Consider the following 54,272-nt stretch of genomic DNA (forward strand, 5'->3'; position numbering starts at 1 on the left):
TGAACTCATAACCCGTGCTGCCATCGATGTTCCAATCCCGGCGCAGGGTTTCGCCATCGCCGAGGATCTTCTCGACGAAAATCGGCAGGTGCCGCGAGGGTGCAAGCGAGTCGACGCGGCGGCGCAGTTTGCGGCAATAACCACGAGGGTCGGCCAGGCCGTCGATGTGATCGATGCGCAGGCCGTCCACCAGCCCATCGGCAATCAGCTCGAAGATTTTTGCATGGGTCGCTTCGAACACCGCAGGCCGTTCGACGCGCAGGCCGCCCAGCTCGTTGACGTCGAAAAAACGCCGCCAATTGATGTCGTCGGCGGCTGTGCGCCAACTCGCGAGCCGGTAGCTCTGGCGCTCCAGCAGCCGATGCAGGCGTTCGAAACCTTCCGGTCCAGTGGAATCGTAGCCGCGCACGTTGTCCTCAATGGCGTTCAGGATCGCCGGCTGCGCGGCCAGGTCTCGCAGTTCCAATTGCAAAGGACGGGCGAGAGAGTGGGCGTCGTTCTGGTAGTTCAGTGTGGTGAAGCGCTCGCCCAGGGCCTTGAGTGCGTCGACATGTTCGGCGGGCACGTCGTCCGAGGGTTTGAGCAGCTCACCGTACTGCATCGGGCAGATGGGGAAGCGATGCTCGTAATGTTCGACCTGGAAGCTGCCTTGCGTGGCATCGAAGTGCAACTTCAAGGTGCCTTCTTGCAACGCCACGCCGTAGTCGCTGCCGAGGAAGGGAAGAAGCAACTGGCCTGACATCAGTGGGTCGGGGGAATGCCACTGGATGTCGAAGAACTCACCATAGGGACTCAGGCGCCCCCATTCCAGCAGGTCCAGCCACCAGGGATTGTCGTTGCCGCCGACGGCCATATGGTTGGAGACGATGTCGAGGATCAGGCCCATCCGATGTTCGCGTAAAGTCGCGACCAAGCGTTTGAGCGCGGCCTCGCCGCCCAGCTCCGGGTTGACCTGGGTCGGGTCGACCACGTCGTAGCCGTGCATGGACCCGGCCCGTGCCTTCAGCAACGGTGAAGCGTAGATGTGGCTGATGCCCAGTGACGCGAAGTAAGGCACTTGCGGTATGGCATCGTCCAGGGTGAAGCCTTTGTGAAACTGCAGGCGCAGGGTGGCCCGCAGTGGTGGAGTCAATGTCTGGTTCATCGGTCACGCTCGTTCGCCTGAAGTCTCGCGCAGGCGAGTATTTCCAGACGCCGAGCGGCGTCCGGGTCGTCCAGCAGCACTCGGCTCTCCAAAGCCAGGCGGCGCCGCCAGTTGGGGTGAGTGTCGGTGGTGCCTGGCAGGTTGGCCTGCTCGTCGATGCCCAGGGCATCCTCCAAAGGCAGCAACACCAGCGGCGCACGGGTATGGCCAAGGAAGCGCACGCTGGCGTCCAGCACCTGGTCGGTTTCACGGTGTTCTTCGCGAAAGTTCTGCGGGTCCTGGTCCAGCGCGTTGCGCAGTCCGTCGCGCTCGCGCTCGCGGTGTTTTCGCCAGTCCATCTCTGTATGGGAGTCGATCAGCTCCAGTCGCACGTTCCAGTCGATGTCATGGCCATGCCACCAACCGTTGAGGGTTGGCAGATCATGGGTACTGGTCGTGGCCAAGGCATCGTCCGGCCAATCGAGGATAGGCTTGAAGTGGGCGTTGTCCTGTTCGAACAGCAGCACGCGCATGCCGAGGATGGAACGCGCAGCAAGTTTTTCCCGCAGGCCATCGGGCACGGTGCCAAGGTCCTCGCCCAGCACGATGGCCCGGTGACGATGGGATTCGAGGGCCAGCAGCCGCAGCAGGTCATCGATCGGGTAGTAAAGGTAAGCGCCGTCGGTGGGCGGGGCATCGTTGGGGATCACCCATAAGCGTTGCAGGCCCATGATGTGATCGATGCGCAAGCCGCCGGCATGGGCGAAATTGGCCCGGAGCATTTCGATGAAAGCGCGAAAGCCGTTGCGAACCAGCCCTTCCGGGGAGAACGCGGAAATGCCCCAGCCTTGGCCTGAACGGTTGAGGATGTCGGGCGGTGCGCCAACGGTCAGCGAGGCGAGCAGTTCGTCCTGCCGACTCCAGGCCTGGCTGCCGCCGCCATCGGCGCCCACCGCGAGGTCGGCAATCAGGCCGATGCTCATCCCGCTGGATTTGGCGGCGCTCTGGGCACGCTCGAGACAGCGGGCGATCAGCCATTGGCAGAAGGCATGGAAGCCGATTTCGTCGGCGTTCTCTTCGGCGAAACGGGCTATCGCCGCACTGCGTGGGTCGCGCCATTCTTCGGGCCATTGCCGCCAGTCGAGGCTTTCACCTCGCGCTGCGCGTTCGGCCTGGAGCGCTTCGAAACGGCAGTGATTTTCCAGGGCTTCGCCGCTGCTGTGGCGAAAGCTGCTGAAATCCTCATGCAACGGATGTTCGCCCTGACTGAAACCGTCGTACAGGGCGCGAAGAACCCTGTGCTTGGCCTCGGCGGCGACTGGCCAATCGATCAGCGGCTGGTCTTCAAGGCTGCGCAGTTGGTTGGTCAAGCCCGTGGCGTCGATGGCGGTGCGCAGCGCACGCTCGCCCAGGATGGTCCCGGGCGCGGCGTAGAGGCTGTTGAGGAACAATCGGCTGGACGGTGAGTAGGGGCTGTAGCGTCCGGTGTCGCTGCTGAACATGGCGTGCATCGGGCTGATGGCCAAGGCATCGGCACCCCGTTCGCCGGCCACCCGCGCCAGTTCTTCCAAGGCCTGGGTGTCGCCGAAGCCGCCGTCGCCAGGGCGGCGTAGCGAATACAGCTGCGCGCTCAAGCCCCAGGCCCTGGGTGCGGGATCGTCCACGGCATCGGCGACGCTATAGCAGCGAGCGGGTGCCACGGCCAGAGTGAAATGCTGGCCTTGGATACTGACGTGCTGATAGCCCACCGGAACGATCCCCGGCAGGGCGGCATCGGCATCGAGCTTCAGGTTCAACGTCGCGCCATCCTCGAGCTGGATCTCGCAAGGCGTGGCGGGCTCGAAATAACGACGCAGGTCGACGTTCACGCCTGCGTCCGCCGTCATCAACGGGGGCAGGCGATGATTCTGTTGATCTTCTTGCAGTTGCAGCAGGCTGGCGTCGATTTCCTGGGCACTGCCCGCGGGATGGCCCAGGCCGGTGAGGACCGAGCGCAATACCGCCGGTGAGACTTTCTGCGCACGGCCGTTGGCGTCGATCCAATCGACTGCCAGGCCCGCTCGACCCGCGAGAATTTCAAGTTGCGCATCGCTCATAGGCGCTCTCCAGTGATGTTGGGCAAGGTTGTCGCTTGCGTCAGACTGACCAGCGCGCTGTAGGGCGTGAGTACCCCTTGTTGCAACAGACCCATGGCCTGCGGTGGATGTTCGAAAAGAATGTGCGCCTCTTGCGGTGCGCTGTGTTTGACCGGCTGGGCGCTGAGGTTCAAGTCAATGCGCAACACACTTCCGTCGCCCATTTGCCAGCGCGCGCTCACGGCGCCGTGTCCCAGTACATCGGTGCCGAGGGCATGTGCGGCGGGCAACCGCGGGACGATTTCCTCGCGGCGGATTTTCAACAACCGGCGATAGAGCGCCTCGCTGGCCAGTTGCTCCGGTCGATGGGCTTCCAGGCTGGGCCGTGATGCATCGAAGGTGCTGGCGGCGTTCGGGTCGGGAATCCGCTCGCGTTTCTCCGGATCGGCAAAGGCGCTGAAGGCCTTGAATTCATTGCGCCGGCCTTCACGCACCAGCTCCGCCAGTTCGCCATGGTGGCTGGTGAAAAACAGGAACGGTTGTTCGGCGATGACTTCGTCGCCCATGAACATCAACGGAATCATGGGTGACAGCAGTAACAAGGCTGTTGCGGCTTGCAGCGCCTGTGGCGGGGCGAGTTGGTGCAGGCGTTCGCCCAGAGCCCGGTTGCCGATCTGGTCGTGGTTCTGAAGGAACAGCACAAAGGCGCTGGGCGGAAGATGTCCGCTGGGTTCGCCGCGGGTTTCGCCGTGGCGGTTGGTGTGGCCTTGGAAAACAAAACCCTGGCTCAGGCAACGTGCGAGTTTTTCCGTCGTTTGCTCGGCATAGTCGGCGTAGTAGGCATCGGTTTCGCCCGTCAGCAGCACGTGCAACGCGTTATGCCCGTCGTCGTTCCACTGGGCGTCGTAGCCTTCTTCCAAGAGGCGGGCCTGGTTGTGTTCGTTCTCGGCGGTCAACCAGACGTACCGCGTCGGGTCCACCTGCTGGCGTACCTCGGCGGCCAACTCTTGCAGGAAGTCCGGGTCTTCGATCGCGTGCACGGCGTCCAGGCGCAGGCCATCGAAACGGTATTCCAGCAGCCACATCAGCGCGTTTTCGATGAAGTAGTCGCGCACCTCGCGCCGGCGGAAATCGATCGCCGCGCCCCAGGGCGTGTGTTTGTCTTCGCGAAAGAAACCCTTGGCGTAGCGATGCAGATAATTGCCATCAGGGCCAAAGTGGTTGTAGACCACATCGACGATGACCGCCAAGCCATGGCCGTGGGCGCTGTCGATCAGGTGCTTGAGCTGGTCCGGTGTGCCGTAGGAAGCCTGCGGGGCGTAGGGCAGTACGCCGTCGTAACCCCAGTTGCGATCGCCGGGAAACTGCGACAGCGGCATCAGTTCGATAGCGGTGACGCCAAGCCCGGCGAGGCGTGCCAGCTGTTGTTCGACGCCTTCAAAACCGCCGAGCGCGCCGACGTGCAGCTCGTAGATGACAGCGTCGTACCAAGGGCGACCGGCCCAACTGGTGTGTCGCCATTGATAAGCGTGGGGGTCGACCACCACGCTGTGGCGGTCAATATCACCGTCCTGGGCTCGGGAGGCCGGATCGGGCACCTCCAGCTCTCCATCGATATTGAAGCGGTAACGAGTGCCGGCGGGGCAACGGGCCTGGATCATGAACCAGCCATTGGCCTGGGGCAGCATCGGTATGGATTCGCCAGTGTCGATTTCGACGCTGACATAAAAGGCATCAGGGGCCCACAGGGCAAAACGGGTGTGCTCGGGATCAAGCAAGACCGCACCGTGGGTCCAGGTTTCAGGCGTCCTTGACGGCATCGGTTACCTCATTGTCTGGCAGATTTTCCTAGCGATTTAGCTACCAGTTGTTCATAGAGTTCGGCGTAGGGTTCCACGGCTTTGCACCAGTTGAAGGGGGCCGACATCGCCCGGCAGCGCATGGCATTGAGCAGTTCGGGGAACTCAAACACCTTGAAAGCCCGGCTCAAGGCCAGTTTGTAGCTCTCCACGGTGGATTCATCGAACAGGAAGCCGGTAACGCCGTCCTCGATCGTGTCCGCGAGCCCGCCGGTATTGCGTGCCACCGGAAGCGAGCCAAAGCGCTGGGCATACATCTGGCTCAAGCCGCAGGGCTCGTAGCGCGACGGCATGAGCAGGAAGTCGCTGCCGGCGAACATCCGCCGAGCATCGGTTTCGTTGAAGCCGATGCGCACGCCGATACGTCCAGGGAAGCGCAGCGCCAGTTCGCGCATGGCTTGTTCTTCTTCCGGTTCGCCGCGGCCGATGATTGCAATCTGCCCGCCGGACTCGACGATGAATTCGGCAACGGCTTCGGTGAGGTCCAGGCCTTTCTGGTAAACCAGGCGCGACACCACGGCGAACAGCGGGCCGCTGGAGTCGTCCAGGCCGAACAGGTTGCGTACATGGGCGGCGTTGGCAGCCTTGCCGTCCCAGTCGCCGATGGAGAACTGGCGCTGCAGATGAGTGTCGGTGGCTGCGTCCCAGCTCTCATCGATGCCGTTGGGAATGCCGCTGAGCAGGCCTTGCTGGGTCTTGGCGGCAAGGAACCCATCGAGCCCGCAACCGAACTCCGGCGTGGTTATTTCCTGGGCGTAGGTGGCGCTGACCGTCGTGATGTGGCTGGAATAGGCCATGCCGGCTTTCAGGAACGACAGCTTGCCGTAGAACTCCATGCCTTCCTGTTGCAGCGCATGCTCCGGGATGCCCAGTTCAGGGCAGGACGCCAGGCTGACCACGCCCTGGTACGCCAGGTTATGGATGGTAAACAGGGTAGGCGTCCGTTGACCGCGCCAGTGCATATAAGCTGGCGCAAGTCCGGCTGGCCAGTCATGGGCGTGGACCAGGTCGGGACACCAGTGGATCTGCGCAAGATTGGCAGCGATGTCTGCCGCGGCCAGGCCCAGGCGGGCGAAGCGTATATGGTTGTCGGGCCAGTCGCGCCCATTATTGGCGCCGTAGGGAGACCCTTCGCGGGCATACAGTTCGGGACAGATCAGTACGTAGATCACCAAGCCGTCGGCCATGTCCATGCGACCGATCTTGCACGGCGGCAGCGCCGCATGGCCGCCCAGTTCGCCAATGATGTGGATCGGGTTGCCGCTGTTCATGACCTGCGGGTAGCCGGGAATCAGTACCCGAACGTCATGCAAACCGGCCATGGCCCGCGGCAGGGCGGAAGAAACGTCGCCCAGGCCGCCGGTCTTCACCAGGTCGGCAATTTCCGAGGTGACGAACAAAATCTTCTTGCGATTGGGATTCTGTCGGGCTACAGGGAGCAGTGCCTTGCCTCCGGTGGCCAGCACCGGTGCCGTCGGCGACCCAGCCGCCGGCGGTAGTTGAGAGCGGACTTGCTGTGGTTCCAAGGCAGCACTGATCATAAATAACTCCTATTTTCTCGATCTGTTTCCGGCAAGCGCCAGAGCTGTTGTTTCATTGGCCGAATCCTGCGGCCAGGCGCACGAGCGCTACGCAAGGAGAGCAAAGCGCTGCCCAATGCGGCGAAGCGAATCAGGTGAGGGGACCGTTGCAAGGAATGCTCCAGCCGTTGTAGCCCTACCTCTAACCTGACCCGTCGCCGTTGCGAAAAGTTTCGACTTTTTTTCCTTCTGATGACCGGTCGGTTTTCCCCCCGGACGGGCAGTCTAGGTCAGAAGCTAGAGCGGTGCGGTTCGCTTCGTCGAATTGTCCGACAATCACGTCGCTTGTCGGCAATGTCTTACACGAGGAAGGGGAATACGAGCCGACGAAGTGCAGTTCGTTTGAAATGTTGAAGGGGTAGGGGAGGAGTGGCGATTCAATCGCGTGCGCGTTTCAACAGCGCGCCGCACCATTAAGGGGCGCGCTCGATGCAGGCGTTTTGATGGCCTATTAGAGGGCATCCACATGCTTCATCAGGGAGCGAGGTTGCTCCCTGATGAAGGGGGACGTTCAACCGGCCGGGGTCAGCATCCTGATTGGCTTGCCAGCTGCCCAGGCTTGTAGATCCTCGATCATCTGGCCATAGAACTGCTGATAGTTCTGTCGGCTGACGTAACCGACGTGAGGCGTCGCCAGAACATTGTCCAGCGTTCGGAACGGATGGCCGGATGGCAGAGGCTCCTCGGCGAAAACGTCCAGGCCGGCACCCGCCAGGCGTTTGTGTCGGAGTGCGTCGACCAAGGCTGCTTCGTCGACAATCGGCCCGCGAGCGGTATTGATCAACAGCGCCTCTGGCTTCATCCAGCCCAAAGCCTGGGCGTCCACCAGGCCTTGGCTACGTTCGCTGAGCACCAGGTGGATCGAGAGAATATCGGCCTGTTCGAAGAGCGCTTGTTTACTCACATAGGTCACGCCGATTTCAGCCGCCCGTTCGGCGGTCAAGTTCTCGCTCCAGGCAATCACGCGCATGCCGAACACCTGGCCGAACCGCGCCACCCGTGTGCCGATGCTGCCCAGGCCGAGGATTGCCAGCGTCTTTCCATGTAAGTCACCGCCCAAGCCTTGTTGCCAGCGTCCGGCACGCAGGGCGTTGGCTTGCGCCACAAGATTGCGGCTCAGGGCCATGACCAGCGCCCAGGTCAGTTCGGGCGCGGCATGCTTGTAGCTGTCGGTGCCGCACACCTGGATGCCCAGCGCCGCCGCTGCCTTGAGGTCAAGGGCGGCATTGCGCATGCCGCCGGTCAGCAGCAGCTTCAGATCAGGCAGGCGGCGCAGCAGCGCTTCATCGAAACGGGTCCGTTCGCGCATCACGCAAATGACCTCAAAACCTTGCAAGCGCGCGACGAGAGTGTCGGGGTCGGCGGGGTAGTCGTGGAGGAACGTGACCTGGCCAACGCTGTCCAGCGCCGACCAATCCACCACATCACGTGCGACGTTTTGCCAATCGTCGATGACTGCTATCTGCACCGCCATGGAACACCTCTTCAGGGAATGGGTTTGTCCAGCCAGCCCAGCAGGGCCTTGTGAAACCGATCCGGCTCTTCCATTTGGGGCGCATGACCCAGATTGGGGAACTCCACCAGTGTCGATTGTGGAATCAGTTCGGCGACCTGCTTGCCCAGTACGTCGTAGCGGCCCAGCTTGGCTTTCACGGCCGGCGGCGCGATGTCGCTGCCGATGGCGGTGGTGTCGGACGTGCCGGTCACCAGCAGCGTGGGGACTTTCAGGTCCTTGAACTCGTAGTAGACCGGCTGGGTGAAGATCATGTCGTAGATCAGCGCTGAGTTCCACGCCACTTGCTTATGCCCCGGTCCTTTGTTCAAACCCGCGAGCATGTCCACCCAGCGGTCGAACTCCGGTTTCCAGCGACCGCCGTAATAGGTATTGCGTTCGTAGGTGCGAATGCCGTCGGCGCTGAGTTTCAGCTCGCGTTCGTACCACTGGTCCACAGTGCGGTAGGGCACGCCGAGGGCTTTCCAGTCTTCAAGGCCGATAGGGTTGACCATTGCCAGGCGCTCGACCTGGTCGGGAAACTGCAACGCGTAACGGGTGGCAAGCATGCCGCCGGTGGAGTGGCCCATCACGATGGCTTTTTGCACGCCGAGGGCCTTGAGCAGCGCCTGAGTGTTGGTCGCCAGTTGCTGGAAGCTGTATTGGTAGTGGTCCGGCTTGCTAGAGGTGCAGAAGCCAATCTGGTCCGGGGCGATGACCCGGTAGCCTGCTTCACTGAGGGCCTTGATCGAATCGCCCCAGGTGGCCGCGCAGAAATTCTTGCCATGCATCAGCACCACGCTGCGGCCGTTGGGTTTGCCTTGGGCGGGCACGTCCATATAGCCCATCTGCAATGACTTGCCTTGGGACTGGATGGGGAAATGCTTGAGCGTATAGGGATACTCGAAGCCCTCCAGCTGCGGACCGTAGGCCGGGCCTTCGGGTGGATTCGCGGCCTGGGCGAGCAGCGGCAGGGCAGCGGTCAGGAACAGGCTGGGCAGCCAGCGGACGGTGGAACGCGGCATGGTCGATCTCCTTTTTGGCAACCGGCCGATCCTGGAACGGCTCGATTATGGCGACATTAACCAGAGGCAACCGAACCGTCTGAACGTTCAACCCATCCAGCCCAGAGTCGCCAGAACAAGCACGCCATAACGCAGGCCCTTGGCCAGGGTCACGATCAGCAGAAAGCGCCGCCAGGGCTCGCCCATCACTCCCGCCACCAACGTCAGGGGATCACCGATGATCGGCAGCCAACTGAGCAGCAGCGTCCAATACCCATAGCGTTGGTAATGGTGGCGGGCCTTGTCCAGGTGAGGCGGGCTGACGGGAAACCAGCGGCGATCCTTGAATTGCTCCAGGCGTGTCCCCAGCCACCAGTTCACCAGCGAACCCAAGACATTGCCAAGGGTTGCGACCGCCAACAGCAGCCAGATGGCATGACGCTCGTTGAGCACCAGACCGACCAACAGCGCTTCCGATTGCAGCGGCAACAGCGTCGCCGCGCCAAAAGCCGCCAGGAACAGCCCGAAATAAGCCCCGCTCATCAGTGGGCCGGATAGTCCGCCACTACGGTTTGCGTGCCGTCTTTTTTCAGGCCGATCACTTGATAAGCGTCGCTCATGCCGTCCATTTCCATGCCTGGCGAGCCCATCGGCATGCCCGGCGCGGCCACGCCAAGCAGGTCGTCGCGTTTGCTCAATGCCAGCACTTGCTCGGCCGGAACGTGGCCCTCGACGAATTTGCCGTTGATAACGGCGGTATGGCACGAACGCAGATTCGGTGCTACGCCCAGGCGCTGCTTGACCGGACTCATGTCGGCCTCGACGTGGTCGTTGACCTTGAAACCGTTATCTTGCAAATGGGAGATCCACTTCTTGCAGCAACCGCAATTGGCGTCGCGATGGACGTCGATGGTGACGGGTTCGGCGGCCTGGGCCAGGGTGGAAATGAGCAGGGCGCTCAAGGCGAGCAGATGCAGGGGATTGGCCATGGGGCGATCTCGTGGCGGACGAAGTTTGGAAGGGAGGATAACAGACTAGCGGCGAGCGCCTGACGGGGGGCTGAAGGGTGGACTACAGAATTGTCAGGCTCGAAGGACTGGTGATCCTCCCCTGACCATTCATCTGTAAGTTGCCGTACCTGTTGATGCCGAGCGCGAAAAATTCGAGCGCTGGGGCGAGGTAAATAGGGTTTAGGTTTTTTGCGTGTGGTGCAAGGGAATTTCGGAAGTTGAGCTGGAGGTTGGCAGCGGTGACGATATCACCGCTGCCTTGGTCGTTAGCCTGCCTTAATTAGCTTTTCGGCAATCCATTGCGCGATTTGCGTAACGACGGCGTTTCCGGCAGCGAAAGCCTCTGCAAGGTTGGCCGCATCCAGTCCGAGGCAAAGCCCATCATCTTCAGACGTTCGCTGCCGCTCAGCCATCTGATGCCATCCGTTCGGTTGAGCGATGAAAGTTGTACAGCCCATAGCGATTTGTGAGCCTGCTTTGTTTGCCAATAGAGTATTGGCAGCCCATGCATCCGCGGGCCGTGGCCACGGGACCTTGCCAGACGCTGGAGGTATTGCTTCCACTGGCGCGGCGTCAGCCAGCAGCTCGATGGGGGGCATTCGTCGATGACCTGCGACCAGGAATATGCGACGACGTTGCTGGGGGACTCCGAAATATTGAGCATTAAGCACTCGCCAGTATCCCACATACCCGCATTGCGCAAGGGCCCCGATGACTGTTTCAAAGTCTTGGCTATCGTTGATAGCGAGCAGGTTAACGACATTCTCAAGCACCACCCAGCGAGGTTGTGTCTCTTTGAGGATTCGTATGACTTCCCAGAAAAGACCGCTTCGTTGGCCGCGCAGGCCTCGGGTGTCTTTGTTGTTGGGTCTGGAGCCGGCGATGCTGATGTCTTGGCAGGGGAATCCGGCGGTGAGGACGTTGACGGGGCTGAGGTTGTGGGCGCCGCAGTGGCGTACGTCTTCGAACTGGGTGGCGTGAGGAAATCGATCGGCAAGGACAGCCCGGTTGGTGGGGTTGAGTTCCACTTGCCAGGCGGTTCGGTAGCCTGCGTTTTCGAATCCGACATCAAAACCTCCTATGCCTGCGAACAGGCTTCCAATGGTGGGCTGGGGCATGTCTGCTCTTTTTTGGGCAGATGCTCAGGGCATTCGGATAGGAGGCTCGGGGCCTTCAGGTGATTGAGTGTCCGGCAGCGCGGGCACTTGATTTGTAGTTCGATGAAACTGCGGACGGTGGCGAGTTTGCGGTGGCACTCGCCACAGCGAATTTCCTGCATGGTTATGCCCCTTGGACCGCCGGCCAGCCGTGGTCAAGCATGTCGGCTGTATAGGTCCCCTCGGCGAGTGCCTTTAGCAACTGGCACTCCCGATCAAAGCAGGCCTGGACGTGCGCTCGTATGGCTGTGGCGATCTCGATTATCTGGGCAGCCGTTAGCGTGACCGGACCGTTTAACGCTTTCCAAACACATAGGTAAGTCGGATCAATGACGGCGGACAACGCCGCGGCTGTGATTAACGCTTGGCTGTCGCGGGTGGTATCGATACTCACAGCGTTAACGGTAATGCCTGCTGTTTCGTGTTGGTAGCGCACGCTGGCAATCTGTGCGGCATGGTCGATTGGCGCTTCGTGTTTCTCCGTAAATATTCCATCCGTGTACTGCATGCCTGGTAGCGTGCCGTCGGGACAAGTTATCCAAACGAGAGACGGAGGGAATCTGTATTGCGGGTCTATGTTCGTCACTTCAGCGACCGTTGCGTTTTCTATGCGTGCCCACGTGCTTGTCACCATTGAATAGTCACCTGTCCATCCGCGCCATCGGGGGCGGCGCTGCCTCCACGTCCACCGCCCCCGTGTCCCGGAGCTGCAGGTCGAGCGCTATCAATCCATGAAGCAGCCGACACTCCACCGCCGCCAGCGCCCCCTTGAAAGGCTGTATTGCTGGCATCGCCAACGGGATGGCCGCCCGTTCCAAGGCTGTGATTCTCGTCCCCACCTACACCTCTTCCACCTATGGGTGCCTTGTAATTGATCAAACCACCATTGCCCCCAGTGGCCGCTATGGTGGTGCCGAATGATGAACTTCCACCACTGGCGCCTGTGTTCCCATCAACCAAAGCACCAGTGCCGCCCGCGCCAACGGTGACCGTCACTGTGGTTTGGCCCCTGAGTTCATGAAGTTTTCGGGCTATCCCGCCACCAGCACCACCGGAGGGACCTGGGAGTGTTTTAGATCGAGCCCCACCGCCGCCACCGCCGATGACCTCCACCCAGACTTTGCTTACCCCCGGGGGGACTTCCCAAGTAAATACCCCCGGCACTTCATAGACCTGCCGACCACGAAACGGGAACACGGCTCTGAGAGCGTGCGGCGTCACTATTGAGCCGTAATCGGTCCCTTCTATAACCGTAGAATGAGTAGCAATCCGTGCAATGCCTGGGGTAACTATCGTTGCTTGAACCACTTTGGCTTTGATCGCTTGGAACACTCGGAGAGCGTTCATGGGCTTGTTGGTCTCGAAGCCTTTTTCTGCTTCCTGCTGGTTGGCAAAGTTAATGCCTGAGCCGTCGAGGAAAGATTCGATTTTTTTCTTTAGCCAACTCGTGCGGTTTGCCAATTGCTTGGCTTGTTGATTCGATACGCCGTCCGGCCCACCTAGCACGGGGTCGGAGGTTTCGAGTTGGTAGACACCAGGCGTCCATTCTTTGGACTCGGGTAAATCGGCCATTAGCTGCTCCCATGGTTGTATTGGCCGTCGTAGCGCGCAACTGCGTTGTAGCGGATGGCGACGGATTGATAGTCGAGCGACACCAGGCGACAGCGCGCTGGGGCGACCGAAAGAAGTAAGCGGCGCACGAGCACCGCTTGATCGTTGGTGATGACGCGTTTTAGAACGACCCGGTACAGCGGCCAGGTGGAAGGCTCGCTGGTTGGCTGCGCATGTATTCCTTCAAGGAGGGTGACTTCACCGAAACCCAGCAGGCGAATGACTTCTCTGATCGCCCAAGGCGTGCCTTTGAAGCGGTGCAGCTCACCCGCACCCTTAACCAACTTGCGTTTGGCTTCTTCGGATTCGGCCAGTTGCCAGGCCGCTTCGTCTAGGAGTGAGAATTGGTCGGCCAGGATTGGAAGCAGTGAGGGTTTCACCAGATCGATCAGGTAGACCAACATCACGTTGAGGTCGAGGTCATCCAGGGCTTGGTTAAGTAGCTCACACAGCAGTGTGAAACGTTCATCGCCGGCCAATGGAGGCGGCAGTGGGTGATCAGTCATGGGCCACTCCGGCGTCGATCAGTTGTATCTCCGAGCAGTTTGCCCACTCGTTGCCCTGCAATTCCTGTGGGGCTGCCGGCAGCAATAGATGAGCGCGGTATACGCCGGTGACTTGAAGCAATGCGGTGAGCTGTTCGGGCACTAAATCGCGGCCGAGGTTGGCGCGGTGTTCGTCGGCATAGGCCCGGGCGGCAGCCTTCGCGGAAGCCATGGCGACGCTTCGGTCGGCGTGGGCATAAAACGTGATGTTTGCCTTGATTTGATAGGCGACCTCGACGGGTGACAACGCGCTGACCGTGTCGCATAGGGGGCGGAGTTTTTCGCCGCTGATCTGGTTCTCGATGCGCTGGAGTAGATCCTCTGTTGGCAGGCCCGAGGTGGTCAGCGGGAACAGCGCGACATGACCGTCTGGCTGGCCTTCGTCTGGGCCCTGCACGGCGACGTCGACAATGGACTGGTGCACGGCCAGGGTGTGGTAGCGATAGGCTGCGCGGCTGCCCGCGTTGCTGAAGGCTTCAGGGGCCAAGATGATGCGCTCGCGGTAGCGGTCATCGTCTTCATCTTGGGCGCCGTGGGCGGTGACCGTCGTGTTGCTTGCGGTCAAGCCCGGCGCTGGTGAGTTGCCGAGGACGCTGATCTGTCCGGCGGTCCAGCCGTTGCCGTGTTCGCCGACGGTCGTGCAGGTTGCGGTGACGGTGACGTGGCTTTGACCGATAGCCATCACCACGTCCCGATCGGTGATGAACGTGAGCTTGGCATCTTGGGTGCTGACCCGAGCGCCGATTGGGATCAGTAGTGGCTGCGTTACAGCCGCAGGCATGGTGAAGCGTACGGTGCAGCGGGCGGCCTGGGCGAGCAACCTTGGCGTGGCGACCAGCTCACCGAGATAGTCGAGGATCGGGCCGCGGGCGAATCGCACCAGCAGTTGTTCACCGGCATGCTGGATGCTCATCTGCAACCGGGACACCGCATAGGCTATTTGGTCGATGTACAGTCGTTCGATTTGGGCGGGGTACAAGGTTTTGCGCGACTTCTGTTCATAACGGGCGATTAGCTGAGCTTCCAGCGCGACGGGGTCTATTTTGATGAATTCGGGTTTAGGCAACTCGCGCATAAGGGACCTCGGTTAATTGCTGTATTTCACCGGCTACGCGCCATTGCACCCGCACGGTGATCTGCGCTGCATCGATCTGGATCTGCACCTGGACTACCGAGACGCGGGGTTCCCATTGGCGAATCGCGTCGACGGCTTCGCGCACCAGGTGCGGTGTGACGCGGTTATTGGGCCAGTCGAGGTACAGGTGCAGGTTGCTGCCAAATTCTGGGCGGTGGGGGTCGCTGCCTTTGGGCGTGCAGAGGATGATGCGGATGGCCTGGTCGATGTCGCGCAGGCCCTCGACCACCTCTCCGGAGGTACCAAGGGTGGGCTGCCAGTGGGCGGCGGTGATGCTGGTGTGGGGAGTGGGCTTCGTCATGAGCCCATGGTGGGCGATCTTAATGATGGCCGCTTTTAATCGGATTTAAAGATGGTGCTCGCGTGGCCGATGACTCGATATCGCAAAAATATCGAAGGGAGTCGTTTTAATGTTTGGCATCTCAAAATCAACGGTCCAACAGCTAGTAAAAGAGTTTCGAATACCCTTTGTGGTCGCGACGGCATGGACCACCTACGCCGTCTGGGGGCCGGAAGTCTCGTTTAAAAACATCATTTCGACCTTCGGAACTTCGTTTTTCTTGGCTAGCTGGATGACTGGTCAGATTTTCAGAGTCAGGAAACAGGCTGGTGTCGAGAGTAGCCTTTCTCAGGTGCAAAGCCGCATTGAGCATGTGACAGAGCAACTGGAGAAGCAGACGAAGCAGCTTATCGGGTACGTGACGGGTGGTGATAGTTTCGTTTACTTCAGGGTCATTGTTCACGGCGATGACAGTAGCACTTGGATGGCGATTCACGGTGGGGGTGATAATTACCCCGTATATCGTGCCAAAGCGACCATTGTTGATTTAGATATTTTTGATGCCACCGTAGCACTCGGACGAGCAGACGAGGCCGATACTCATGTCTCCATCGGAGATTTACTGCCTCAATCATTTAAAATCGTACGTGAGCATGATGTAGGGAGTGGCAACGCTCGAAACTTCAACATTTTTATGACTGCAGGTAACGGTCGTATTCAACAAAAAATCAGAATGCGTCGCGTCAACGATGCATGGGTTCAAGCTATACGGGTAAATAACGACAGCGGCGTCGTCCTTGTGCGGATTGATGATGACTACCCAAGAGACACCGCCGGAGAGGTTTGTTGGGACTGATGACCTAGTGGGAGTGGTGGTTTGAGTTACCTCCCGCATCCATGACCGATCCGGTCGCTGTTATGTCACCGTTAACCTGCAAGCTTCCTCTCAAAGTAACTTGCAGGATTTCGAGCGTTGCTGAAGGTGCTTTGATTACCAGCGATTCATCGGCTTCAACCGTAAAATCCCGCCCGCACTTCACAACCAAAGCCCCCACACATTCCAGCCTCATCACCCCAGCCTTACGGTCATAGCTCGAAACCGTCCCATCACTGAACCGCACAAAATCGGTGCCTTCATCCACAACCGGTGGCGGTTCGGCAGTTGAATAGATACCGCCCAGGTACACGCCACCCACCCCATCCGCATCAAGCAACACCGCGACCTGTTCGCCCAGTTCAGGCATGAGTGGGCGGCGCTTTGTGCCTTGAGTGTTGCGCTGGGGGATGTTGAGCCAAAAGGTCTGTATGCCGTCGCGGTCGTCCAGGCGGACGCGGATGCGGCAGCTCAAGTAGTCGATGGCGCTGACTTCGCCGTAGGCCAGTTCGATGCTCATGGGGTTTGCTCTTGGTGGGGCGTGCGGACGCGGCAGACGTGTTTGTCGACGGTGTAGCCGCCGGTGCGGATGATGCGGTGGTGGGATGAGGTGATGAGGTAGCGGCCGCCGAGCTGGCCGGCTGCGGCCAGGACGATGACGTTGCCGCTGACCAGGTTGGGCCGGCCCATGGTCGTCCAGCTGCCGGCGGTGCGTTCGCGGTTGGCTTTGGCCAGTTCGGCGCTGGCTTTGGCTTTGGTCGATTCGATTGAGGCGCTGCGTTTGCGGCTTTTTTGGGTGTCGCCGCTGGTGGTGGTTTTGCTGAGGCTGCTGGGCGCGGCGACGGTTTCGCCGTTCTCGATTGTGTAAGTGATCAATTGTTTGCTGGCGGGGTCTTGGTGTTTGAGTTCGATGGCTTGGGGGACATCTTTTATCTGGTCGCGCAGGTTCACACGGCTTAGGTCCTGGAGTATCAGTGTTGCGACTGGGGCGGCGTTAGCCAACTCGCCGATGGCGTGAAAAACCAGACGTTGGCCGGTGATTTTGAAGGCGTAGTCGTACTCGGCGGCCAGATTGCGCAGAAAAGTCAGGTCGGCGTCTTGCTGGGTGACACGGTCGAGCGGGATCGGTTGGATGTTGCCGATCAGCTGTAAGCCTTGGCGCGTGGCGATCTGCTGGGCGATGGCGGCCAGGGTGGTGTTTTCATAGGCGTGATGGTGGGTGGTGCGTAGCGCCGCTTTGATGCCGGTGGCCAAGCCATGGAGCGTGACGGTCGAGGGTGGGCAGTTGAGTTCGACTTCGTCGATCTCGAAACGGCCGAGGGCGCGCAGGGGCTGGCCTTCCCAGCCGATGGACAGTGCCAAGCTGTCGCCGTGGCCTGGGTACCATTGATCGCGCCATTTGCCTTGGGTGTCTTCCAACTCGACCGCCAAGCTGTCGGCTTGGCCGGTGAGGAAGTCGGTGTAGGACAAGGACAGCAAGTGTTGGCTGACGTTACGGGTGATGTTGCGCTGCTGGTAAGTCAGAACAAAGCGCGCCTGTGGCACCTGCTGAGGAATCATCGCATCCATGGCGGGAGGTCTTCTGTGGTGGGCAGTGATTGCAATACCGGGATGGCAAGTGTCAGCCCCGCCGGCAACGTGGCGCTGATAGGAACGTGGGGGTTGGCCTGGACGATGGGTAAATAACCGTGAGCGTCGCCGTAATACCGCCAGGCCAGTTGGTCCCAGCGTTCGCCTTCGGTGGTGACATGAGCAATGAACATCAGCCCCTCCGGGTCAGGATTTGTGCGGCCAAGGTCGCCAGTCGGGTGTTGGCACCGTCCATTTGGCTGACGGCTTGGTCGATGGCCTCTCGGGATGCAGAAAAACGCTCGACGAGGTTGCTCAGGTCCACGGGGTTCAGGCTGGCGCGTGCGCCCATGACATTGCCAAGCACCTGTTCGCCCAAGCGCGATAAATCGGCGCCGTTGTGGAGCAGCCCTGCGGCAGTGGCTAACCCTTGCAGCGGTTCAATGGCCTGGGCTGTTTTACCGAGTAACTGCGGGACCTGTTCCAGAATCTGGGTGGCGTTACCGCTCTGGATCGTGTGGTAAACGTTTTGGCCTGCCTTGAGCACCGTGGCGGCGGTTTTCGCATGAGCGACCACCTTTTGCAGGGCGCTGGGCGATGGCTTCACGTGAGAGATCAAACCCGGTGAGCCGATGGTGGCGGCTGACGTACCGCTCAGGGCGTCGTCGAGTAAGCCGGGGCGCAGGGCTTTGCGCGTGAAGGCGCCGGTGTATTCCTTCAGGCTCAGTTGCACGGTGGCCGCTTTGACCTGCCCGGTGGCCGTGGCGCGTCGCAGTGTGTGGCTGATGTTGCTGATGACATAGGCCCCCAGGTATTCACCGCTGCCCATGACGAAGGCCAACGGTTGGTGTTGGCTTTTGGCTAGGCGCAACGCTCGCAGACGCTCTTCGGGGTCGCCGAGTACCGGATGCAATTCAATGGTCAGCTGGTATTCATCCAGGCCTTCACCCATCCATTCCAATAACGGCTTGCCTTGGATGCGCGCATGCTCGGCCCAGTCGGCCGAGCCGCTGTGTTCTATGCCGCTGATGCCGCCCGCAACGGTGAATTCGATATTACCCAAGATGGCAAACATTAGGCGGTGACCTCATTGGCGGGGCCGTAGCTGCGGCGGCGCTTGTCGTGTAGATAGCGCTCCATTAACCGCACCCATTCGGCATAGCTGGCGTGTAATCCTTGGTTGATTTGCTCCATGCCGGCGCCACTGGGCAAATTGATCTGGGGCGAGAAATGGAAGGTCATGGGCCCCGCGGACTCAGAGGCGGCGGAACTGCCGCCAGTGGCGCCCAGCACGCTTGCTCGGGTCACCTGCGCCGGATTGGGCGGAGCCACGTCGACCGCGCTTTGTGTGGCCATGCTCAACGCGGCCTGCCGGACCAGTCCCGACTGAGCCTTGATGCCGAGTGCCGCGCCTTCGCTGATGTTGGCGCCGTAACCGATGAAAACGCGGCTGGGCGACTCGATGCCCAGGGTTTCGGTAAACCAACCCTTAACGGATGTACCGATGCCGACCACACTGTCTTTGAGGGCGCCGGCCATGTTGCCGATGCCGTTGACCAGCCCTGTGACGAGCAGGCCGCCGAATTCAGTGAATGTGCCCGGTAGCTCAATGCCGAAGTAGTTCATGACGCCCGCGAAGGCCCGGTAAAACAGCCCCAGTGGCGAGAAGTTGAGCAATAGCCCGAGCATCCCGGACACGCCGCCATCGAAGCCTGCGAGCACTTCGCTCCACAGGCCGGTGAAGAAGGTTTTAATGGGCGCCCAATAGCGATAGATCAGGTAGGCCGCCAAGGCGATGCCGGTGATCGCTAACCCGATGGGATTGAGCATCAGGGCCCGGCCGAGCCAGAGAATGGCTTGCCCGGCGAGCCTTAGCCCGACCAACAATGTACCGCCCAGCCACTTGCCCAAGTGCAGCGCCGCGCTGGCGACTTTGCGCAGCAAAACGCCGGTACGGCTTAACCCCGTGATGAACGGCGCGAACCTACCCATCTGCCACATCCCGCGCAGCATCGCCCACTTGGCCGATAATGTGGTGACCGCTGTGGTCATTGCCACAAACGGCGCAATGACCAACTGAGCGCCATAGGCGACACCGATGAAGGCCAATTTGCCGAGCAGCAAGCCGCCGACCAGGCCGACCACGCCACGGATGAGGTCCGGGTGTTGCTCTGCCCAGGTGGAGAACGAACGCATGAGCGGAACCACGGCGCGGCTGACATCGACGATGGCGGGCAGCAGCGCGTTACCGACCGAAAGTCCAACGTCGGTCAGGTTATTGCGCAGCTCTTTCAATTGCTCTTTGGAACTGCCCATGCGCTTGGCCCAGTCCCGATCCAGCACGCCTTGGTCGGCGGCGCTTTTGCTGCCTTGTTCGATGCTGGCCAGATCCTTTTGATTGGCCAATGCTGGCCGCACAAAGGACAAGACCTGTTGGTCGGCAAACAACGCGCCGAGCTTATAAGCCTCGTCGAGCCGAGCCAGTGCCGTCTGGCGCTCTAGCTCATCCTTGATGTCCAGCGCTTTGCCGTACTCAGCCGCCGCGGCCGGGGCCTTTTTACCCAGGTGGGCGGTAAGGATGTTGAGCATGGCCTGCGCTGGGGACAAGCCTTCGCTGACTAGGTTCTCCATGCTGCCTTTGAGATCGATGCCGGCCTTTTCAAAGGCTTTTAGCGTTTCTGGCGCGGTGATTTTTGAGAGGAAGTTTTTGTAATTGTTGGCGGCTTCGTCGTTGCTACCGGCACCGCGACGGGCGATCTGCAAAGAGGCGCCGATCTCGGCCACGGCACGCTCGCCGGTAATGCCCAAGGCTGCAAATTGGGGTGTGAGTTGCGGCAGCCATCTGGCCATGTCGGCCAGCTCGAACTGACCACTTTTGCCGGCAAACGCCAACATGTTCATGGAGCGTTCTAGGCCTGCAGCGCCAATGCCCAAGTTGTCGTTGAGCGCGATGGCGACCGAGCCCAGGTCTTGCATACTCGCCCGGGTCGCGGTGGCGGTTTTGGCCATGACCGGGGCGTATGCGGTGAGCTCTTTAAGGCTGTTGATGCCGCCTGCGATGAGTATGGCAGTTCCGTCCGCGACCTCGGTTTGAGTCTGGTTCCACCTGAGCGCCGCACCGCGCATGGCCAGACTCAGGCGCTGCTCTTGCGCGGGGTCGAAGCCGCCGGTAATGGCGATGTCGCGGGTCTGGTCTTGGAAATTCACGGCGGTATTGAATGACCGCAGCACGGGCGCGCCGAGCGCCACACCGGTCCCGATGACCTCCATGGCCTGGCCGCGAAGTTCACGGCGCTGGTCCTTTAAGGCCGCGCCGCGCTGGATGCTGGCCGTGAGGCGGTCTTGCTTGGCCTTGAGCTGGTCGATAGTGTCGCCCACCGCGGCGTACTGGCGGCGCAGTCTTACAAGTCCGGTGCCGCCCTGGGCCAGGGATGCCGACAGCGCGTTGCCAATGGCCTGCTGCTTGAGCGCAAGGCCGTCGGTGGCCCGCCCGAGCTGCTGCACAGTGGATTTGGCTGAGCCGAAGGCTGCATTGAAACTGCCTGAAACAACCCCGCCGATTTTTAACCCCAACAACACTTCATTCGCCATAGATCTTGCTACGCTTTGGGCATGTTAGAAAAAGTCGCGCTACGCACCGCCCACATCGTTTACGCACTGGCCCTCGGCGCCGGTGTGATCTGGCTTGCCTGGCTGTGCCTGGTGCACTTGCCGTTGTGGGCGGCGGTATTGGCGTTCTGTTTTGGGCTACCGCTGCTGGCCCTGGCTGCCGCCCCTTTGGCGGCGGGCGGCGCGTTGCTGGCGGGGCTGGTGGTGGGTGTTGTGGCGCTGATCAGCCACTGGTTTTGTCGGCCAGTTCGAGCCGGCGATTGATCTGACGCTGACACACCTCTACCCAACGCCAGTACTCCACCATGTCGAGCTGAGCGATCTCAGAGGGCTGCATCCTGAGTACCAGCAACAACGCTTCGTCCCAGGAGTGCAGCAAGGTCGCGTGCGGCTGCCATTTCCCGCAACACCTCGGTGGCTAGCCGCGAGTCGGCGATGTCGAACTCGCCCAGGTCTTCGAGGGTGATGCCCAGCATCTTGGCCACCAGCAGGTCTTCCATGGCGCCTTCGTCTTTGGTCACCGCTTGCGCCGCGGTGATGTCTTTGCGTTTGAGGCGTTTGATGGGCAGCGTTGATATCTGCTCGCCGCTGGCGCTGGTGAACGGGAAATTGAGGGTGAATGTCAGTGCATCGGCCATCGTTTTGCTCCAGGTCGATCGTGAGATCGGTTGCTCTTGGGTTGAGCCCTGATGATGACGGTGCGGGCGGATGCTGGCTTTTAATCGGATTTAAAGAGACGATTCGGGCTGCATAGCAAGCCGCAACCAACATCGGAGACCGGACGGAAGACGAAATTACGATTGAAATGGACGGAGTGGAACACACCGCTCTGTATAGCGTGTTCAGCGACACATTGACGGTGTCGCTGCCTGATGGAAGCCAACGTTCCACTGAGCTTCGTGGGCTTAACCCAGTCAGCGCCGCGAGGGTTCATCTGCGTGCTTACATTGGCCGGGTTGCTGAAGAGAAGAAGCAAGAGACCTTGTTGTTCTTGCTGCCTGATCACCGGGTGTATGGCTAAGGCCCTGTGTTTTGGGTTTGAAGTGCGCGCAGCCTGAATGGGGGTGCAACAACCAGCCAATCGGCGGTATCTTGGTCGACTGACGCAATTATGGAAGAAATCATGGAACTCACACCGTTTGTTACAACCCTGCGGGCGGTTACCCAAGAATATTGGGACATCAACAAAAGGCCTCTGCTGCTGAGTAACCTACCTGGGCTTTTTGCTGAGCAGCAGGTGGATTACCGAGCTGAGCTGAATGGGGAGACGCTGAAGTCTTTTGTGAGACGAACGTCCAATGATGTTACTTATAAAGTGATCACACACCCTGTGCACCGAGCAAAAATCGGCTTGGTGCCTCCCCAAGTGGATTACACATTTGAAGCTGATCCTGAGCCCGCAAAGGAAGCCGCCTCTTCTGAAATCCCCCCCGTTCAAAATGATGCGATCGTCTTGCTGAGTATCCTGAGCAAGCTGGATCCAGAGGATTTGGAGAAGATCAACATCCCTGTGTCTGTGCTTGCGAAGCTATTCAAATAGCCATGAGAGTGTTCATCGGACTAGCGACGGGGAACGCATTTCTGCGAAAGGAGTTCCTAAAGCTTCGTAACAAGATCACCGCACCTTCGAATTTCCCAGGAGGCACTTTGAGCTTGGAACTGGGAGCGCCTGATCTCAGCCGGGAGCCGAACCTGGAACGTTATTTTCACGATAAATCCAGCACGAGTGATGCGCTGCTTGTGATAGGAGACGATCGTTGCGGCGCCTGCCTGGAATTTACCCGCACAGCGCTGTTTATACATCACGTAGGAATTCCGTCTCGAGTAGAAAATGCCGAGAGCTATCTGGTCCAAAAAATTAATAGCCTGCTCAGCACGTTTGCAGCGTTTTGTATTGAAGTATTGAACGGTCAGAATCAGCAAGCGTCATTGCTGCCGGAGCGCAATTTCGATGCCGCAGAGTGGCGTGATTTGGTTGAGCTTGTGCGCTTACGCACCCAAGCTCCGACCTTCGTTGAAGAGACCAAGGCATTGTTTTCGCTGCTTAAGCAGCGTCGAAAACCTCGACGCAAATCGAGCTACTCGACGCGCTACTTCATCGACGATGCTGACAAGCACTTCGAATATGGTACAGAGCATCACAGTCTGCCTGCCACCGGTGCTCCGCACACGCTCTCTTGCGAGCTGAATTTCACATTCCGATTCGGTAGAAAAGTGGCTGATGTCCAACGGCACTTCAACGTCACGCGAGGCCCTGGGAATAATCCATCCATAAAAGGCTCTTTCCCAAACTGCCATTGCGCGTGGAGGGATGTGACGAAAACCACGCATCTGAACATGTTCATGAACGATTATTACTAGCAAAAAAAAGCGGAAAACAATTAATTGATTTCCGCTTTTATGCACCTATCACGATGTTCCACCCGCTGCGTCAATAGAGAGGATCACTGCACTGAAACATTTGTTTCGGAGTTTTCCTAGCTACTGGGACCACACTTGCCAGATCGGTGTCCAACGTGTTGGATTCAGCGAACTGGACGGCCTGGAGCGTAGATGACGGAAGGATTCTATCAAACTGCGCTGCTTCGAGCAAATCTCGTAGAGCTCCCTTCCTTCAAGATTCAAGAAAATCCAAGATTTTTGTTATACCTAGCTGCGTGGGCTCAGCTCAGCCAGCGCCGCGAGGATTCACCTGCGTGCGTATGTTGGCGGTATTACCAAGCAGAAGAAGCCATAGGCTTTGATGGTTCTTTTGTTGTTTTGTTGTGGAGGGGCCCTTGCGGCGCCCCCACAACACACCTGGCGTCTACCCAGGCTTGTGGTTATCCAGTACTCGATTGACCGCTAATTCCCCCAACATGATGACCCGCTGCAGCACCAGCATCGTTTGGCGTCGTGGGCCGTCCGTGATGTCGGTGAGTTCGCTGACCAGCACGCTGGCGGATGCCAGGTTTTCGCACGCCTCAACGAGCAACGTTTCGTCATCCACCGTTGGGTCGATGGTGAAGATCGTGCCGCGCCTGTAGGGCCGTATCTGCGTTTTCGGCGCCCCGGGGTTGAGGTAGATCTTGAGCGCGCGGTCTGCCGCCTCTTTCAATTTTTCGGGGTCGAGAGAGTCGTCGTAGAGTACCGAATAGATATCCGGGGGATTGGGCGTTACTTTGAACATAATTGACATTCCTACATTGGGGCTGCAACCGTTCTCGACTAAAAGAAGGGTGGCGGCTGTGCGCAGGTTAGTCGACCGGTAGGAATGGCAAAAACCCGGCGCGCCCGAGGACGCCCTGCGCACAACCACCATTTAGTGCAGGCATATAAATGACCTGACTGAACGGTGCTCAAGCACCTTACCAAACCTGATGGGCGACTAAACCCGACCACTGATGAGCAGTGGCAGGTCAACGATAGAGTCCAGGGGCAAAGTGCACAAGCCAGCGGATTCTGAAGCATGCGTAAGGAAGTCCGCAAGGTCTCGTAGCCTTTAAGGCGTAATGTGGAGTGTATTTAAACGTGTCGCGCTGGATATGTTTACAGCCATTAAACACGGCGACTTTACTTCGTTATTTTTTGGGGCTGTATTGCTGAAAATACAGCGTCTTATGGGAGGCTTCGGGCTCATCGATATTAAACGGGATCATGCCTTATATAATACGCTGGTGATGCTTTGAGGAATTTTCCTACATTTGACCGCAGCAATGATGTGCATTCTCGGCAGAGGGTTTGAGGTTGGAGGCGATCTTTGGTGATTGGCTTCGGCCTTCGATCGCACATGAAGGGCTTTGAAGGATGCTTGGCGGAGGGAGGCAGCTGTACGAGGTCACCGGCTGAAAGATCGCACTCAATGCAGTGGGTTGAACCTCGCACAGCTACCAGAAAGCTCTGGCGGTTAAAAGATGGCACTGTACGCCGGTGTGGACCGGGGATTTGCAATGCCGGAGTGCCCAGGGGGCCCGGCGTACAGCGCTATCAAACATCGGGCGGAGCGGCCTGTTCATTCATGAGAGGTACCTAAGTACAACCGCAGGCTGCTCCGCCCGGTCACCGCGAGCGGTGACGAGGGATAAGATACCGGGGGGGCTATGGATGCGCTGCCGGGGGATTCTGTGGTGGTTGTAGGGAATGGCGCTGGGGGTTGTAGCCCGTCGAAAGACTCCTATCCCTAGAAGGCATAGTCTTCGACATTGCGTACGGACTCACCGCTAAATGGCTGCTAATCTTCAGCGTCCCTCTGTCTAGCGTAATGAGGCTCAGATTTGGCTCAGCTCCCAGTTGCGAATGACATCCAAGCCAGCGTCGATTCCATCAATGCTGAGATATTTGAAGTCTTACGCGATGCGAAAGTACTTGCCCGGCGCTACTACCGGTTAACGGGCAAGCCGTTAGGTATTACCGGTGAGGTGGCTGAATACGAAGCCGCGACCAAGCTTGGCCTGGATCTACATTGCGCCAGAAAGGCCGGTTACGATGCCACCGAAATCAGAAATGGCTGCCCTGTACATATCCAGATCAAAGGCCGGTGCGTGGTGAACCCGGCCAGGATCGTCGGCCGATTGGGCTCGATTGATTTGGCGCAGCCCTTCGACGCGGTGCTGTTGGTGTTGCTTGACTCTGATTTCAACGCTTTTGCTATGTACGAGGCCAGTCGTTATGCGGTGGTTGCCGCCCTGACTAAACCGGGTTCAAGAGCTCGCAATGAACGGGGTTCGTTAGGGATTCGGCAGTTTATGGCAATAAGCTCGCAGCGTTGGCTGCGTCAATAGATGCATCCTACGAAGAGTTGTTGTAGGCACCGCATGGCGCAATATGATGATACTTTCTCCATGATTGGAGACTTTCAGCTCATCATTTTTTCGTAGTGCCCTCCAAAGCCGGTCTTTAGAAAAACCTGCTTGAAGCGCGCTATATAATTGTCTGGAGACATTTCCCCGAAATCAGTTAGGTTGACTGCGTCGGAGTGAGACTCTCTATTTACGTATCGATAGAGAGCACGAAATTCAGTGTCTTCTTCCTCCAGCTCCAGCAAGGCTTGTTGCAACTGATCTTGCCGATGAACAAAGGCAAAGTAATACTCAAGAATGTTTCGCATCATGTTTGGGATCACATTTACGGACGTACGCCCTTCCTGTGCATCCTTGATGGTCTGCCAGAAGGATTGATAGTCATTTTGTATTTCATTGGGCTTCATTGGTATGATAGTGCTATAGATAGCTTTAGTGATCCGAAATAGCGAAAACTCGTCCGATTTTTTCAGATGCTTCAGCATTTCGTGAAAGAAAAACAGATTGTGCGTGAGAATAAAGACCTGTTTAAAACGGTCTTTGGGGTTGAGCACGCGACGATAAATTAGTGAAGCTATATCATAGATATAGTTGTGCGAAAGGCTCGATATAGGATCGTCGATGACGATGACGCGATTGCTTTTTAGCTTGCCGCCTTTGCTGTCCAACTCTCCATTGCAGACTTCCAAAAAATATAGAAAGGAAATCAGAGTTTTCTCGCCCTCACTGAGGGTCTTGAAGACCCCTGTCGCTTGATTGGGGCGTTGAAGCTTGTACTGAGGAAGCTCGCCATCTTCCTTGACGACGGTGAACCCCTTAAGCCCTAGCATATTGAGTGAGACGTTGATGCTGTCGATGGACTGGTCAATATTTGTAATTTTTGCTTTGCTTGCGATGATGATGTCCCGGTGAACTTGTGCTTTTTGGCGAATATCTTCGATCACCTTACGCTTTTCATCGCTTTTCTTTTCGTGCTCCTCGTAGGCCTTTTTTGCAGAGACTATCAGGGGGTCGCAGTTGACTCTAAAACAGTTCCAGAACTGTACCTTTATTTTCTCTAAGTGGGTTTTTTTGTCTTTTACTTTGAGGTTGAACGCATCAATTTTAGCTTGTTCTGCCGCGACCAAGGTATTGAGCTTAGCTAGAATATCGCTTGTAGGATGAAGGGTAATAGATACGGAGGGACTCGCTAATTTGGCTGAGAGGCTTTGGATATTTTGTTGCAGATTAACTTCCAGCTCCGCGATGGGGGCTTGAAAAGTAGGTAGCTGGTATTCCGGTCGACGATATTGAAGCTGGAGGCGTCCAGCCCCTGTTTCATATCGCGCCTTCAATGCAGTCAGTAGTTTTATCCTATCATCATAGGTCTTATCAAAAACCTTGCTGATCTCATTGTAAAATCCCTCCGGAAGCGTTTGCTGACAAAATGGGCAGCGTTGGTCTTCCTTGTTCACGAGCCCTAACGCTTGCTTGACCCAATCTGAATTACCCAATTCGCGAATCAGCGCTGAAAGATAAGAGTCGCCGGAGCCGGTAATGACTTCCTGTAGCACCGCATCTTGCTCAATGTCGCCCTCCGAAAATCGGAAAACCGAGATGCCCGGCAATTCAATGTCACTCGCAGATTGCAGCTGCGCAGCCTCAGCCATCAGAGTTTCAACTGTGTTGGATGCTGGTAAGAGCTTCAGTTGGAGGACTTTTTCGGCCAGCTTTTCTTTAGTATGGAAAGAGGTAAAACAATACTTCAATGCGGAGTTGTCGAACGGTTTCTTAAGGGCCCAAAGCTGCTCTCGCAATTTTTCCTCATTCGCTTTGTGAGCCGCTGCGAGTGCAAGTCCCGCGTTCACTTCGATCTGTCGTTCTTCTGCGAGCTTCTTGAGCGCAGCCTCCGCAGCCTCCAGTGCTTTCTCAGCCTCAATGTTGCCTTCGTTCAGCGTGAACACGCCAGGTTGAGAGCTCGCGTGAAAATTTTTCTCCGTGAAGGTGTGGTTGTACACCAGGACTTCACGTTCTGCGTCAGCAGGCTGAGTGCTGCACTGGTAATAGATCACATCCGCCGGATCCTGCAAAAAATTACCAATCGTGGTCTTCCCGGTTCCGTTGTGCCCGTAGAACACGTTCACCTTGGTAAGCGGCCCAATCGTTGAGCTCTTGTCGGGGGAGTAGCTGGAAACACCGCGCAGAATGATATTTTTTATCACGAGGCTATCCTTGGCAAATGGAGCGAGGACGGAGGTGAGCGTTATGCTGTGCCTCAAGCATAGAGCTGAATGGCCATCATCGTGGCTCTTCGTGCGCTATCCCATGCTTAAAGCGTAATTTTCATCAAATGTACCCACTCGTCCCATAGCAACACCGCACCATTTACTCGCAACAGATGGCAGTTGATGCTGAATAGATAAGGCTGCGTCACTATTGGCCTTATCAGTTGGGGCTATCAGGAAATCCCAAGATTCTTGTTATATCTCCCCAACTGATCCTCCCCACCCACCCGAAAAATATTCGCCAGATAATCCAGCAACACCACCTCATCCCCGTTAATCATCTGCCGCACATAGGTCGCCGAAAACGGCGTCTCATACTTGGTCGGATCACGCGGTTTATGCGTACCCAACTGATACTCCTTCCCGGTAATGGTCATGGTCGTGACCAGCGGAATCTCGTTCACCAGCCCGCCGTTGTTGAACACCTGGACGTTGGAGCGGCATTGCAACTGCACGCTCTTGAACGGTGTGACCAGCTTCTTGGCCGCCTCAACGTACAGGCTGTTCCAAGTGATTTTGCCTTCGAGCTTGTCGATGCCATCCGGCAGTTCGATCAGCCCGACCATGCCCAGCCCCTGAAAGTCGCTCGACACGGTTTTGATGCTGCCCAGGTCTATCTCTTCGCACTTGCCAAAGAAGCTGGTGCCATCGAGGTAGACGTTGGCGTTGGAGATACGGTGTGCGCTAAAGCCTGCCATTTATGCAGCTCCCAAGTTGACCAGGTATTGCCCGGTGATTTCGGTTTCGAAGGTGCCGCGTTCAAAGGGCGGCGGTACGGTGAGTTTGTAGTTGAACAGTGCGTGGCCTTGTTCAAGTTCGGTTTGGGGATTGCGGGCCGGGTCGTACCAACATTCGCCGCCGAGCAAGGCGCCGTCGCCGATGAGTTTGCGCAGGAAAAGGTTGACGCTTTCGGTGATGCTGGTGATGAGCGAGGTGGTGAGTGGTTGGTCGACGAACTGCAGCGCGCTGTAGCGGATGGATTCGTCGACGACGTCTTTGGTGCGGCGCACGTTTTCGAAGTTGCGCATGTGGGTGACGCTGGGCCAGGCCGCGGTGCGGTTGCCCCACAGGCGCAGGCCGGTGCCGAAGGCGTTGAAGACGGTGGTGATGCCGTTCTCGTTGAGCAGGTTGACTTCGCTGTGTGAGTCATCGACCCGCGCGGTTAGCGGCCGCTCCAGGCCGATGACGCCGATCAATTCCTGATTGGAACTGCTCCACCAATAGCCGTGGTCGTTGTCGACTTTGGCGCGCAGGCCGGCGGCGCGGATGGACAACGGTTGCAGGCGCTCGCCCTTGGCGGCGTCGTGGACTTTGATATGCGGATAGCACAACCGAACACGGTCGCTGCTGGTGTTGAAGTTGATGGCGCCCGCTGGCCCGCGCCCGGCCAGTACCTGTTGCACGGTGGTGCCGATGGGCGCGTCGATGTAGGCGATGCCGCCAACTTGGCCCGCCGCGGCGCCCAGTTCGGCGGTCACTTCTTTCAAGGTGCTGAAGCCTGGGGCAATGAAGATCTTAGGGAAGAAGCCCAGTTGGTTGTAGCTGTCTTGGAAGGCTTTCAGGCCGGTGCGCCGCCCAGCAGCGTTGACGGCGCCGATGATGTCTGTCGCGGTGACTTTGCTGGGATCGGCGTGGGTGTAGTCCACTTTGATCTGGGCATTGGCGGCGATATTGCCCGCCGGCAACCGCCTGATGTGGCCCGAGAGCATGTCCACGTTGTAATCGGTGTTTTCTATATGTGTGACCAATCCGTCGGCGGACTTCATTTGCAGCGTTTGCAGTCCGCCGTGTTCCAGTTGCAATAGATCGTTGGGGGCGAACTGTTGGTCTTGCTCTTCCACGGTGGCGCTGTGGATGGCGGGATCGAGCACGTTGACGACCAGTACGGTGCCGACGCCGAAGTCGAAGACGCCTTGCAGGGCTTCGGGGATGGAGAAGCCTGTGATGTGCGGGCCGAACTGTGCGGCATGGATGTCGTTAAGGCATAGGGTCAGTTCGTTGATGGGGCCGGTGGGCGCGGTGCCGACAACGGCGATGACGGCGGATTTGACCACGCGGATGGACCTGGGGCCGCGTTCGACTTCGGTGGTTTCGATGCCGTGTAGGTAGTTGGCGGGCATGGGTTATTCCTTAAGGGCGGATATTGATGGTGCTTGTATTGCCTTTGCGGATGAGCCCGCTGGCAGGGGGTTGGCGTGGAACGGTTGCAGGTGTTTGAGGGCCAATAGGACGCGGGTGTATTCGTGATCGGCGGGCATGCTGACCGGTTGGCCTGGGTGCAGGAGGACTTCGAGGCGTTCGCCGGTTTTGCCGACGCGTAGAGAGGCGCAACTGGGTGGCCCGGCGTAGCGGTAGGTGGTGAGTTTCATGGGTGCTCCTGAAGCTGGACGGAGGTCAGTTTTGGCCCGCTTTCGGGGGCCTGGGTTTGCAGGTGTGGGATGCCGGCGGCGAAATCTTGGGCGTACTGCCAGAGGCCGTTGTGATGCCCAATAAAGTGTTCGGAAACAGGACGGCAGGCCTGGTTGGCGTGCGGCGGATACCAGCCGGTGAGGCAGGTGCGGATGCGGTCAAGGTGACTGACGACGCCGTCTTTGCCGTTGAGTTGGCGGAACACCAACGTGAGGCGCAGCACCAGGTGACGCGCTTGGAAACAGGCGTCGGTGCTTTCTGAATGGCCGAAGGTGGATTTGCCGTAGGCGAGCAAGACGGCGCCGCGAGGATGGTTGAGCCGGTATTGCAACGGGTTTTCGGGGAACAGCTCGATCATCAGTTCGCGGCCGAGGTCGGCTTGAAGCCGGGCGAGCATGGCGTCGAGCAGTTGTTCGGTTTGGGTTTTGGCCGGCGTCATTAATAGCGGTCCCACTGCTGGGCACCGAACTGTTGAGGGCGTGCGCGCACGCGGATCTCGCCCGGCTCTGGCACGGCCTGGCCGGTGGGTGTGCCGAGGGTGATGACGCCATCGCGGATGTTTTCCAACAGTTTGAGGGTGTCGTTGCGGCTGTCTTTGACGGCGTCGGGCAAGGCGCCCTCGGGGCGGCGTTGGTAGAGCCAATGGCGGGCCAGGTAGACCACGGCGTCGCGCAGGATGGTGGGCACCGGGTGGAGTGGCAGTTGATAGCGGCCGCGTAGGTAGCCGTCGACCAGTTCCTCGGCCTGACGCACGCCGTCGTCGATGACGCTTTCGTTGGGTGCGGTGGCGGCCGGGTCGTCGTTGGAGAGCTGGGTAAGCGTCATCATCGGGATGGCCGTGCTGAGGTCGGCGCGGGTGCAGTAGCGCATGGCTCAGCCCACCTTCAATTCGACAAGGGCTTCGGGAAACAGGCACATGGCCAAGGGGTTGGCTTGGGCTTCCAGGTCCCAGCCTTTGCCCATCTTGCGTGGCTCAGCCTTGCTGTAGAACGCCTGGCCGAGGGTGTTGACGGTCTCGTTGTAGTTGGCCGGTGCGTTGAACAGACGGAACGCGCCGCGGGCCACAGGAAAGACCTGGGCGATGTCGGCCGGAATGAAGCGTTGGCCGCTGACGGTGACGTCGTATTCGATGTATTCGATGCCGCCGAAGGTGAAGCCCGAGCGCATGTCGCCACCTAGACGATCTTGGGCCGCCTGGTAGTGGGCAAAAGCTTCTTTGACGTTGGCATGGTCGGTGAAGGCGTCAAACCAGTCTGGCCCGCACAAGGCGCGAAAGCCGGTGACCATGACGCCGCCGAGTTTGGATTCGGCGTGGCGCTTGGCGTCGAGACAGGCTTTGCGCACGTTGGTGTCGGGGTTGCTGAGGGCGACGGTGACCTTCTTTTGTTTGACGTTGAATTCATCAAAGAGGTCGGTCAACAGCGAGCCGTCGGCGTCCAGCAGCTGGCCACGCAGTGCGCCTACGCGTTGGAATTCGCGGGTGGCTTCGATGCTGTTTTTGAGTTCTTGCAGGTGGTCGTTGACGACGGTGACGACGGGCGCGGTGGCGCTTTCCTGGCCGAAGGCGGCGATGCCTTGTAGCTGGCTGGGCAGGATGGAACTGCTGACCGGTAGGTGCAGGGTTTCGAAGGTGCGACGTTTGCGTTTTCGGTCTTCGAGCGGCGCCGGGTCGTCGTTGCGTGAAGTGTTGGGCACGAGCACCAGGCGGCCTTCGCGCTCGTCGATGATGACGCTGGTGCTGGTGACGCCTTTTTCGTCGAACAGGCCCATGGCGCCAACCTTACCGGGGATGGCCGGGAGTTTGTTTATGGCGGCGGTGAGGTTGGCGACGCTGAACAGGTCTGGCAGGTTCATGGCGGGCTCCGGTTAGAGGGTTGCGCGGGCGACGATGCCCAGGGCATTGAGTTCGTCGAGGGCGGCGGCTTGCTGGGCTGGGGTGATGCCGGAGGGCCAGACCAGGTGCGCTATGGCGAGGACGGCGCCGCGGGCGATGACCACGCCGGGTTGATCGCCAGCCGTGGCGTCTACGCGCTCGGCCAGGACGGCGGCGGCTTTTTTGGCGGTGCCGCTGCCGGCGGGGTCGAAGGCTTGGTATTTGCCGGCGACTTTGGCGAGCACTTGACCGAGTGGGTAGTCGGTGCCGGCGAGCAAGGTGACGTTGCTTTTGGTCCAGCCGGGGCTGACTTGGAGCAGCAGTAAGTCGCCCAGGTCTTTGGGTTGGTTGAAGGTGGCCATGGGGGTTCCTAGCGTTGGGCGCGGGCGGCGGCATCGGCGAGTAAAGGATTGGTGAGTGCGACATCGGGTTGGCCGGTGCGCGCCTTGGTGGCGACTTCGGTGAAGCTGACGGTGTTGGTCAGGTCTTTGAACAGGGTCTTGAGGCCAGCGCTTAGGGGCTGGCGCTGGTCGCCTTCGCCGAATGCCAAGGGGGTTGTGCCGGATTGCACGGCGTCGAGGGCGGCTATGACGACTGGGGCGTGCAGCGGCTTCATGCCGGCGGCGACGAGTTGTTCGGCGTACGCGACGCTGGCGCTGTGGAGGGTTTGTTGGGCGGCGATACGGGCGGCGTTTTCGCGTTGGGCGAGTTCGGCTTTTAGGCGTTTGTTCTCTGCTTCTAATGCACTGGCGCAGGACACGAGTTGGGGGCCGCCTTCGCTGAATTCGATAACGCCGGGTTCACCTTCGGCCAGTTCGATGGGGCGCAGGCCTTTTACGGCAGGTGGTTGGGCGCCGAGGAAGCCGACGTGGCGCAGGTAGTAGACGCCGGGCACGGGGTTGTTGGCGGCGGTTGGGTGGTAGAAGGACGCGGAGATTTTCTTGTAGCTGCCCTTGGCGATTTGCTCGGCGAAGGAGGCGTCGATTTGTTGGGGTTCGGCGATGAGGCCGTGGGCGGTGGCGGATAGGGACTTGACCCAGCCGGCGGCTGGGGCGTCGTGTTGGGGGTGACCGATGACCAGCGGGGCTTCGTGGAGCGACGGGTTGTAGGCGGCGACGGTGGCGGTTAGGTCGGCTTCGGTGAAGTTGTAGGTGGTGCCGCATTGGGCGGTGTGGGTGCCGGGTTTGAAGATGTGGAGTGGGGTCATGGGGCTGCGCTTTGGTGGAGATGGTGTGCGCAGCTTGGGATGAGGTATGTGGTTAGGCTTTTAATCGGGTTTAAGGAGTCGATGTAGCAGCGAGAGATCGCTTGGGGGTGGGCCAAAATTGCATAGTAAAAGGAGTGGCTCTATCCAGGCCACTCCCCTCGGATCGACTAGCGACGCCAAACCGCGTGGTTTTTTGGTTAAACGCTATGGTCTACCGGTGCGAATTCCGCTCTCACGAAGTATGTTTTTTCTTCAGTTTCGAGATTCGAAATACCAGCCTGTGCGCCGACTTTGGCTAGTTTCGCTTTGACTGACAGTTCGAAGTTTTTGTCTGTCGAGAAGGAGGTGCTCTCTTTAATTTCTAGAGACGCTGTCAGACAGCTACCCACTTCGCGGGCGAACACGACCGCTTTCCAGGATGGCTCATAAGAAAGCCAAAAAAAGTTTTCACGATCGACTTTGCTATCTGCTTTCCAAGGCCGGCCAGTTAACGAGAACTCACGAGTATCCAATGTGTCAGTATCGCGTTCGGTTTTACCCTTATAACTGACGTCGCCACTACCCATAGGGCCACCTTGTACCGATGCTCCTGCGGTGACGGAGCTGCGGGTTTTATCCGAGGCTTTCTTGGTGATGCTGATTTTGGTCGCTCCGAGATGGACCAATAGCTTGATTAGTTCCGACTCGCGCTCCTCCAGTAGGATTGCGTCGTAGCTATCACTCGGGATGTAGAGATTTCCGTTATCTGGGGTCGAGTAGTCAGACAGGGGGTGTTTACGGTAAGCCTTACCAACGACGGGGTGCCCGGGCTGGAAGCGGTAGCCAGCCTCTTTCGCTTGGCTGCGGGACAATGAGTGATGTTGTATGTAGGCGGTGAGTAAACGTGTTTCTTCTGGTATAGCTGCGCCTGATTCTTCGGGTGTGGCGCTGCGATCTTTATCGGCGAACGATTCGCTAACGCTGGCCACACCCAAGATTAATGGTAGTAAAGGAGTGAACAACGACGCCGCAGCTATAGCCGCTGCTGAGTACGCTGGTCTCGCTGCAGATAGTGATGTGTCTTGACCCGAGATTGTGAAGTTTGGGGTGTAGCCCGTGCCATCTTTTGGGGTGGAGGCTGATGCGAATTGGTCTTCAACGATGTAGATAAGATCTAGCATTGGACACACTCCTTGTAGGCCAAACGCTTGTTGGCCAAGCCGTAATTTTGTGGCCGCTTCCTAGCAAGGGAAGTTTTTTTATCCCTCTGTGTCGGCCTAACTCCACGAATCTTGATGGGCTGTCAGCCAGGTCGCCGTATGCGCAGTTCTGGTTGTATTGGGGCTGTTGCAAGCTTAGTGAGATGACCAAATTATTGCTCAAATGAGATAGGCTTGGCATCGCGATGGGATCTATTGGTGCGCAATGCCGCTGTCAGGCTTTATAAAGCGTTTACGACTCGCTGATAGTTTCAGCGCGACTCGACGTGAGGGCAACCGGTGAACGTAGCGAGGTAGAGCTCCTACGAATAGCGCTCTATGCATGAAAATTTGGAGCAAAAAGCGTATGAATTTGGGAAGCCCTGACGCGTACATCAGTTTGGTTTCAGGCCTTGTAGGGGCATTTGTTGGCGGATTCTTTACGTTGAAGGGGGCGACTAATGCTCATAAATTGGCGCTGAAGAAAGAGGAAACTGCGGACAGAGAGAGGATGATTACGACGTTAATGCTTCTGCGTACCGAGATTGCCGGTGCTTGGGAGTTATTCATGGAAGAATGCGGCGATGAACTGTCGAAGCCCGCTGGGGGCGCACCTTTTTTGAATATATTACCAGTTGGGAAAAATCCGTTTCCTATTTTCGACTCGGGACCGCCAGCCCTGAACCTTCTACCGCGAGAGCTGGCAAAGGATGTCGTTCACTTCTATATGCGCGCAAAAGGATTAATCGCTACGATCGAAATGAACAACCACGATTATGAGCAAGCTCTCCAATATGCTCGAGTACTTTTGATCAACCATGCAGAGCGTGCTCAGAAGGACGGCGAAGAATTCCCTGATGAGAAACATGACCAACTGTTTAACGGCGGCGTAGATTTCATGGCCGGCCAGCTAGGCATGGGCGATACCGCTGAAGCAATTCGATCGCTTGCGCAAGAGCTGACGCCTATTGTGAAACGCATCACTACAGAAGTAGATGAGCTTTTTTTCTCGCTTTCCGACAACCAGAAACGGACGAACTGATGGCTCTGCCTTCTTTTGATAGGGCTTGGCCTGAGCGAAAAGGCATGAAGCCCCGCATTTTGGTGCTGGAGATCAGAGATAAAGATCGCGTTGAAGCGTCGCCACTTTGCTGGATTGTAGTCGAGCGCGAAGAAAAGTACGAACGTGATTCTAACGGTGAAATCTGCAGTGCCTCAATCCGCTTGTCGTATCGAAGAATCACGGGTAAGCACCCTTCTTACGAGAGTGGACATGGCCAATTTGACAGCAGCTATTCGCGCTTTTTCAATACAGTCTCTCTTACGTCTTCTTCAATAGCCACTGGTTCGGTATACCTCGGACTGCCAGAATTGCATGGACAACGGATTGGCACTTATTTGATGAACGTCATCGTTGAATGGGTGCAGCAGTGGCCTGACGCCGCCGTTAATCCGGTTGAACTGCGGATGGGACAGGCACGCGCCGATAATAAGGCGCGACGTAACCGGTTTTACGAGCAGTTTGGCTTGGAATTTGATTACGTTGATTCGGGAAAGCGCGAAGGCCTGTCACGTCCGATGCAGGTTCGGGCGCTAAACGTGGTTGAAACATGGAAGAAGAATATCTTCGAACACACGATGTTCGACCACTTGGCGGAGCGTTTGGACGCAGTGGAATCTGCACAGGCGAAGTTGGCAGCACTCAACCGTGCCTTTGTGTGTTTGCGCGAGGAACAGAAAAATGCGGAAGCGCGGCCGTTTCGCTGGGCCATAAAAAGGCTGTATAACCAGAGCCGCGGGCTGGTGACGGCCGGGCTAATCCTAGCGGTTTGCATCAGTCTGTTCTGGTTCAAAACGAGGTAGCAGTTGCGCCTCTGGTTCGGCTCCGCAGTGAACAGTGCGGAGGCTTGAGCATATAAAGGCAGGGAACCATGCAAGTCTTGTGGCATCAAGCCAACCCTTTACAGTCGCTATCTGTACCGTATGGATGGTGTGTAGAGCGGTAAATTGCCGCTCTGGAGAGGCGCTCCCGGCTCAGCGGAAGCTGATGTTTCTAACAACAACACAGTATTCGTTAGCTCGCTTGTAGTTTTTGCCTTAGTGAAAAGCTATTTTTTATTACCCTATTTATTTCTTTCTCAGTAAATCCAATGACTTTTAAAAAGTGCAAGTTAAACATTGACTCCATTTTTTCACAGAGAACCCATAGATCTTTTCCCTTTGCGGATCCCTTTTTCAGCTCCTCATTGTAATGAGTTAGGTAGTTCCTTGTATCTACAATTGTCCTTAGCATCTTACTTCTTTCTCCGCTCGTTCCAAGGTGATTCTTGAATGGCTCAATAATTCGCTTTAATCTCTTGCCGAGGTTAATTTCATTTCCGTGCTTCAATCTGCCTTGTAGCCATTCGACATGTTCTTCGGGGCATCCGCTAAGAATTTCCGCAATCATCGCGTCAAAAAATTCTGGCTTCATTAGTGTTTCACGACTGATTCTCCTATGGTAAGTCTCCAATCCTTGAGCCAAAGCCAAAAATTTACCTTCAAGATATTTTTGAGCTCCAGTTTTTGTGGAGAAATACAAGTTCAATGCAGGGTATAAATATTCATAAGCATTTAGCCAGTTGTTGAGCACTTGCTGGGTGTTGGTTGCAATAACGCCGAAGTTAAACAGCATTGAGTGTCGATCTTTTTTTGGCTTTTTTTCGGAGTATGGAATGCTCTGATAGTAGATGGAAATTGGAATGGGGTATTGGTTATTATCCACGCAGCGCTGCTTCTCAGACGAGGTTGCAGAAACATTTTGCAGGGTAACAACCTCATCTATGGCAAAGCACATTAGGTTTGTGATTTTAAAGGCAACAGTCCTAAACTCACTTAATTCGCGCAACTCCTCCGAGACGAGCCTAAAATAAGCTCGCTGAGCAATCTTAGCCTCCGTAATGTTTGGAAATCCAGGGAGCGTATATGCGAAGCAAATTTCCAGCTTCATTCCATTATCGAGGAAGAAGACTTTTTCTTCGGGTGGAGAATAACTAATTGATGCAGTACCAGCGATCCAGTCGCTATCTACGTTAATGCCGCTGATGCCAACCCATTCATCTAAGCAATCCACCGAGAACGAGAAAGCATTGAAGGTTGCAATCTCATCCTTACCCCAGTGAGCCCCACTGAAAACCGTATTTGCGCGAATGCTTGACTTAGAGATACCACCAAATGATATGTTCTTTTTTATATAAAAGCAGTCATCAAGAGTGATTAGGCCATCTTTTTCGACATGGCCAATTATTCGGCTTAGGCCATCGTCGTTATTGAGCAAGTCAGCGCCATCGCTAAAATGCCCAATGATTTCCAGTTCAATTTTTCCGCCATCATTGATTGATAGCACTCCGGGGATTTTATTCTCTTCCTTTTCAAGTAGCCAGAAGTAGCCTGTTTTTTTGTATTCTTCTTCAATTCTCATGTTATTCCTCTCGAGTCTTAACTACCTGGCCAATTTAGAGGGGCCTCCGGAGAGAATGCTGGGCGGGCCGTTACGTTTTTTAACTCATCGCAGTGCGGTTTTGATCGCCTCGCAGAGGTCATCGAATTCTTCACCGAATATCCTACACACCACCCCACAGGTGAGGACCAAGCAGCGCTCAGCATCTAAATTGACCTGCTCACCCATTTCGGCGAACTCTTCATGTTTCCCCGCCTGTAATGAGTACTCGATAATCTCACTGGCTCGATCCGCGTCTACGCCAAGAACGCTGCCAAGCTCCTGAGGAACCTCTGAACATTTTTGAAGAAGCCAAGCCTCGGGCCAGACATTGCCGGGCAAATAATTCATCCGATCGATGATCCAGTTCTCAATGACGTTGTCATTGATTTCAGTCATGTTCTTCGCGTAATCAACATTCTTTTTCTGCAGCACACGCTGATCGCCATCAAAAATGGCCATGATGTTCGACTTCATATCCCGAACATAGTGCGCCGCCAATTGACGTGCAACTGCCCCAGCCGAACCTACGCGAGTAACATTGATTCTGCTTCTTGTATTTCCGTCAAGCATGCTTTCGATGATAACTTTCGCGACTGGGTCTTCAACAAAAATATCCAGTTCCTTCTCGCCCAGCGCCCCCATTTTTGAAAAAGCAAATTCAGCTGAAATTCCTGGGGTGACTTTAGTTTTACCCCCGGAGCTCTCTATGAAGAACCGAGCGTCATCAGGTAAGCATTGGAAAATCTGCTTTGAATGCGTTGTGCAGATGACCTGAGTACCAGTCTTCATACACACCTCTTTGAGGGTCTCAATGAAAAGGCGCTGAGCTTTAGCGTGCAAACCAAGCTCAATCTCATCCAACACCAGAAGCGAGTTCTGCCCGCATGCATAAATAGTGGAGAAAATCTCAAAGAGAGCATTTTCACCCGCTCCCATATTGAACCCCGAATAAATAACATCGCCTACCTTGACAATAGGCAAGCTATATTTACGGTATTCAAGTTGGCGATAATCGTCATATTTCTTGCCGAGAATATACCCTACGGCATCTTTGACGCTATCTTCCCATCCATGAACCTGAATACTTTTAAACGAGCGCGAGTATGAACGCGACTGGCTCCTTTCAGCATGAGGAACTATTCGCTCGATCCCGAGAAACACAACTACCTTTTTCAGCCGTAAATCATAGTCATTCCATCGACCTTTAGCCTTCTTTCTGCGTACTTGGTATGCCACGCCCTCAGGAAGATTCTTCCATCTGTTGTGCGCGATGAAATATCTGATCTCCACCCCGGGCGGCGGTATTTCCTCAGCATGCTGAACAAAAAAGTCCGAGAAAGTATAGTAACTTCGCGTCCTTTTCGAAAGTTTGAAGCCTTTGCTTGTATTGTGATAGGCACAGGCAGCAATAGCCAACATTGTCGACTTGCCTGAGCCATTAATGCCTGCAAAGGCAGTAATTGGATATTCGAGCTTGACGCTAAATTTTGTCAGCCCTCGAAACCCTCCCTGGGCTACCTCAATCCCCCGCAACAGGCCTTTGGTATTGTCATTGACAAACCAATTCCTCAATTTTTTATCAAGATTGCTTTCTCTATACTTCATGAAACTCCACCGCCTCTCCCTGACGAACAGATTTCAATGTAGCACAATGATGGCACTTGATATCCGTCTGACTCATCCAGTTGACCTTCATTTCTGCGTCACCCATGCCTAAAAAACCTGACCTCGTTGCATAGCACGACGCTCATTGCGGGTTTCTGAAGAGCTTGTTCGGAGTTTCCCTAGCGTGCTATTTCGCAAATACATACTTCTTTGGTGGGGGCTGTTGTCGTCAGGCAAGGCACCGCGACGAGTCATAGATGACACCCGCCCCAGTCTCCAAGCCACCGCCGACCGAATCAAGGGCAAACTTTGCGGGCTAAAACCATCGGCCGAAGCACTCCAAGGGGGTCATCTGCCTGAAGTCCTACAGAAACATACTCCGTAATACTGAGAGCCAGTCCAGAGGCTACATCACCTTGCGCCTTTGCCTACAACTAAGCCAGAATCCGCCCGCTTGTGCGCCTTGGTCCGTATCGGTAGCTTGGTTCCCGTCACTGCTCATCAGTGATCGGGTTTAGCGACCCGAATCGGTATGGATGCAACAGCGCTCCTGATTTCGTTGCGGACATTGATGTCTGCAATCGTCGCAATGGCGGCTGTGCGCGGGAGACCTTCGGGTCTGCCGGGCTCCTGTACCCCCGGTTCGCTAACCCGCGTCCAGCCGCCACCCTTACTTGCTTAGCGACAAGTCATGGTGGCCCAATCAGGTCAGGAGATACACCATGTTCAAGGTCACACCCAATCCTCCGGAATCGGACCCCACCTCTTCCCACTCAAGCCTCGGCCCGGAAAAATTCCACGAAGCCACTGAGCGGGCACTCAATTATTATTTGAAGCCGAAACAGGTCAAACCCAAGAGAGATCCGTCAGCGGATCAGCTCTTCACTGTCTTGGAGAGCGTCGACACTGAAACCCTGCTCGCCAACCTCAGCGAAAACCTGGCCTCTGCCAATGCCATGATCAGCGACTTGGCATTCGATCTCAAAGGTTCTCGCCGGCATGTAGCGCTGGGTATCCAGCAAGTCATTGAAGTGAGTGAATTGCTGGTGAATCGGGCACTGGATATCGCCGAGCCGCGCTAGCGCCCTGTTCGCAAATACGTTTCTTTTTTGGCTGGGAATGTTGTCGTCAGGCAAGGCGCCACGACGAGTCAAAGCTCGCTATGGCGAGGAGTGGCAACGCAGCATGACGACAACAGACGCCGCCGAAAGAGATTCGTAACACAGGACGCCAGAGGGAAAGTTGAGCAACTGACCTACTCATTTGCATCACTGATTGTTGACCGAAAGCCGGTGCACCATCCCAGGCACGTGACGCGTTTATAAGGTAGCACTCTCGGATTAGGATTTTCTGCCATTTGGCACTATAGTTAATGCCATATGACATGGTTCCGGAGATCGCTATGAGCGCTAAGAAAAAAGATGTCGTACTCAAAGATGATGTCAAAACTGTCAGCCGAAAAACGGCTGTCAAACCACGCACAGCTAATGCTGCTGTAACCGCCCTGAGCCCTGTTGAATATGGGCCGAAGACAGCACTGCCAGGCTCAAGCCGTGTGCTTCCCATGGTTGCTGTCTTGCTTGCAGGGAAGACTAGCGATGACCGCATGGAGATCTACCGAGCAGTTAGGCGCGGGTTCCCGCTGCAGTCAGTGCTCAACATGATCGAAAACAGCAATGTCTATAAGCAATCCGGTGTGTTGTCGAAAATCGTCGGTGCCTCTGATCGCACGCTTGCGCGGCGCTTGAAAACGCCTGAAGAAGCTCTGACTCCAGAACAGAGCACGCGCGCACTGAACTACGCTGAGGTCTTGGAAAAGGCAACGGATGTGCTGGGTTCGCGTGAGCTTGCCGAGCAATGGATGGTTAAGCCTGCACGGGGTCTGGATGGGGAGATTCCCATCGACTTGATTTCCAACTCGGTCGGGTATGAGTTGGTGACTGACTTTCTGACGCGCATCGAATACGGGGTCTATTGATGGCTAAGGACCCTTTGAGCAGTGAGATTCATTTCTGGCGCCTTGATCCTGCTGAGTATGCCGCCACTTGGAATTCGGGCGTGGGGGCTGAAAAAGTAGGTGGGCGCTGGAACCCCAAGGGAATGGCCACGGTTTACGCGGCGCTGGATGCCTCTACGGCCATTCTTGAAGTGGCCGTGCATAAGGATTTCGATGCGCTGGACAGTAAACCTCATTGCCTGACGCAAGCGCGGGTACTTGATCCGTCTGGCATTCATGTTGTGCAGCCCGAGACCATTGCCAACCCCAACTGGCTGGTGCCGGGTACGCCGAGCCGAAGTCAGCAACAATTTGGCGCCGATCTGTTGAGCAAGCACGCTTTTGTGTTGGTCCCTTCCAGTGTTTCGCGGCATAGCTGGAATTTGTTGATGAACCCGCATCTGGCCGATGGGTTGTACGAGTTGGTGTTGCAAGAGCCTTTTGCGCTGGATGGGCGGTTGAATAGGCCCTTGCTCTGAAGTGGTTCTTACCCCCTCTAGCGCCGTTCGCGTCTAACCGTGGTGTCACCGGCGCAATCTGCTTTTCAGTCTGTTAGGCACCCACATTCTGTTCAAGATGAGACAGCGCTAGTTTCAGTAGGGCTTGCTCCGTCTCGGGTTGCAGATTCCCTCCGGCATCCATAGGCAAGTACGGCCGCCCCGGAATATCCCCCCACAGCTGCGGAAAATCCGCCTGATCCCCACCAAACTGCATCATCGCTGCATAAGGCTTGTTGCTACCCACCAACGCCGAGCTATCCGTAGCTTGGGTTGTGATCGAGGCAGCCAGCCCCGCAGCACTGACTTGCAACATCTTGCCAGGCCAGTGGCCGGTTTCGGCTCGGCGTCCTGTGGTGACGTCGGAAAGCTCAGACCACTGGGGGCGGCCCTCATGTTCGAAATTTTCCTCGGTTTGGCTGGCGAGCTCGGCGGCCAGGCTGTGCATCAACGGCGTTAGGTCGCCGATGGTCTGTTCCACTTTGCTTAGGGTTTGCTGCAGGTGTTGGTGGTCTAGTTCGATGATGAACATGGGATGCCTTCCATATTGGTTTGCGGTGGGTCAGGAAATATTGGTGGGGCTGGATTTGGGGCTGCTGTGCAGCCCAGCGGGAGCAAGCTCCCTCGCCACGGGGGGACGTTTCTTAGCTCAGGCCGGGGGCGTGGTTGAAGCCTGGGTCGGTGCGGAATGCGATCGTGTGTCCTTGGGCGTTGGTGAGTCGGAGGCCGGTGACGGTTGCCGTTCTGATTTCCCCGGTGCGTTTGTCGGTGCCGGTCTCGACGGTTTCGGTGAAGGTCTTTCCCTGGCTGGAGATTACGGTGAGCCCACGGCGCTTGACGGCGGCTTCGCTCAGGGCGATGACGCGGCAGCGGCAGTTGAAGCCGTTGGGCGGGAAGATGGTTGACCAGATGGGGTCGTCGTGGTGAAAGACCTGGCCGTGCATGGCGCGGTGGCTGCTGCGGGTTTTGCCGTCGAGTATGGCGATGTACATCCAGTACGGGTGGGTCTCGGTGGTCTGTTCCATGGCGGCTTTGCGGCCAGCCATGTAGGCGCTTTGCAGGTTGGTTTGGTAGATGGTTTTGAGCCGACGCGCACTGCCGAGCTGGACGGGTTCGGCGGTTCCTTGGCTGTCGACGATGACTTGCAGGCCCCACCAGCCTTGGGCTTGTAGGACGGGTTTGAGGTTGGCGGTGAATTGCCGGAGGGTTTGGCCCTGTTGGAGCGCGATTTCGAGGGCGGCGCGAATGTCGGTGAGCAGGTCCAGGCGCATGGCTTTGGCGACGGTGAATGCGTGGTCGTGGGCCTGGTCGAGGATGTCTTGCCAATGCCAGGTGATGGTGTAGCCCTTGGCTTTCAGGTAGGCGATGGCGTTGGCGGGTTCGAGGCCGAAGATGACTTTGAGGTCCGCAGGGTTGAGCTGTTTTGCGGGGCTGGACATGTCAGTCTTCCCGGTCTGCAGTTGCGCTTAGGCGGCCCCATGTATCGGCCATGAACATGAGGTTGGCGAGGTTTTCAGTGAGTTGCTTTAAGGGCTCGGATGGCAGGCTATCGATAGCTTGGTCGAGGGCTGCTTGATCCGGCGCCCGCTGTTGTGTGGTCTCGGCGAATGCGAGTTTGTCGCCCTGGATCGGTGCTTGTTGTAAGTCACCGTCCTGCAGGTTGTAGGTGCGCTTCCAATAAGCGTCGGTGAACCTTACACCGGACTCTGTTAGGGCCTTGTCGCGCTGGGCCAGGGATTTGTCGATTTCTTCTTGTTGCCACAGCGCATAGCGCGGTGCGACGACGTGTGGGCCGAAGTTGAGGTCGACGACGTGGCGGATGCAGGCGTTGAGCGCGGTGGCGACGATGGCGGCGTCGCCGTCGCGGATGTCTTGGGTGACTTCGGCACCGGCGGTGGCGCTGGCGTGGTTGGTGTCTTTTTCGGTGGTCTGGTTTTGCCCGAGCATGGCGACGTTGATTTCGCTGCGGCAGTATTCGAGCAGTTGGCGGTAGACGTCGGCGCTGCCGGCTTTGCCCGCGGCTTCGATGATTTGCACGCTGGCGTCGTCGGGGATGGCGGCGACGGCGTCTTGGACCATGGCTTCGAGGCTGTCGAGCAGCAGTTCGGTTTCGCTGTCGGTGGCGCCGCGTGGGTGTTGGCCGATGACCCAGGGGCTGCCGTACTTTTCGGTGAATTGAACCCAGAACTTGAGGCCGCCTTTCATGAAGGTGGCCGGCCAGAAGCACATGCTCAGGTCGGGGAAACCGTAGGGGTTGGCGTAGGTCGCGTCTTGGCGGGCGACGATGAAGCGTTGCGGGTCGCAGGGCTCGCCGTCGGGGCCGGCGTCTTTGGCGCGAAAACGCAGCGCGTTGTCTTTGTCGTAGAAGAACCATTCAGCTGGTTTGCCGAGCAGGTCTTGCGGTACCCAGTACCTGCCCACGGGCTGCCATAGTAGTTCGATGGGTTGGTAGCCGAACAAGGGCGCGTCGAGCAGTTCGCGGATGATGCGGTCCAGGTCGAGGTCGGTGAGCCAGTCGGTGATGAAGCGTTCAACGTGACGGGCGGTGTGTTCGCGTTGAAGTCCCCGCTCCAGTGACAGGACGGCGGCCTTGCGGCGGCGGATATTGCCGCCGACCAGGGCTGAGCTGCGCAGGTCGCGGTAGATGGCGATGTCGTTGCCTTGGGCTTTGAGGATGGGATCGGGGTTGGGCAAGTGGCGGCTGAAGTCGCTGGGCTGTGCGCGGCCACGGGTGGCTATGTGCTGTTTGAGCGAGGGTCTGCGTTGGGTCTCTGCAAAGCTTACGAATTCGGTGGGGCTGACCCACACACCTGTTTTGTTCATGTGTAGCCCTGGGTGAGGCGCTGGCCCTGGCGTGGGCGGCGTGATTTGACGGTGACCGGGCCACTGGCGACTTCCAGGGTGGCGAAGTTGGCCAGCGCGCCGGCGCCGGCAAAGTCGCCGTGGCGGTAGAGGTCGGGGTCTTTGAGGTCTTGTTTGCGGGCTTTGACGATCATAGGGATGCCGTCGACGGTTTCGATGGCGCGGATGTCCTGGTGCAGCGAGTCGTCTTTGGGCAGCGTGAGGGTCGCGTCTTCGAACAGTTGCACGAATTTGGGCATCCAGGCGCCGTACCAGGCGCGGGTGATTTTGACTTGTTGGATGCGGTTGTGGCCGAACGCGTCGGCGGTGTCTTCGGCGAGTGTTTCGCCGCTGCCGGTGGCGTCCAGGGCTGCACCGACGAAACGCGGCAGACGGCGCAGGATGTAGAAGAGGATTTGCTGTTGTTGCCGGGTGGGCACTTTGTGCATTTCGACCACGAACGGCACGTCGCGATGCCGGGTTTGATCAACGGACATGGGGCAGATAATGGAGAAGTCGCGGTGCCGGGCGTAGTCCATGCCGAGGAAGTGGCGCCATTCGGGGTTGAGCGGTTTTAGCAATGACGCCAGGTAGCGCTCGATCCAGTCGTCGACGTAGGCCTCGCGCCGGTAGACCGGCTGTTGGGTAAAGTCGTCATCAAGGGCCAGGCGTAGGACCGTGCGACCGGGGCGCATGGCTTCGTCGATCCAGACGCCTGGGATGCAGACGCCGTTGCCGTCGCGGGGGATGGCGTCGAGTTCTTCGCGCATTTGTGCTTTGCGCGGGCCGTAGGCGTTGCGAATTTGTTTGTACCAGGCTTCTTTGTCTTCGGCGGTGGCGACCTTGCCGGCCATGAAGCACACGCGCTCAAACAGGCCGTTGGCGACGGCGTCATCGAAGGTGGCGCGAAAGACGTGGGCACTGCTGCCGTAGCGCTGGTCGCGAATGTCGCTGACCATTTGGTTGAAGGCGTTGGCTTTGCCGTTGTGGGTGCTGATGATGACGATGCGGCCGCCCCAGATGAGCAGCGCGGTGGCGGCGCCGAGCACGGCGGAGACGTCACGGTGAAAGGCGGCCTCGTCGATGATGACTTTGCCTTGCAGGCCGCGAACGCCGGCCGGGTTGCTGGAGAGCGCGACGATTTTGAAGCCTGAGGCGTAGCGGATGCGGTAGGCGTTGATGTGGCGGGTGTTGCCTGCATCGTCTTGGTCCTGGAAGAGGAATTCTTCGATTTGGCTGACGCCGGAGGCTTGGGCTTCGGCGATGACGCGGCTGAATTTGGCGCAGTAGCCGATGAATTCCAGGCCCTTTTCTTTGGTGTCGCCGATGTAGAAGCAGTCCATGCCGCCGGCCACTTTTTGCGAGGCGGCGGTGATGACGCTGTCCAGTGCTTCGGCGAAGGTAATGCCTGTGCGGCGGCCTTTTTCACAGAGTTTGATGTGGGCGTCGATGGCCAGCCATTGGGATTGGTGGGCCATGAGGATGCCTTCGGCCAGCGGGTCGTAGCCCTCGGGGATCTGGCGGACGCTGGGCGGCAGTTCGTCCCATTCGATGACGCGCAATGTGCTGGAGGACGGTTTCATGGTTTGACGCCGAGGAATTTCTGGCGCCAGAACAGGGCTTGGTCTTCGGTCATGCCTTGGGCTTTGACGGCGTTGTCGAGTTCGGCGGCTTGCTCTTGGAGCAGGCGTTCGCGGGTGGCTTTTTCGATGGTCTGGCGTTCTTTGACGCTGAGGGTGCGGGCTTCCATGGTGGCTTTGGCGGCGCGGGCCAGTGCGGATACTTCGGCAATGGTGACGTCGTCTTTTTCATGGGCGCCCATGGCGGCTTGGTAGGTCAGGGTTGAGATGGCTTCGACGAGTAAGGCGCCGGTTTTGTCGGTGGCGTCTTCACCGAAGGCGCCGACGAAGGCTTCGGCCATTTCACGTTGCTGGCGGGCTTTGTCGATGAGTTCGTCGAAGCCGACTTTGAAGCGGCCCAGGGCGCTGCGGCTGGGGGGCTTTTCGTTGGGGAAGCGCCGTTGGATGTCGGCGAGCATGTCGTCGAGGGTCAGACGGTCTTCGCGCAGGAGCTTTTGTATGTAGGCCTTGACGATGGGCGGCAGGCGGTTGATGGAGGATCTACCGGCCATGGTCAGGCTCCCGGGCGTTTGATGCCGGGCACGCGGGCGCGGCCGGCGGCGATGTCTTGGCCGCGTTCGGTGAGGGCTGCAACCAGTACCGGGCCGATATCGTCAAGGGTGACGGCGCCTTGTTCGGCGAGCCAGTGCAGTTCGGTTTTGACCTGGTCACGGCTGGCGGTGTGGCCGAAGTTGTCGAGGGCGGTGTTGAGCACGGAGCTGTTGGCGCGGTAGCCGGGCATTTCTACCAGCAGCCGCAGGATGACCAGACGCATGTCGTGGCGCAGGTAGTCGGCGTAGGGGGTCATGTTTTTTCTCGCAGCAGGTAGTCGTTGATGCGGTCCAGCGACCGGGCCAAGGGGCTGAGGGCGTCTTTGACGCCGGAGAGTTCGGCACGGATGGCTTTCATGTCGCCCAAAAGGTCAGCGATGGCCGACGGGTCTGGCAGGTGCCGGACGTGTTCTTCTAGGGCGACGATGCGGGTGCGCAGTTCGAGCAGTTCTTGGGTACTGGCGGTTTGGCGTTTGGTGATCCAGGTGTAGAGGGCGAGCACGGTGAGGACCAGCCACTGGACGGTTTGGAAGCCGAAGTTGAGTTCGTTGAGGTTCATTCGACGCTCCGGGTCTGGGACGGTGGCTTAGCGCTGTGGGCCTTGTTTGATTAGGCGTGCGACGAACAGGAGGATGGCCAGTGCGCTGTTGAGGGTGGCGTAGGCTTTGGGTGACAGCTGGGGTTGCCAGAGCGGCAATAGGTCCAGTTGGGCGAACGCTACTAGGGCGATGACCACGCTGATTTGGAGGCTGTAGAGCCGGTAGCCTTGGCGCCAATCGGTGATCAGTGTCACGCCGCCGCCCCCTTGAACTGGCCGTGGACGATGCCGCGTTCGATGCCCGCCAGTGATAACCCGTCGGCGATGATGGCGTCGCCGTACCAGCGGCCGCCCGGCAAGGGGCCCGCGCCGTTTTCGTGGCGAATGATGACGGTGACCAGGGCGCGCATGATTTCGAAGTCGTAGACGTCGACGCTGGCGACATCGGGATCGAGGCCCAGGGCGCGCGCGACGCTGATGACGTAGGCGTCGGTGTTGTTTTCTGTGGGTGGCGCCCAGCGTTCGATGATTTCGCGCACGGTGTCGATGGGGCTGCCGTCGGCGGCGCGGCGTTTGTCTTGGTAGGTGATGAGGACGCGGGCGATGGCGCGGACGCCCCAGCGTGGGTTGATGAATTGGGTGAATTGGCTGTCGGTCTGGTTGAGGGCTGTGCCTTGCCAGCGGATGCCTCGGGTGTGGCGGATGTTGCCGGGGTTGTAGTTGCGGATGCCGCGGGGTTGTTCGGGTCGCATGGGGGTTGCCTCCAGTCGTGGCGCCTGGGTTTGAGGCGCTGAAATGCACACGCCGCTATGGTGGGCGGCGTGGGCTGGAGGGGCTTTTAATCGGGTTTAAGGAGATTCTGCAGTAGGTTTTTTGCGTTTTGGATTTTGGATACTGCTTTCGCAGACATCAAAAAACTGAGACATCAAAGCTTGGAACCGGCCTATGGCGGGCAAATCCTCTTTATGAGATCCCATGGCCCGCATCAATTCGTTATGGCACATGGCGTTCAGAACATGCATGACAGGAGGCTCTTCTGCTTCAATGCTCAGCCGAGCAGTCGCTACTTCAAGATATAGCTCTTCGGATGCCTTACCGAGCATGCGCTTTTCCAATTCGACATATTTGCGCATCAAATCCGTGTGATCGCGACCGCGTTGCGCGCTGCCGATGACCAGATTGATAGAGGAAACGACGGTCACTGTGGCGGATGCTACAAGCGCTACTGTCTTTGCATTCTCCTGAAGGACGCCGTAAATCGCTACGGATCCAAAGATCAGGGACAGCATGTTGGATGTTTTATCCAGCCTGTCATAGAACGCACGACGTCGTTGATGGTATCGAATCGAGCGACGCACGCTGAAAAGCGTGTTGTGCCAACGATCCTCGAGATCAGCTATTGTCGCTCCCATCCTGATCCCCTCTGCCAGGCCGTGGTGGTGGAGAAAGGGTATCTACCACTTCATCGCTCCTGCGCCCGTGCCCTGAGTCCTCAAACCGATCACGATGGCCTCCGTGGCCCTTATCACTGTTATTGGTAAGGTCCTCCCGGCTGCGATCACGGTGGTCATCTCTATCTCTTCTCATGCGCTTGCTTCCTGCTTTGTGGTTATGGTGGCCTGTTTGCTAAGTCAATATTTCATCAGGTACTGATGTAAATGTCTGGTGATCATAAGCCAGTTCAGATGGTTCAAGGTCTGAGTATGCGCGTACCTTCGGTAATAGCGCTATCGAGCTGCGACAGGTTGGGGCTCTTCATTCAGGACTTTTTTACTGCCATGGGTGGTGAGGACCATCAATTCGCATTTGTTCAGTCGGAGCCCATACGTAAGCGCTGCAATTACGCATCAGCCTACAATCAGTGCGGCTTCTTTGGCAGTGGGCTTAGCCTTCCACAGCCTGTTCGGTTCCTTCTCGGTCATTAGAACCTCCTTTTAGTTTGGCTTTGGTCGTCCCTGACCGTTACTGCTAGTAAGTTCGTTGTTGCTTGTCAGCTTTTTTTGCTTGCTGTCGTGAGCATGAACGCAAAGAGCCCAAGGACGCCTGTCAACGTGACGGCCCAAGGTTTTAACGTGACAGGTAGATAATCGCTGGCAATAAAAATCAGCACGGCAATCGCTACGCAACTGATACAAATTTTCAACGTTTGCAGATTGAGGCGTTCCTTACGTGCTTGTTCCTTTGCGTGCTCAGTGACTTCGTCGTGGCGCTGTAGGTTGTAGTCGCAGTGCATGCACAGTTGGGTGTAGCGCCAGGTGCAGCGGCGGCATTGTGGGCATTCTCGAGCGCGGTCACTGCCGGCAGGTGGGGGTTCTTTGGCGGTCTTTATGTCAAAGGTTTGGTGGCCGAGGTTGATGTGCCCTCGGTTGCCTTTGATTTTGATGGTGAGTTCGTGATCCTTTCCATCCCTGGGGAGATTTTCGATTTCCTCAGAAAGCCTGGCTGATAATTTGTTGACCAGATCTGCTTCCTCGCTTCGCATACAACTCCTTTGTTTTTAGCGATTTATTACCAACTTCAATATTCGTTCAACGCGTGGTTCATCAAACCCTTGATCGTCACCTAACGCGTTGTAGACCTCTGCGGCCACTTCGGCCAATTTTTTGGCTGGCCAGCGCCGACCGGCTTGTTTGGCGGCTGCCTCTAGCATTTCGATGATCCGGCCGAGTTTTTCACTGTCGATGGGCGCCCATGCGCTGGGCAACGTGGCGGTGTGTTTTTGGCCGGTGATGATGAGGGTGATGTCTGCCCCCGCATCGGCGATGGCGGCCAAGTAGCTGGCGTCGGGCACGCGTTCGCCTGCTTCGTAGAGCATTTGCGTTTTTTTCGTCACGCCGGCCAGTGCCGCGAAGTCGGTCTGGTTGAGGCCAAGCCGCGTTCGTTCTGCGCGCAGTCGTTCACAAAAGGAAACCATTCGGTTTTCAAAAAGCCTTTAAATGGGAACCGATTGGTTCCATTATCAGTTCACACCGTCCAACCACGAACGGCAACTTAATCGGCACCCAAGTGGCGCCATCAGCCCCCCGGAGTGTACCCATGGAGCTACGTACTGCAGATCAGGCCCGAGCGGAGCTTAAGGCCAAAGGTGTTTCGATTACCCAATGGGCAATCGCGAATCGTTTTTCACCCAACCTGGTGTTCGAGGTATTGGGTGGGCGCAAAAAGTGCGTGCGGGGTCAGGCCCATCAGATCGCGATCAAGCTGGGGCTTAAGGCCGGAGAGATTTGTACCGATCCGGCGGCGGCCCTCGAGCTCAACCGTTTTGTGGCGTGAGGCTCGCGATGAAAAATCATATCGGTTATTTGGAATCTACCGCTTTAAATCCTTCGCGGTGTGGGCGCGCGAGGCAAAAAAAGAAACTTCCTACAAAAAAGCCACGCATTCACACCATGTCCCCCTCTTTCATTTCCTACATAGCCCCACCGTTTATCCGGGCTAAGGCCGCTGACGTTGTCAATTTACCTGAAATGTTTAGGTCGGAGGCGAGGTTATGAATCGCTCGGTGTCGGCGGCAGCACGTGTTTTGCGTGCGCTGAAGGCGTTAAAGGGCCACACGGTGACGGGGTTGAGTAATGCGGAGTTGGCCCATCTGACGCAGGACAGTCCGAGCAATATTACGCGGGCCATGCAAACGCTGATTGAGGAAGGCTTGGCGGTGAAGTTGGATAACGGCCGCTTTGCTCACTCTGTGGGCGTGTTGCAGATCGCGCAGGCGCATGCCGAGCACATGGCTCGTTTGACGGGCCGCATGCAGGAAATCAATCAGCGTATTGCCGCTGGGTCGATTGTTTAAGGAGGGTGGTATGGCACGGAGCAAGAGCATACCCGTGGAGACACTGGCGTTGCCGGTGTTGGATGGGGTGACGTTGACGGCTGATCAGAATGCGATGGCTGCGCTGCATGCCGCGCACGGTGATGAGCGCGACACGGTGAGTCAGTTGTTGGGCCAGGCGCAGATGGCCGGGGTGTTTGAGGCTTTTTCCCGCACGGTGCGGACGTCGAAGTTGGCGTTTGTGAAGGAGAACAAGCTGTATCGAGGGTTGGCCGGGCGCAAGAGTCCGCACGGTGCGGGGACGTTGGGCGGTACGTGGGATGAGTTTTGTGGGTTGTTGGGACGCTCGGTTGATCAGGTGGATCGGGATATTGCGAATTTACGGGCGTTCGGTGAGGAGGCGCTGGATTCGATGTCGCGGATGGGGATTGGTTATCGTGAGTTGCGCCAGTATCGGAAGTTGCCCCAGGACCAGCAGGCGGCATTGGTTGAGGTGGCTAAAGGCGGTGACAAAGAGGCGTTTGTTGATCTTGCTGAGGAGATGATTGCCAAGCACACAGCGGAGAAAGAGACGCTAGGCCGGCGCCTTGATGAGGCGAAGGCCGATTACGCCGCGCAAAGCGAGGTGATGGCAAAGAAAACGGGTGAGTTGGATAAGGCTCGGCGGGAGTTGGAGTTGTCTCGTAAGCGGGTTCAGGCGATGCCGGTTGATGAGGCTGCAAAGGCTTTGCGTGCGGAGGTGTCGGCGATCGCTTATGAGGCCGAAGCGAATGTTTTGGGGCCGCTGCGCGAGGGGTTTTCGAAGCTTGAGGCGTTGGCGGTAGGTGGCGAGGACCACCGCGCCTTTAGGGCAGGTCTAATTCGGCAGCTGGAGATTACGCTGGGGTCGGTTCGCAGTGAGTTCAATTTGCTTGATCACGCTGATGGCGTGGCCTGGATGTCGCCTGCGGAGTCTGTTTTATGAATCCGGTGCACATTGAGCATTTGATGCAGGTAGCCCAGCGCGCTGACGCGGCCGCGCATGGCGAGCGTACGGCTATTTACGAAGCTGGGGCGCTGGCGTTGGGGGTTTCGATTTCTACCCTGCAACGCCAGTTGAAGGCGGTGCGTTTGGCGAAGCCGCGTAAGCGGCGCAGTGATGCTGGGTGCAGTGCGTTGCCGCTTGAGGAAGCGCGGTTGATTTCGGCGGTGTTGTTGGAATCCATTCGGGCGAACAATAAGCAATTGTCGACGATTGTGCGGGCCGTTGAGCGCTTGCGCAGTAATAACCTGGTGATGGCTGGCAGGTTGGATGAGGCCACGGGTGAGTTTCGACCTTTGAGTCGCAGTGCGATTAGCCGGGCGTTGCGCGCTTATAAGTTGCATCCCGAACAGCTTTTGCAGGACGCGCCGGCGGTGTCGTTGGCGAGCCAGCATCCCAATCACGTCTGGCAGATCGATGCTTCGATTTCGACGCAGTTTTATCTGGCCGATGATGGGGCTCGGGTGATGAACAAGGCCGAGTTCTATGACGGCAAGCCCGCGAACCTGAAGAAGATCGAACGACAGCGGCTATGGCGGTACGTGATTACCGATCATACGAGTGGCACGCTGTATGTGGAGTATGTGCTGGGGGCGGAGTCGGCTGAGAATCTGTGCAGTGTGTTGATTAATGCAATGCAGAAGCGCAGTGAGTCGGACCCTTTTCATGGGGTGCCTTGGGTGCTGATGACGGACCCTGGGGCAGCGATGACGAGTGGTATTTTTCGCAATCTTTGCCGTGTTCTGTCTGTTGATTTGATGATTCATAGACCCGGTAATGCGCGGGCCAAGGGTCAGGTTGAGCAGGCCCACAATATTGTCGAGCGTGAGTTTGAGAGCGCTCTGAAGTTTCAGGCCGCCACGAGTTTGGAGCAGATCAATACGTGGGCCGGTCGGTGGATGCGGTATTTCAATGGAACGTCGATTCATACCCGCACGCGGCGTACCCGGTATGGCGTTTGGCAGTTGATTAAGCCGGAGCAGTTGCGCTTGGCGCCCAGTGTTGAGGTGTGCCGGGAGCTGGCGGTGAGTACGCCGGAAAATCGCAAGGTGAGCAATTTGCTGAGGGTTTCGTTTCGGGGCTCGCAGTTTGATGTGAGTTCAGTGCCGGATGTGATGGTGGGTGATCAGCTGCTGATCACTCGCAATTGCTGGCGCGATAAGGACTCGGCGATTGCGGTGCGGGTGGGCGATGACGGGCGTGAGTGTTATCACGTGATTGAGCGCGTTGGGGTGGATGCGTTTGGGTTTGCCGAGTCGGCTGCGATGATCGGTGAGCAATATAAGCGCCACGCTGAGTCGCCAGCCCAGGTGTCGCGCAAGGTGTTGGAGCAGATTGCGACGGGTACCAGCAATCAGGCCGATGCACAGGCCGCCCGCAAATCAAAGGCCGTGCCGTTTGGTGGGCTGATCGATCCGCATAAGCATGTCAATGACACCGTGCTGCCGGCTTATCTGCCGCGGCGTGGTACGCATCTGGATTTCAACGCTCCCGCTGTTGAGATTGCCCCGCTGAGTCATGTCGAGGCGGCGAAGCTTCTGCGTCCGCGTTTGGGCAATCTTTGGTCGACTCAGACGTTTGGTTGGTTGCTGAAGCGGTTTCCGGAGGGTGTTCCCCAAGATCAGATTGAGGCGGTTGAGGCTGAGTTGAAACGGCCCGCTGAGGTCATGCGCCATTCGATTGGAGTTGAGTGATGTTGAAGCTGAAAAGGATTTTGCA

At 57.5% G+C, this 54,272-nt stretch carries 61 protein-coding genes (2 of these 61 running past the window's edge); 15 read left to right on the plus strand and 46 right to left on the minus strand.

The annotated features are described in order from the left end of the window. The 15 genes from HU742_RS11110 to HU742_RS11180 all read right to left on the minus strand — a co-directional run. Positions 1-1,144, minus strand: the start of a protein-coding gene (locus tag HU742_RS11110; RefSeq protein WP_186642522.1) for a malto-oligosyltrehalose synthase. Its footprint begins 1,643 nt before the window's first position; 1,144 of the gene's 2,787 nt are visible here — the first part of the coding sequence; its start codon is at positions 1,142-1,144; the stop codon falls past the left edge of the window. After that, positions 1,141-3,219 (minus strand): 4-alpha-glucanotransferase, encoded by a 2,079-nt coding sequence (gene malQ, locus HU742_RS11115; RefSeq protein ID WP_186642523.1) that lies wholly within the window; start codon positions 3,217-3,219, stop codon positions 1,141-1,143. Before malQ ends, HU742_RS11110 begins: the two co-directional genes overlap by 4 nt. Further along, positions 3,216-5,018, minus strand: coding sequence for a malto-oligosyltrehalose trehalohydrolase (treZ, locus tag HU742_RS11120; RefSeq protein ID WP_186642524.1), 1,803 nt, complete (start codon positions 5,016-5,018; stop codon positions 3,216-3,218). Before treZ ends, malQ begins: the two co-directional genes overlap by 4 nt. An 8-nt stretch (positions 5,019-5,026) precedes the next feature. After that, complete coding sequence (gene glgA / locus HU742_RS11125) at positions 5,027-6,598, minus strand: glycogen synthase GlgA (RefSeq protein ID WP_186631762.1); 1,572 nt, start codon at positions 6,596-6,598, stop codon at positions 5,027-5,029. A gap of 550 nt (positions 6,599-7,148) precedes the next feature. Continuing rightward, positions 7,149-8,111 carry a D-2-hydroxyacid dehydrogenase family protein gene (locus HU742_RS11130; RefSeq protein ID WP_186642525.1) on the minus strand — a complete coding sequence of 321 codons (963 nt, stop codon included), beginning with the start codon at positions 8,109-8,111 and terminating at the stop codon, positions 7,149-7,151. A gap of 11 nt (positions 8,112-8,122) precedes the next feature. Further along, positions 8,123-9,154: an alpha/beta fold hydrolase gene (locus HU742_RS11135; protein WP_186642526.1), complete on the minus strand. Its 1,032-nt coding sequence runs from the start codon at positions 9,152-9,154 to the stop codon at positions 8,123-8,125. Positions 9,155-9,241: 87 nt separating this feature from the next. Continuing rightward, a complete protein-coding gene (locus HU742_RS11140; RefSeq protein ID WP_186642527.1) occupies positions 9,242-9,676 on the minus strand; it encodes a YqaA family protein in 435 nt (144 codons plus the stop codon). Further along, positions 9,676-10,122: a DUF411 domain-containing protein gene (locus HU742_RS11145; protein ID WP_186631774.1), complete on the minus strand. Its 447-nt coding sequence runs from the start codon at positions 10,120-10,122 to the stop codon at positions 9,676-9,678. Before HU742_RS11145 ends, HU742_RS11140 begins: the two co-directional genes overlap by 1 nt. A gap of 287 nt (positions 10,123-10,409) precedes the next feature. Continuing rightward, on the minus strand, positions 10,410-11,261 hold the full coding sequence (locus HU742_RS11150) for a DNA cytosine methyltransferase (RefSeq protein ID WP_186642528.1): 852 nt from the start codon (positions 11,259-11,261) through the stop codon (positions 10,410-10,412). Beyond that, positions 11,222-11,422, minus strand: coding sequence for a Com family DNA-binding transcriptional regulator (locus HU742_RS11155; RefSeq protein WP_186642529.1), 201 nt, complete (start codon positions 11,420-11,422; stop codon positions 11,222-11,224). The genes HU742_RS11150 and HU742_RS11155 overlap by 40 nt, the downstream gene beginning before the upstream one ends. 2 nt (positions 11,423-11,424) lie before the next feature. Beyond that, positions 11,425-11,808 carry a DUF4376 domain-containing protein gene (locus tag HU742_RS11160; RefSeq protein WP_225923563.1) on the minus strand — a complete coding sequence of 128 codons (384 nt, stop codon included), beginning with the start codon at positions 11,806-11,808 and terminating at the stop codon, positions 11,425-11,427. 119 nt (positions 11,809-11,927) lie between these two features. Continuing rightward, the gene (locus HU742_RS11165; RefSeq protein WP_202884254.1) at positions 11,928-12,872 is read right to left on the minus strand and encodes a glycine-rich domain-containing protein; all 945 of its coding nucleotides are present in this window, start codon (positions 12,870-12,872) and stop codon (positions 11,928-11,930) included. Beyond that, positions 12,872-13,417: a phage tail protein I gene (locus tag HU742_RS11170; protein ID WP_186642531.1), complete on the minus strand. Its 546-nt coding sequence runs from the start codon at positions 13,415-13,417 to the stop codon at positions 12,872-12,874. Before HU742_RS11170 ends, HU742_RS11165 begins: the two co-directional genes overlap by 1 nt. Beyond that, on the minus strand, positions 13,410-14,531 hold the full coding sequence (locus HU742_RS11175) for a baseplate assembly protein (RefSeq protein WP_186642532.1): 1,122 nt from the start codon (positions 14,529-14,531) through the stop codon (positions 13,410-13,412). Before HU742_RS11175 ends, HU742_RS11170 begins: the two co-directional genes overlap by 8 nt. Next, positions 14,515-14,892, minus strand: coding sequence for a GPW/gp25 family protein (locus tag HU742_RS11180; RefSeq protein ID WP_186642533.1), 378 nt, complete (start codon positions 14,890-14,892; stop codon positions 14,515-14,517). The genes HU742_RS11175 and HU742_RS11180 overlap by 17 nt, the downstream gene beginning before the upstream one ends. 109 nt (positions 14,893-15,001) lie before the next feature. Here HU742_RS11180 and HU742_RS11185 point away from each other — a divergent pair, with 109 nt between their 5' ends. Continuing rightward, positions 15,002-15,727 (plus strand): hypothetical protein, encoded by a 726-nt coding sequence (locus tag HU742_RS11185; protein ID WP_186642534.1) that lies wholly within the window; start codon positions 15,002-15,004, stop codon positions 15,725-15,727. A 4-nt stretch (positions 15,728-15,731) separates the two neighbouring features. On the opposite strand, the gene HU742_RS11190 is transcribed toward HU742_RS11185, so the two are convergent. From HU742_RS11190 to HU742_RS11210, 5 genes are read right to left on the minus strand one after another with little or no spacing between them, the layout of a single operon-like run. Continuing rightward, positions 15,732-16,265, minus strand: a complete 534-nt coding sequence (locus HU742_RS11190) for a phage baseplate assembly protein V (RefSeq protein WP_186642535.1) — start codon at positions 16,263-16,265, stop codon at positions 15,732-15,734. Further along, the gene (locus tag HU742_RS11195; protein ID WP_186642536.1) at positions 16,262-17,314 is read right to left on the minus strand and encodes a phage late control D family protein; all 1,053 of its coding nucleotides are present in this window, start codon (positions 17,312-17,314) and stop codon (positions 16,262-16,264) included. The genes HU742_RS11190 and HU742_RS11195 overlap by 4 nt, the downstream gene beginning before the upstream one ends. Further along, on the minus strand, positions 17,302-17,508 hold the full coding sequence (locus HU742_RS11200) for a tail protein X (RefSeq protein WP_186642537.1): 207 nt from the start codon (positions 17,506-17,508) through the stop codon (positions 17,302-17,304). The genes HU742_RS11195 and HU742_RS11200 overlap by 13 nt, the downstream gene beginning before the upstream one ends. Beyond that, a complete protein-coding gene (locus HU742_RS11205; protein WP_186642538.1) occupies positions 17,508-18,389 on the minus strand; it encodes a phage tail protein in 882 nt (293 codons plus the stop codon). The genes HU742_RS11200 and HU742_RS11205 overlap by 1 nt, the downstream gene beginning before the upstream one ends. Beyond that, positions 18,389-20,905 carry a phage tail tape measure protein gene (locus tag HU742_RS11210; protein WP_186642539.1) on the minus strand — a complete coding sequence of 839 codons (2,517 nt, stop codon included), beginning with the start codon at positions 20,903-20,905 and terminating at the stop codon, positions 18,389-18,391. Before HU742_RS11210 ends, HU742_RS11205 begins: the two co-directional genes overlap by 1 nt. A gap of 21 nt (positions 20,906-20,926) precedes the next feature. Between HU742_RS11210 and HU742_RS11215 the strand changes: the two genes are divergently transcribed. Further along, positions 20,927-21,187 carry a hypothetical protein gene (locus HU742_RS11215; RefSeq protein WP_186642540.1) on the plus strand — a complete coding sequence of 87 codons (261 nt, stop codon included), beginning with the start codon at positions 20,927-20,929 and terminating at the stop codon, positions 21,185-21,187. Between the two features lie 59 nt (positions 21,188-21,246). Here the strand turns inward: HU742_RS11215 and HU742_RS11220 are convergent, their stop codons facing one another. After that, complete coding sequence (locus tag HU742_RS11220; RefSeq protein ID WP_186642541.1) at positions 21,247-21,561, minus strand: phage tail assembly protein; 315 nt, start codon at positions 21,559-21,561, stop codon at positions 21,247-21,249. A gap of 485 nt (positions 21,562-22,046) precedes the next feature. Here HU742_RS11220 and HU742_RS11225 point away from each other — a divergent pair, with 485 nt between their 5' ends. Continuing rightward, positions 22,047-22,463: a hypothetical protein gene (locus HU742_RS11225; RefSeq protein WP_186642542.1), complete on the plus strand. Its 417-nt coding sequence runs from the start codon at positions 22,047-22,049 to the stop codon at positions 22,461-22,463. A 107-nt stretch (positions 22,464-22,570) separates the two neighbouring features. Continuing rightward, positions 22,571-23,284: a hypothetical protein gene (locus HU742_RS11230; protein WP_225923564.1), complete on the plus strand. Its 714-nt coding sequence runs from the start codon at positions 22,571-22,573 to the stop codon at positions 23,282-23,284. A gap of 445 nt (positions 23,285-23,729) precedes the next feature. On the opposite strand, the gene HU742_RS11235 is transcribed toward HU742_RS11230, so the two are convergent. Then, positions 23,730-24,092, minus strand: coding sequence for a DUF6124 family protein (locus tag HU742_RS11235; protein ID WP_186642544.1), 363 nt, complete (start codon positions 24,090-24,092; stop codon positions 23,730-23,732). A 1,084-nt stretch (positions 24,093-25,176) separates the two neighbouring features. Here HU742_RS11235 and HU742_RS11240 point away from each other — a divergent pair. Continuing rightward, entirely contained in the window at positions 25,177-25,683 is a 507-nt protein-coding gene (locus HU742_RS11240; RefSeq protein ID WP_189664233.1) for a hypothetical protein, read from the plus strand. A 74-nt stretch (positions 25,684-25,757) separates the two neighbouring features. Here the strand turns inward: HU742_RS11240 and HU742_RS11245 are convergent, their stop codons facing one another. From HU742_RS11245 to HU742_RS11290, 10 genes are all read right to left on the minus strand, one after another. After that, a complete protein-coding gene (locus tag HU742_RS11245) occupies positions 25,758-27,902 on the minus strand; it encodes an AAA family ATPase (RefSeq protein ID WP_186642545.1) in 2,145 nt (714 codons plus the stop codon). Between the two features lie 236 nt (positions 27,903-28,138). Next, positions 28,139-28,663 carry a phage major tail tube protein gene (locus tag HU742_RS11250; RefSeq protein ID WP_186642546.1) on the minus strand — a complete coding sequence of 175 codons (525 nt, stop codon included), beginning with the start codon at positions 28,661-28,663 and terminating at the stop codon, positions 28,139-28,141. After that, positions 28,664-30,085 (minus strand): phage tail sheath subtilisin-like domain-containing protein, encoded by a 1,422-nt coding sequence (locus HU742_RS11255; protein WP_186642547.1) that lies wholly within the window; start codon positions 30,083-30,085, stop codon positions 28,664-28,666. It lies immediately after the preceding gene. Positions 30,086-30,088: 3 nt separating this feature from the next. Continuing rightward, positions 30,089-30,334 carry a hypothetical protein gene (locus HU742_RS11260; RefSeq protein WP_186642548.1) on the minus strand — a complete coding sequence of 82 codons (246 nt, stop codon included), beginning with the start codon at positions 30,332-30,334 and terminating at the stop codon, positions 30,089-30,091. Continuing rightward, a complete protein-coding gene (locus HU742_RS11265; protein WP_186642549.1) occupies positions 30,331-30,813 on the minus strand; it encodes a Gp37 family protein in 483 nt (160 codons plus the stop codon). Before HU742_RS11265 ends, HU742_RS11260 begins: the two co-directional genes overlap by 4 nt. After that, a complete protein-coding gene (locus tag HU742_RS11270) occupies positions 30,813-31,244 on the minus strand; it encodes a gp436 family protein (RefSeq protein WP_186642550.1) in 432 nt (143 codons plus the stop codon). Before HU742_RS11270 ends, HU742_RS11265 begins: the two co-directional genes overlap by 1 nt. 3 nt (positions 31,245-31,247) lie before the next feature. Beyond that, positions 31,248-32,228 (minus strand): major capsid protein, encoded by a 981-nt coding sequence (locus HU742_RS11275; protein ID WP_186642551.1) that lies wholly within the window; start codon positions 32,226-32,228, stop codon positions 31,248-31,250. A 12-nt stretch (positions 32,229-32,240) separates the two neighbouring features. Beyond that, a complete protein-coding gene (locus HU742_RS11280) occupies positions 32,241-32,609 on the minus strand; it encodes a head decoration protein (protein WP_186642552.1) in 369 nt (122 codons plus the stop codon). Between the two features lie 8 nt (positions 32,610-32,617). Then, entirely contained in the window at positions 32,618-33,454 is an 837-nt protein-coding gene (locus HU742_RS11285; RefSeq protein WP_186642553.1) for a phage protease, read from the minus strand. A gap of 197 nt (positions 33,455-33,651) precedes the next feature. Next, positions 33,652-34,614 carry a hypothetical protein gene (locus HU742_RS11290; RefSeq protein ID WP_186642554.1) on the minus strand — a complete coding sequence of 321 codons (963 nt, stop codon included), beginning with the start codon at positions 34,612-34,614 and terminating at the stop codon, positions 33,652-33,654. A gap of 361 nt (positions 34,615-34,975) precedes the next feature. On the opposite strand from HU742_RS11290, the gene HU742_RS11295 reads away from it, so the two are divergent. Both HU742_RS11295 and HU742_RS11300 read left to right on the plus strand, forming a co-directional pair. Continuing rightward, a complete protein-coding gene (locus tag HU742_RS11295) occupies positions 34,976-35,674 on the plus strand; it encodes a hypothetical protein (protein WP_186642555.1) in 699 nt (232 codons plus the stop codon). After that, complete coding sequence (locus HU742_RS11300) at positions 35,674-36,495, plus strand: hypothetical protein (protein WP_186642556.1); 822 nt, start codon at positions 35,674-35,676, stop codon at positions 36,493-36,495. The genes HU742_RS11295 and HU742_RS11300 overlap by 1 nt, the downstream gene beginning before the upstream one ends. Before the next feature lie 211 nt (positions 36,496-36,706). On the opposite strand, the gene HU742_RS11305 is transcribed toward HU742_RS11300, so the two are convergent. Both HU742_RS11305 and HU742_RS11310 read right to left on the minus strand, forming a co-directional pair. Beyond that, a complete protein-coding gene (locus HU742_RS11305) occupies positions 36,707-38,092 on the minus strand; it encodes an ApeA N-terminal domain 1-containing protein (protein ID WP_186642557.1) in 1,386 nt (461 codons plus the stop codon). An 84-nt stretch (positions 38,093-38,176) separates the two neighbouring features. Next, positions 38,177-39,718 carry an ATP-dependent nuclease gene (locus tag HU742_RS11310; protein ID WP_186642558.1) on the minus strand — a complete coding sequence of 514 codons (1,542 nt, stop codon included), beginning with the start codon at positions 39,716-39,718 and terminating at the stop codon, positions 38,177-38,179. 722 nt (positions 39,719-40,440) lie between these two features. Between HU742_RS11310 and HU742_RS11315 the strand changes: the two genes are divergently transcribed. From HU742_RS11315 to HU742_RS11325, 3 genes are all read left to right on the plus strand, one after another. Next, positions 40,441-40,800 (plus strand): DUF6124 family protein, encoded by a 360-nt coding sequence (locus tag HU742_RS11315; RefSeq protein WP_186642559.1) that lies wholly within the window; start codon positions 40,441-40,443, stop codon positions 40,798-40,800. Between the two features lie 320 nt (positions 40,801-41,120). Beyond that, on the plus strand, positions 41,121-41,696 hold the full coding sequence (locus tag HU742_RS11320) for an Xre family toxin-antitoxin system antitoxin (protein WP_186642560.1): 576 nt from the start codon (positions 41,121-41,123) through the stop codon (positions 41,694-41,696). Continuing rightward, positions 41,696-42,193, plus strand: coding sequence for an RES family NAD+ phosphorylase (locus HU742_RS11325; protein WP_186642561.1), 498 nt, complete (start codon positions 41,696-41,698; stop codon positions 42,191-42,193). The genes HU742_RS11320 and HU742_RS11325 overlap by 1 nt, the downstream gene beginning before the upstream one ends. 73 nt (positions 42,194-42,266) lie before the next feature. Here the strand turns inward: HU742_RS11325 and HU742_RS11330 are convergent, their stop codons facing one another. From HU742_RS11330 to HU742_RS11385, 12 genes are all read right to left on the minus strand, one after another. Continuing rightward, positions 42,267-42,743, minus strand: a complete 477-nt coding sequence (locus HU742_RS11330) for a phage virion morphogenesis protein (protein WP_186642562.1) — start codon at positions 42,741-42,743, stop codon at positions 42,267-42,269. A gap of 112 nt (positions 42,744-42,855) precedes the next feature. Further along, a complete protein-coding gene (locus HU742_RS11335; protein ID WP_186642563.1) occupies positions 42,856-43,650 on the minus strand; it encodes a phage head morphogenesis protein in 795 nt (264 codons plus the stop codon). Position 43,651: 1 nt separating this feature from the next. Continuing rightward, positions 43,652-45,034: a phage portal protein family protein gene (locus HU742_RS11340; RefSeq protein ID WP_186642564.1), complete on the minus strand. Its 1,383-nt coding sequence runs from the start codon at positions 45,032-45,034 to the stop codon at positions 43,652-43,654. Beyond that, positions 45,031-46,635: a hypothetical protein gene (locus tag HU742_RS11345; protein WP_186642565.1), complete on the minus strand. Its 1,605-nt coding sequence runs from the start codon at positions 46,633-46,635 to the stop codon at positions 45,031-45,033. Before HU742_RS11345 ends, HU742_RS11340 begins: the two co-directional genes overlap by 4 nt. Continuing rightward, positions 46,632-47,183, minus strand: a complete 552-nt coding sequence (locus tag HU742_RS11350; RefSeq protein ID WP_186642566.1) for a phage protein Gp27 family protein — start codon at positions 47,181-47,183, stop codon at positions 46,632-46,634. The genes HU742_RS11345 and HU742_RS11350 overlap by 4 nt, the downstream gene beginning before the upstream one ends. A 2-nt stretch (positions 47,184-47,185) precedes the next feature. Beyond that, on the minus strand, positions 47,186-47,479 hold the full coding sequence (locus HU742_RS11355; RefSeq protein WP_186642567.1) for a VpaChn25_0724 family phage protein: 294 nt from the start codon (positions 47,477-47,479) through the stop codon (positions 47,186-47,188). Further along, complete coding sequence (locus tag HU742_RS11360) at positions 47,476-47,781, minus strand: DUF2730 family protein (RefSeq protein ID WP_186642568.1); 306 nt, start codon at positions 47,779-47,781, stop codon at positions 47,476-47,478. Before HU742_RS11360 ends, HU742_RS11355 begins: the two co-directional genes overlap by 4 nt. 27 nt (positions 47,782-47,808) lie before the next feature. Further along, the gene (locus HU742_RS11365; protein ID WP_186642569.1) at positions 47,809-48,015 is read right to left on the minus strand and encodes a DUF7940 domain-containing protein; all 207 of its coding nucleotides are present in this window, start codon (positions 48,013-48,015) and stop codon (positions 47,809-47,811) included. Beyond that, complete coding sequence (locus HU742_RS11370; RefSeq protein ID WP_186642570.1) at positions 48,012-48,512, minus strand: structural protein; 501 nt, start codon at positions 48,510-48,512, stop codon at positions 48,012-48,014. Before HU742_RS11370 ends, HU742_RS11365 begins: the two co-directional genes overlap by 4 nt. Before the next feature lie 96 nt (positions 48,513-48,608). Continuing rightward, on the minus strand, positions 48,609-49,172 hold the full coding sequence (locus HU742_RS11375) for a hypothetical protein (protein WP_186642571.1): 564 nt from the start codon (positions 49,170-49,172) through the stop codon (positions 48,609-48,611). A 578-nt stretch (positions 49,173-49,750) separates the two neighbouring features. After that, a complete protein-coding gene (locus HU742_RS11380; RefSeq protein ID WP_186642572.1) occupies positions 49,751-50,242 on the minus strand; it encodes a hypothetical protein in 492 nt (163 codons plus the stop codon). 15 nt (positions 50,243-50,257) lie between these two features. After that, positions 50,258-50,674: a helix-turn-helix domain-containing protein gene (locus HU742_RS11385; RefSeq protein WP_186642573.1), complete on the minus strand. Its 417-nt coding sequence runs from the start codon at positions 50,672-50,674 to the stop codon at positions 50,258-50,260. 122 nt (positions 50,675-50,796) lie between these two features. Here HU742_RS11385 and HU742_RS11390 point away from each other — a divergent pair, with 122 nt between their 5' ends. The 5 genes from HU742_RS11390 to HU742_RS11410 all read left to right on the plus strand — a co-directional run. Further along, positions 50,797-51,033 carry a DNA-binding protein gene (locus HU742_RS11390; protein ID WP_186642574.1) on the plus strand — a complete coding sequence of 79 codons (237 nt, stop codon included), beginning with the start codon at positions 50,797-50,799 and terminating at the stop codon, positions 51,031-51,033. Positions 51,034-51,250: 217 nt separating this feature from the next. Further along, the gene (locus HU742_RS11395; protein WP_186642575.1) at positions 51,251-51,553 is read left to right on the plus strand and encodes a helix-turn-helix domain-containing protein; all 303 of its coding nucleotides are present in this window, start codon (positions 51,251-51,253) and stop codon (positions 51,551-51,553) included. Positions 51,554-51,563: 10 nt separating this feature from the next. Then, a complete protein-coding gene (locus HU742_RS11400; RefSeq protein ID WP_186642576.1) occupies positions 51,564-52,496 on the plus strand; it encodes a hypothetical protein in 933 nt (310 codons plus the stop codon). Continuing rightward, positions 52,493-54,247 carry a DDE-type integrase/transposase/recombinase gene (locus HU742_RS11405; protein ID WP_186642577.1) on the plus strand — a complete coding sequence of 585 codons (1,755 nt, stop codon included), beginning with the start codon at positions 52,493-52,495 and terminating at the stop codon, positions 54,245-54,247. Before HU742_RS11400 ends, HU742_RS11405 begins: the two co-directional genes overlap by 4 nt. After that, positions 54,247-54,272, plus strand: the 5' portion of a protein-coding gene (locus HU742_RS11410) for an ExeA family protein (RefSeq protein WP_186642578.1). 1,156 nt of this gene lie beyond the right edge of the window; only the first 26 of its 1,182 coding nucleotides appear in the window; it begins with the start codon at positions 54,247-54,249; the stop codon falls past the right edge of the window. The genes HU742_RS11405 and HU742_RS11410 overlap by 1 nt, the downstream gene beginning before the upstream one ends.

It is taken from the genome of Pseudomonas marvdashtae (assembly GCF_014268655.2).
In the GTDB taxonomy this organism is placed as follows: Bacteria; Pseudomonadota; Gammaproteobacteria; order Pseudomonadales; family Pseudomonadaceae; genus Aquipseudomonas; species Aquipseudomonas marvdashtae.

What these genes read in the sequence shown, in the direction of transcription:
- malQ (WP_186642523.1), bottom strand. Translation starts at nt 3,219, where the DNA reads ATGAGCGATGCGCAACTTGAAATTCTCGCGGGTCGAGCGGGCCTGGCA.
- treZ (WP_186642524.1), bottom strand. Translation starts at nt 5,018, where the DNA reads ATGCCGTCAAGGACGCCTGAAACCTGGACCCACGGTGCGGTCTTGCTT.
- glgA (WP_186631762.1), bottom strand. Translation starts at nt 6,598, where the DNA reads ATGATCAGTGCTGCCTTGGAACCACAGCAAGTCCGCTCTCAACTACCG.
- HU742_RS11130 (WP_186642525.1), bottom strand. Translation starts at nt 8,111, where the DNA reads ATGGCGGTGCAGATAGCAGTCATCGACGATTGGCAAAACGTCGCACGT.
- HU742_RS11135 (WP_186642526.1), bottom strand. Translation starts at nt 9,154, where the DNA reads ATGCCGCGTTCCACCGTCCGCTGGCTGCCCAGCCTGTTCCTGACCGCT.
- HU742_RS11140 (WP_186642527.1), bottom strand. Translation starts at nt 9,676, where the DNA reads ATGAGCGGGGCTTATTTCGGGCTGTTCCTGGCGGCTTTTGGCGCGGCG.
- HU742_RS11145 (WP_186631774.1), bottom strand. Translation starts at nt 10,122, where the DNA reads ATGGCCAATCCCCTGCATCTGCTCGCCTTGAGCGCCCTGCTCATTTCC.
- HU742_RS11150 (WP_186642528.1), bottom strand. Translation starts at nt 11,261, where the DNA reads ATGCCCCAGCCCACCATTGGAAGCCTGTTCGCAGGCATAGGAGGTTTT.
- HU742_RS11155 (WP_186642529.1), bottom strand. Translation starts at nt 11,422, where the DNA reads ATGCAGGAAATTCGCTGTGGCGAGTGCCACCGCAAACTCGCCACCGTC.
- HU742_RS11160 (WP_225923563.1), bottom strand. Translation starts at nt 11,808, where the DNA reads ATGCAGTACACGGATGGAATATTTACGGAGAAACACGAAGCGCCAATC.
- HU742_RS11165 (WP_202884254.1), bottom strand. Translation starts at nt 12,872, where the DNA reads ATGGCCGATTTACCCGAGTCCAAAGAATGGACGCCTGGTGTCTACCAA.
- HU742_RS11170 (WP_186642531.1), bottom strand. Translation starts at nt 13,417, where the DNA reads ATGACTGATCACCCACTGCCGCCTCCATTGGCCGGCGATGAACGTTTC.
- HU742_RS11175 (WP_186642532.1), bottom strand. Translation starts at nt 14,531, where the DNA reads ATGCGCGAGTTGCCTAAACCCGAATTCATCAAAATAGACCCCGTCGCG.
- HU742_RS11180 (WP_186642533.1), bottom strand. Translation starts at nt 14,892, where the DNA reads ATGACGAAGCCCACTCCCCACACCAGCATCACCGCCGCCCACTGGCAG.
- HU742_RS11185 (WP_186642534.1), top strand. Translation starts at nt 15,002, where the DNA reads ATGTTTGGCATCTCAAAATCAACGGTCCAACAGCTAGTAAAAGAGTTT.
- HU742_RS11190 (WP_186642535.1), bottom strand. Translation starts at nt 16,265, where the DNA reads ATGAGCATCGAACTGGCCTACGGCGAAGTCAGCGCCATCGACTACTTG.
- HU742_RS11195 (WP_186642536.1), bottom strand. Translation starts at nt 17,314, where the DNA reads ATGGATGCGATGATTCCTCAGCAGGTGCCACAGGCGCGCTTTGTTCTG.
- HU742_RS11200 (WP_186642537.1), bottom strand. Translation starts at nt 17,508, where the DNA reads ATGTTCATTGCTCATGTCACCACCGAAGGCGAACGCTGGGACCAACTG.
- HU742_RS11205 (WP_186642538.1), bottom strand. Translation starts at nt 18,389, where the DNA reads ATGTTTGCCATCTTGGGTAATATCGAATTCACCGTTGCGGGCGGCATC.
- HU742_RS11210 (WP_186642539.1), bottom strand. Translation starts at nt 20,905, where the DNA reads ATGGCGAATGAAGTGTTGTTGGGGTTAAAAATCGGCGGGGTTGTTTCA.
- HU742_RS11215 (WP_186642540.1), top strand. Translation starts at nt 20,927, where the DNA reads ATGTTAGAAAAAGTCGCGCTACGCACCGCCCACATCGTTTACGCACTG.
- HU742_RS11220 (WP_186642541.1), bottom strand. Translation starts at nt 21,561, where the DNA reads ATGGCCGATGCACTGACATTCACCCTCAATTTCCCGTTCACCAGCGCC.
- HU742_RS11225 (WP_186642542.1), top strand. Translation starts at nt 22,047, where the DNA reads ATGGAACTCACACCGTTTGTTACAACCCTGCGGGCGGTTACCCAAGAA.
- HU742_RS11235 (WP_186642544.1), bottom strand. Translation starts at nt 24,092, where the DNA reads ATGTTCAAAGTAACGCCCAATCCCCCGGATATCTATTCGGTACTCTAC.
- HU742_RS11250 (WP_186642546.1), bottom strand. Translation starts at nt 28,663, where the DNA reads ATGGCAGGCTTTAGCGCACACCGTATCTCCAACGCCAACGTCTACCTC.
- HU742_RS11255 (WP_186642547.1), bottom strand. Translation starts at nt 30,085, where the DNA reads ATGCCCGCCAACTACCTACACGGCATCGAAACCACCGAAGTCGAACGC.
- HU742_RS11260 (WP_186642548.1), bottom strand. Translation starts at nt 30,334, where the DNA reads ATGAAACTCACCACCTACCGCTACGCCGGGCCACCCAGTTGCGCCTCT.
- HU742_RS11265 (WP_186642549.1), bottom strand. Translation starts at nt 30,813, where the DNA reads ATGACGCCGGCCAAAACCCAAACCGAACAACTGCTCGACGCCATGCTC.
- HU742_RS11270 (WP_186642550.1), bottom strand. Translation starts at nt 31,244, where the DNA reads ATGCGCTACTGCACCCGCGCCGACCTCAGCACGGCCATCCCGATGATG.
- HU742_RS11275 (WP_186642551.1), bottom strand. Translation starts at nt 32,228, where the DNA reads ATGAACCTGCCAGACCTGTTCAGCGTCGCCAACCTCACCGCCGCCATA.
- HU742_RS11280 (WP_186642552.1), bottom strand. Translation starts at nt 32,609, where the DNA reads ATGGCCACCTTCAACCAACCCAAAGACCTGGGCGACTTACTGCTGCTC.
- HU742_RS11285 (WP_186642553.1), bottom strand. Translation starts at nt 33,454, where the DNA reads ATGACCCCACTCCACATCTTCAAACCCGGCACCCACACCGCCCAATGC.
- HU742_RS11290 (WP_186642554.1), bottom strand. Translation starts at nt 34,614, where the DNA reads ATGCTAGATCTTATCTACATCGTTGAAGACCAATTCGCATCAGCCTCC.
- HU742_RS11295 (WP_186642555.1), top strand. Translation starts at nt 34,976, where the DNA reads ATGAAAATTTGGAGCAAAAAGCGTATGAATTTGGGAAGCCCTGACGCG.
- HU742_RS11300 (WP_186642556.1), top strand. Translation starts at nt 35,674, where the DNA reads ATGGCTCTGCCTTCTTTTGATAGGGCTTGGCCTGAGCGAAAAGGCATG.
- HU742_RS11305 (WP_186642557.1), bottom strand. Translation starts at nt 38,092, where the DNA reads ATGAGAATTGAAGAAGAATACAAAAAAACAGGCTACTTCTGGCTACTT.
- HU742_RS11310 (WP_186642558.1), bottom strand. Translation starts at nt 39,718, where the DNA reads ATGAAGTATAGAGAAAGCAATCTTGATAAAAAATTGAGGAATTGGTTT.
- HU742_RS11315 (WP_186642559.1), top strand. Translation starts at nt 40,441, where the DNA reads ATGTTCAAGGTCACACCCAATCCTCCGGAATCGGACCCCACCTCTTCC.
- HU742_RS11320 (WP_186642560.1), top strand. Translation starts at nt 41,121, where the DNA reads ATGAGCGCTAAGAAAAAAGATGTCGTACTCAAAGATGATGTCAAAACT.
- HU742_RS11325 (WP_186642561.1), top strand. Translation starts at nt 41,696, where the DNA reads ATGGCTAAGGACCCTTTGAGCAGTGAGATTCATTTCTGGCGCCTTGAT.
- HU742_RS11330 (WP_186642562.1), bottom strand. Translation starts at nt 42,743, where the DNA reads ATGTTCATCATCGAACTAGACCACCAACACCTGCAGCAAACCCTAAGC.
- HU742_RS11335 (WP_186642563.1), bottom strand. Translation starts at nt 43,650, where the DNA reads ATGTCCAGCCCCGCAAAACAGCTCAACCCTGCGGACCTCAAAGTCATC.
- HU742_RS11340 (WP_186642564.1), bottom strand. Translation starts at nt 45,034, where the DNA reads ATGAACAAAACAGGTGTGTGGGTCAGCCCCACCGAATTCGTAAGCTTT.
- HU742_RS11345 (WP_186642565.1), bottom strand. Translation starts at nt 46,635, where the DNA reads ATGAAACCGTCCTCCAGCACATTGCGCGTCATCGAATGGGACGAACTG.
- HU742_RS11350 (WP_186642566.1), bottom strand. Translation starts at nt 47,183, where the DNA reads ATGGCCGGTAGATCCTCCATCAACCGCCTGCCGCCCATCGTCAAGGCC.
- HU742_RS11355 (WP_186642567.1), bottom strand. Translation starts at nt 47,479, where the DNA reads ATGACCCCCTACGCCGACTACCTGCGCCACGACATGCGTCTGGTCATC.
- HU742_RS11360 (WP_186642568.1), bottom strand. Translation starts at nt 47,781, where the DNA reads ATGAACCTCAACGAACTCAACTTCGGCTTCCAAACCGTCCAGTGGCTG.
- HU742_RS11370 (WP_186642570.1), bottom strand. Translation starts at nt 48,512, where the DNA reads ATGCGACCCGAACAACCCCGCGGCATCCGCAACTACAACCCCGGCAAC.
- HU742_RS11375 (WP_186642571.1), bottom strand. Translation starts at nt 49,172, where the DNA reads ATGGGAGCGACAATAGCTGATCTCGAGGATCGTTGGCACAACACGCTT.
- HU742_RS11380 (WP_186642572.1), bottom strand. Translation starts at nt 50,242, where the DNA reads ATGCGAAGCGAGGAAGCAGATCTGGTCAACAAATTATCAGCCAGGCTT.
- HU742_RS11385 (WP_186642573.1), bottom strand. Translation starts at nt 50,674, where the DNA reads ATGGTTTCCTTTTGTGAACGACTGCGCGCAGAACGAACGCGGCTTGGC.
- HU742_RS11390 (WP_186642574.1), top strand. Translation starts at nt 50,797, where the DNA reads ATGGAGCTACGTACTGCAGATCAGGCCCGAGCGGAGCTTAAGGCCAAA.
- HU742_RS11395 (WP_186642575.1), top strand. Translation starts at nt 51,251, where the DNA reads ATGAATCGCTCGGTGTCGGCGGCAGCACGTGTTTTGCGTGCGCTGAAG.
- HU742_RS11400 (WP_186642576.1), top strand. Translation starts at nt 51,564, where the DNA reads ATGGCACGGAGCAAGAGCATACCCGTGGAGACACTGGCGTTGCCGGTG.
- HU742_RS11405 (WP_186642577.1), top strand. Translation starts at nt 52,493, where the DNA reads ATGAATCCGGTGCACATTGAGCATTTGATGCAGGTAGCCCAGCGCGCT.